Below are 57671 nucleotides of genomic sequence, written 5' to 3'. Positions count from 1 at the left end.
GAACGGGATCAGAGGCGTGATTTTTGATATTGACAATACTCTGGTGCCTCATGATGCACCTGCGGATGAAAGCGCAAAGAAGTTGTTTTTACGTCTGCATGAGCTTGGGATGGAAACATGCCTTCTTTCTAATAACAAAGAGCCAAGAGTGGCTGCCTTTGCCAGGGATGCGGGCGGTTCACGCTATATTTATAATGGAAACAAGCCTAGAAGAAAAGGATATCAAAGAGCGATGGAACTCATGGGAACGGATGCGGAACATACGGTTTTTGTGGGGGATCAGCTTTTTACCGATGTTTATGGAGCCAAGAGAGCCGGAATCCACAGCATTCTGGTCAGACCGATACATCCGAAAGAAGAAATCCAAATCGTTTTAAAAAGATATTTAGAAGCAGTTGTGCTGTATTTTTACCACAGGGATAAGAAAAGGAAAAAGTGAACGGCATTCAGGTGAAAGCATATTTCTGGCGGGTAAAAGATAACCCGGCAGGTTATAATACGGATGAGACGGTCCGGACAAGCCGACTGATCCAGGGTATACAGGAAATTACTAAAAGAGTTCAATGACTTACTGATAGGAAGAAACACCTTTGGGTATACTTTTATGCCCAGAAAGCATTAGTGGAAAGGTGGTAGAAGGATATGAAAATTCTTGTATTAAACGGACCGAATCTGAACTTTTTAGGAATCCGTGAAAAAGGGATATACGGTACAGAGGATTATCATGCACTGGTATCCATGCTGGAAGAAAAAGCGCAGAGAGAAGGTCATGAGCTGGAAGTCTATCAGAGCAATTATGAAGGCGGAATCATCGACAAGATTCAGGAGGCATATCACAATGGAACAGAAGGGATTATCATCAATCCAGGAGCATTTACCCATTACAGCTATGCCGTAAGAGATGCCCTGGGTTCCGTTGAGATTCCCAAGATTGAAGTCCATATATCCAACGTCCATAAAAGAGAGGAGTTCCGTCATACATCGGTGACTGCTCCTGTTTGTACCGGACAAGTAGTTGGTCTGGGACTAAAGGGATATACTCTGGCGATGGATTTTTTAACTGGAAAGTAATCGCTCCGATTCAAAGAAAAGGGATATATTTGTAAAAAACTGTTGAAAATGTATTTATTATAGTATAGAATATAAAAGGTTAAGAAGAGAAATTCAAGGAGGAATATCATTTATGATATCAGCGGGTGATTTTAGAAACGGTATCACATTGGAGATCGAGGGTACTGTATATCAGATTATGGAGTTCCAGCATGTAAAGCCTGGAAAGGGTGCTGCGTTCGTAAGAACGAAGATTAAAGATGTGGTAAACGGCGGCGTTGTAGAGCGCACATTCCGCCCGACAGAAAAGTTCCCACAGGCAAGAATCGACAGATTAGACATGCAGTATCTGTATGCCGATGGCGATCTTCATAACTTTATGGATACAAATACCTATGAGCAGGTAGCATTAGCTCCGGATGTAATTGGTGATGCGTTAAAGTTTGTGAAAGAGAATGAGACGGTTAAGGTATGCTCTTATAATGGTAAGGTATACTCTGTAGAGCCTCCGTTATTCGTGGAACTGGTTATTACAGATACAGAGCCGGGATTCAAAGGCGATACTGCCCAGGGCGCTACTAAGCCGGCAACGGTTGAAACCGGTGCAGTGGTATATGTGCCATTATTTGTTGAACAGGGTGACAAGATTAAGATTGATACACGTTCAGGTGAATATCTGTCCAGAGTATAAAAAGAAAAGGACCGGGCAAACCGCAAGGTCCTTTTAATAATTATGTATGATACCGTGAAAACAACGTAGAAAAGATGGTTTTTATATTCCTGCGTTGTTTTTGTGCTATAAGGGTATTTGCTGTGGGGGAAAGAGAGGGTAGTATGATTGTATTTGATGACGGAAGGAAAATACAGATCTTTGAGTTTAAAGATTTTGATTACTTAACCGATGGCGAAATTGATTTAAGGATTGAAGAAAAAGTAACATCTAATGAGGAAAAAGGCTATGTACCTGTATATAAATATAGAATCACTCTGCATAATTCAGATAATAGCATAGGTGCTATTGACATCAGGATCGGGTACAATGAAAATTTGTATTACGGGGGGAATATCGGTTATAGAATTGAAAAAACTTATAAAGGAAATAATTATGCCTTAAAGGCGTGTAAAATTATCAAAGACATAGCGATTGCACATGGGATGAATAGACTTATAATCACTTGCAATCCAGACAATCTGCCATCTCGGAGAACTTGTGAAAAGGCAGGTCTCAAATTGAAAGAGATAGTAGATTTACCAATATATAATGAGATGTATCAAATTGGGGAGCGCCAAAAGTGCATATATGAATGGATTTTATGATTTTGTTCAATTGCTGACAGGCAGGCATAAATATGTATCTATAATAGAGCAGGATATGCTTTAAAAAAAACGCTGCGAAGGAATGCAAGAAAGGTATATAGTAAGGATAAAAGGTAAATATTGTTGGATATAAAAAGAAAGCACCTTTTAGGGAAAAGATAAGGATTGTCCGAATCTGCTGACCTCCCCCAAAAAGGCGCTTATTTTATAAAAAGGCATGTTAATTATGTCCAGACAGTTGGGAATTGCATAGAAGAACCGTTTTGGAAAAGAAAAGGGAAAAGAATTTGATTTTTAAGATTACTTGTAATATAATTAATATTTAGCGTAGAAATATCTGGAATAGAAAAAGGAGACCAGGAACTGATGAAGAAGATTCTTGATTTGATTACAGCAGAGATGAAGGCAGCATTTGCGGACTGCAGATACGATGAGGCTTATGCAAAGGTAACCTTATCCAATCGTCCGGACCTTTGCGAATACCAGTGTAACGGAGCCATGGCGGCAGCTAAGGCTTATAAAAAGAAACCTTTTGATATCGCATCAGAAGTGGTGGCAAAGCTTACGGGAAGCCATGTATTTGCTGCGGTGGATGCAGTGATGCCGGGGTTTATCAATTTGAAGCTTGACTCAGATTATCTGGCAGAATATATGAACGGCATGTCTGACGAAGAACAGTGCGGCTGTGAAAAAACAGAAAACCCAATGACAATTGTAGTGGATTACGGCGGAGCCAATGTGGCAAAGCCTCTGCACGTGGGTCATCTCCGTTCCGCCATTATCGGGGAAAGCATTAAGAGATTGGGCCGTTTTCTGGGACATCAAGTCATTGGAGATGTTCATCTGGGAGACTGGGGCCTACAGATGGGACTAATTATTGAGGAGCTTAAGGACAGAAAGCCGGAGCTTCCTTATTTTGACGAATCCTATGAAGGGGAGTATCCAAAGGAAGCTCCTTTTACCATTAGTGAGTTGGAAGAGATATACCCGGCGGCCAGTTCAAAAGCCAAATCAAATGAGGAATTCAGCGAAAGAGCCCATGGCGCCACTTTAAAGCTGCAAAACGGTTTCCGGCCTTATCGTGCGATCTGGCAGCATATTATAGAAGTTTCTGTTTCCGATTTAAAGAAAAATTACGGAAATCTCAATGTTTCCTTTGATTTATGGAAAGGGGAAAGCGATGCGGAACCCTATATTTCAGATTTAATTAAAGAGCTGGAAGACAAGGGCCTTGCCTATGAAAGCCAGGGAGCTCTAGTTGTGGATATTGGAGAAGAGGGGGATACCAAGGAACTTCCTCCCTGTATTGTAAGAAAGTCGGACGGAGCTGCCCTTTATTCCACTTCCGATCTTGGAACCATCATTGAACGTGAGAAAGATATAATGCCTGACTGGTACATCTATATCACGGATAAGCGTCAGGAACTGCATTTCGTCCAGGTATTCCGTGTGGCAAAGAAGGCCGGTTTTGTATCACTGGATAAAAAAATGTCCCATCTTTGCTTCGGAACCATGAACGGAAAAGATGGAAAGCCCTTTAAGACAAGGGATGGCGGAGTCATGCGCCTGGAGACCCTGATTTCGGACATCAGCAGGGCAGCTTACGAAAAGATCATGGAGAACCGTACAGTTTCTGAGAAAGAAGCGGAGGAAACATCAAAGATCGTGGGAATGGCAGCCTTAAAGTATGGGGACTTATCCAATCAGGCATCCAAAGACTATGTGTTTGACATGGACCGTTTCGTATCCTTTGAGGGAAACACCGGCCCTTACATCCTTTATACCATCGTAAGAATTAAGTCTATTCTTGCAAAATATCAGGGTCTTGAAGACAAATATCAGGGTGAGGAACGGATTCTTGCAGCCGCGTCAGATGCGGAAAAGGATCTGATGCTCCAGCTTTCCAGATACAATGAAATCCTGGAAACAGGCTTTACGGAGCTTGCACCCCATAAAATATGCCAGTACATTTATGAGCTTGCCAATGCATTTAACCGTTTTTACCATGATACCAAGATCATAACCGAAGAGGACAAAAAGCGGCAGGCATCCTGGGTCCGTTTAATCAGGCTTACAAAGGATGTATTAAATGCATGCATTGGCGTACTGGGGATTGAGGCGCCGGAACGAATGTAATGGTGAACGGATGTGAGAAATTATGAAAGTATCACACTTGACGACAAATACCTTCTGGAAGGGTGAATCAGGTGTCAGTGCCCTGGTGGAGGACCAGGGAACGGAATATAAGGCAAATCTGCATATCAAGGGTAGTCAGGTTTTTGACTACTCTTGTTCCTGTGCCCAGGGAAATTCCTACCGTGGTATGTGCTCCCACTGCAAAGCTCTGTTTGAGGTTTATAAGGAGCAGGAATCAAACCCTGGAAAGCCGGTGACCACGTCCCAGCAGGCAAGAGCCATGATCCGGGAATATACCAACCGTGAGGTGTCCCGGATCATGAGCGAGGGAGAAGAGGAACAGGTGAAGCTTTCTGTATCTCTCCTGGTCAGCCGGAGGGAAGTAAAGCTGGAGTTTAAGCTGGGCAGGGACCGGCTCTACATGGTGAAGGATCTGGCTGCTTTTGCAAATGCGGTGGAAAACGGCACCTATGTGGAATACGGCAAAAATCTGGCATTCCATCACACCCCTTCCGCTTTTGCTAAGGAGAGCCGTCCCCTTCTGGAATTTGTACTGGAGATTGTGAATGCGTATTGTGAGCATTATGAACAGTTCCAGAAAAGTTCCTTTTCCACAAGGCCTGCTCTGCGGTTCTTAAATTTAAGCCGTGCAAACCGGGACCGTTTTTTTGGAATCATGATGGGAGAGACCCTGGAGTTTGAGGATTACAAGGGGCAGAAGCGGCAGCTTGTAATCGTAGACCGCATTCCGGACTTAAAAGTTACGGTTAAGCGACATGGTCGGGATGGAGTATTGGTGTCCATTGACCGGGATATTTTAACCTTTGAAGGGGAACGCCGTTTATATCTTGCAGATATGAAATACTTATATTGCTGCGACCAGTCCTGCAGCGAGGCTCTTTCCGTGTTTTTGGGACAGATGATGGAAGGGTTTAAACCTTCCTATGAAACGGAAATCAATAACAAGGATATGCCTCTTTTTTATGAACGTGTATTAAAAAGGATTGCAGCCTACTGCACCATTGATTCCAAAGAACTGGATCTGGAAGCGTATAAGCCGGAGGAACTGAAGGCCAGGTTTGATTTTGATTCCGACGGGCAGGGCGGGCTGATTTTAAAGCCGACCCTTTCCTATGGGGACTATTCTTTCCAGCCGGTAGAAGATGAGCGCCTTCCCCGTACCGTGTGCCGGGATATACCGGGTGAGTTCCGCATCAGCCGCCTGATCACCCGGTATTTTAAATATAAGGAATACGAATCAGAATATCCGGCCATCCGGGATGATGAGGAAGCGGTATACCAGTTACTTTCAACCGGGATGAGCGAGTTCATCGCGCTTGGAGAGGTTTATTTTTCCGAATCCTTTAAGAAATTAAAGATTCTGCCTCCTCCGAAGGTATCCATCGGAGTCAGGAGCGTAGGGAACTGGCTGGAGCTGGACGTGGATACGGCCGGGCTGTCAGGAGAGGACTTAAGCAGGCTTTTGGAGGTGTACAGCCAGAAAAAGAAATATTACCGCTTAAAAAACGGGGAATTTATCAGCCTTGATGACAATGGTCTTATGACCGTTGCAAAGCTGATAGAGGGCTTGTCTGCTGATCCTGATATGCTGAACAAGTCTTTCCGCCTTCCCAAATACAGGGCACTTTATCTGGACAGCATCCTGAAAGAGGGAAATGGCATAACCCTTTACCGGGACCAGCTTTATAAATCGGTAGTCCGGGGAATGAAGTCTGTGGAGGACAGTGATTTCGAAGTCCCTCAGCCCCTCCGTCATGTGCTGAGAGGGTATCAAAAGACGGGATACCGCTGGCTTAAGACGTTGGACAGCTATGGTTTTGGAGGAATCCTGGCTGATGATATGGGCCTTGGAAAAACCATTCAGGTCATAGCCCTGCTCCTTGACGAAGCAGAAAAAAAAGAGCATACCATCTCTCTTGTTGTCTGTCCCGCTTCCCTGGTATACAACTGGGAAAATGAGCTTCATGTTTTTGCTCCTTCTCTTAAGGTTGCGACAATCTCCGGACAGGCAGGAGAACGGGAAGAGCAGTTAATGAACGTAGATAAAGAAGATGTGCTGATTACTTCTTATGATTTGTTAAAACGGGATATTGATCTTTATAAGGATAAGACTTTCCGGTTTCAGATTATTGATGAAGCCCAGTACATCAAAAATGCATCCACTCAGAGTGCAAGGGCGGTAAAGAGCATTGATGCAAGGAACCGGTTTGCCTTAACCGGTACCCCTATTGAAAACCGCTTATCAGAGCTGTGGAGCATTTTCGATTTCCTGATGCCGGGATTTCTCTTCACCTACCGGAAGTTTAAAAAAGAGTATGAACAGCCCATTGTCCGGGATCAGGAAAGAACGGTGCTGGAGGGCCTTCACCGCCTGATCGGCCCCTTCCTTTTAAGGCGGCTTAAGAAGGATGTGCTGAAAGAGCTGCCGGATAAGCTGGAAACCATTGTTTATTCCGCTTTTGATAAGGAACAGAAGGAGCTGTACACGGCAAACGCATTCCACTTAAAGCAGGAGCTTGAGAGCTTGGAAGGCAAGTATGGTAAGGATAACATCCAGATCCTTGCGGCGCTTACCAGACTCCGGCAGATCTGCTGCGATCCTCAGTTATGCTATGAGAATTATAAAGGGGGATCAGCAAAGCTGGAAACCTGCATTGACCTGGTTCGGAACGGGGTAGAGGGAGGGCATAAGATCCTGCTCTTTTCACAGTTTACCTCTATGCTGGAGGTGATCGGACAAAGGCTTAAAAAAGAGGCGGTCCCATACTACTTGCTGACCGGAGCCACTCCGAAAGAGGATAGGCTCCATATGGTAAATTCCTTTAAAGATGATGAGATCCCCCTGTTCCTGATTTCTTTAAAGGCAGGCGGAACAGGACTTAACCTGACTGCAGCGGATGTGGTCATACACTTTGATCCATGGTGGAATGTGGCGGCTCAGAACCAGGCCACTGACCGGGCCCACCGGATCGGCCAGGAGAAGCAGGTGAGCGTATTCAAGCTGATCACAAAGGGTACGATTGAGGAAAATATTTTAAAGCTTCAGGAGTCCAAGAAGGATTTGGCGGAACAGATTATATCAGAGGGAACTGTGTCCTTAAGTAATCTGACCAAAGAGGATTTATTGGGGCTTTTGGATATATAGAGAAACTTATTATAGGAAGAATGCTCTGGATTCCATAAAGGAAACAGAAGAGATTTGAATGAAAGGATGGATGAGTGATGAAAGTACTAATGTTAAATGGAAGCCCTCATGAGAGAGGCTGTACCAACCGCGCCCTCCTCGAGGTAGAATGGGCTTTGAATGAGGAAGGCATCGAAACAGAAATTCTTCATGTCGGGAGCCAGTCTGTCCATGGCTGTATTGCCTGCCAGAAATGTTCAGAAACAGGAAGGTGTGTATTTACTTATGACATGGTTAATCAGGTGCTGGAGAAGATGGAAACAGCGGCAGGGCTGATTGTAGGTTCTCCGGTTCACTATGCTTCCCCCAGCGGCACAGTTCTTTCCTTCATGGACCGTTTGTTTTATGCGGGAAGAAATTTTGCTTATAAGCCGGGAGCGGCCGTTGTTTCCGCCCGGAGAGCAGGAACCACCGCTTCTCTTGATGTTTTAAATAAATATTTCACCATTGCCCAGATGCCGGTCGTTTCATCCTCTTACTGGAATATGGTTCACGGATTTACGCCTCAGGACGTGGAGCAGGATTTGGAGGGGCTTCACACCATGAGAACTCTCGGAAAAAATATGGCATGGCTGTTAAAATGCCTGGAGGTGGGAAAAGCCGCAGGAATCAGCCTTCCTGCCAGGGAGGAAATTCCCAGAACAAATTTTATCCGGTAAGCTAGAAAAAATCCCCTTTACTTTTTTTATTTGTGGTGTATAATGAGATAGGCACTACATATAGTGATTCAAATTCCATAGACACAAAATATAGAAGAGGTTAAGGTGACAAGGATGATTAAAGTTCAAAAACGTGACGGCAGAATTGTGGAGTATGACAGGGATAAAATCATTACAGCCATTCGGAAAGCCAATGCAGAGGTGGAAGTTTCTGAACGGGCCGGAGAGGAAATGATTGATGCAATACTGGATCATGTGGAGAGAGAAAACGACGGCGTGATCAGTGTGGAAGCCATTCAGGACATGATCGAGAGCAGTCTGGTAAATAAGAACAAATATACGCTTTCCAAAAAATACATCATTTACCGTTACCAGAGGGCTTTGCTTCGGAAGGCAAATACAACCGATGAGTCCATTTTAAAGCTGATTAAAAATGAGAACAAGGAACTTGCAGAGGAAAATTCCAACAAGAATACCATTCTTGCATCTACTCAGAGAGATTACATCGCAGGGGAGGTTTCCAGAGACTTAACCAGAAGGATGCTGCTTCCGGAGCGTATTTCCCTTGCCCATGACCAGGGATCCATTCACTTCCACGATGCGGATTATTTCGTACAGCCGATTTTTAACTGCTGTCTGATCAATATCGGTGATATGCTGGATAACGGCACTGTAATGAATGAAAAAATGATCGAGAGTCCTAAGAGCTTTCAGGTGGCGTGTACTGTCATGACCCAGATCATTGCGGCAGTTGCCAGTAACCAGTACGGCGGCCAGTCCGTAGATATCCGGCATTTGGGTAAATATTTAAGAAAAAGCAATAATAAATTCCGCAAACAGATCCGTGAAGAATTCGGGGATACGGTTAGCCCTGAGATAGTGGAAAAGATGGCTTCCATCCGTCTGGGAGATGAGCTGAAATCCGGGGTACAGACTATTCAGTACCAGATCAACACCTTAATGACGACCAACGGCCAGGCTCCATTCGTGACCCTGTTCTTATGCCTTGATGATAATGACGAATACATAAAGGAAAATGCCATGATCGTGGAGGAGGTTCTCCGCCAGAGGCTTGAGGGGATCAAGAATGAAGCAGGCGTTTATGTTACTCCTGCATTTCCTAAGCTGATCTATGTTTTAGATGAGAATAACTGCTTAAAGGGCGGAAAATATGATTATATTACCAAACTGGCGGTAAAATGCTCCTCCAAGCGTATGTATCCGGATTACATTTCTGCTAAGAAGATGAGGGAGAATTACGATGGAAATGTGTTCAGCTGTATGGGCTGCCGGAGCTTCCTGTCTACATGGAAGGATGAGAACGGAAATTACAAGTTTGAGGGAAGGTTTAATCAGGGAGTGGTAAGCCTTAACCTGCCCCAGATCAGCATTCTGGCAAAGGGAGACGAAGATACGTTCTGGAAGCTTTTGGAAGAACGTCTGGATCTGTGCTATGAGGCCCTGATGTACAGGCATAAATCGCTGGAAGGCACCCTTTCCGATGTAAGCCCGATTCACTGGCAGTATGGCGCCATTGCACGGCTTAAAAAGGGCGAAAAAATCGACCAGCTGCTTCAAAACGGCTATTCTACCATATCTCTTGGATACATCGGCCTTTATGAGGCGACTAAGCTTATGAAAGGGGTCAGCCAGACAACTCCGGAAGGAGAAGAGTTTGCTCTTCGTGTGATGAATCACATGCGGGAGGTTGTGGACCAGTGGAAAAAGCAGACAGGCCTTGGCTTTGGCTTATACGGAACACCGGCAGAATCTCTTTGCTACCGGTTTGCCAAAATTGACAGAGAGCGATTCGGAAGCATACCTGATGTGACGGACAAAGGGTATTACACCAACTCCTATCACGTTGACGTGCGGGAGTCCATTGATGCGTTCAGCAAATTTAACTTTGAAAGCCAGTTCCAGAAGATTTCCTCCGGCGGATCCATTTCCTATGTGGAAGTTCCAAACATGCAGAACAATCTGGAGGCAATGGAAGAAGTGGTGAAATTCATTTATGATAACATCCAGTATGCGGAGTTTAACACTAAATCAGACTATTGCCAGGATTGCGGCTATGACGGCGAGATCATCATCAACGACGACCTGGAATGGGAATGCCCTCAGTGCCATAACAAGGATAAGAGGCGGATGAATGTGACCAGAAGAACCTGCGGCTATCTGGGAGAGAATTTCTGGAACACCGGAAAGACAAAGGAGATCAAATCCAGAGTCCTTCATCTGTAGGAGGTATGCCATGAATTATGCGACCATAAAGCCCACGGATGTGGCCAACGGCCCAGGGGTCAGGGTATCTTTGTTTGTCAGCGGATGCACCCACCGCTGCAGGGAATGCTTTAATTCCGAGGCCTGGGATTTTCATTACGGCCGGGAATACGGACCGGAAACCACAGAAAAGATATTGGAATATTTAGACCATACGTACATTGCCGGCTTAAGCCTTCTGGGAGGAGAACCCATGGACCCGGCGAACCAGAAGGGGATCCTGTCCCTGGTAGAGAAGGTAAAGGAGCGGTTTCCGGAAAAAACCATCTGGTGCTATAGCGGCTATGACTTTGAAAAGGATATCCTGGGAGACATGTCGGAGAGGCTTCCTGAGACTAGGCGGATCCTGGCCTGTCTGGATGTCCTGGTTGACGGAAGATTTGAAGTGGAAAAAAAGAATCTAAGGCTGAGATTTAGAGGGTCATCCAATCAGCGGATCATTAAGGTACAGGAATCCCTTGCTTTGGGAGAGCTTGTACCGTGGGAATAAAGAAACAAGGCATTTTGCCGTCTGCCGTAAGGGCGGCGGCGAAATGCCCTGTTTTTTTCGACTCATGGAAACTATGTTTTCAACAACGGATTACCTGGGTTTTAACAGCTATATGGTATTGTCACTTAAATACAGATTTGTATTTGGGTGACTTTTTGTTTTATTATGAAAGTTCTCCGCTTTGAGTGAAATAGAAAAGTATATCCAGTACATCACGGTCATTCATATGCCGGATATCGTAAGATGCCATGCCCTATGGGCGATTTTGCACATTATTTCCTTAATTTATATGCAAGTTCCCATTCGGTGATATCGTTGATTCCTCCATGGCTGTCAGTTACTGCTAAGAGTATGAAATTGCTGCAGAGTGGTTCAATTAGAAATTCGATACTTGAAAACATAAATTCGTTACAATATACGGAAATTTACCTGATTATATAATATACTTTACCTGTTAGATATTATATAATTTCGGCTGGCAAGGGGTAGGAAGATTATATAATAATGTGTTGGTTTCATTTTACAGGAAGCTCTTACAAAAGATCATGAATCAGATGATAATATAAAAAAGAAAAAGTCTCGCAGACTGCTTTTAAAAACTACTGGCTGAGCCCGGGTCAGCTCCGTTTTGCCTGCGCTGATTATCTTACTTATCGTTTAGAGGTTTTTACAAGCGAATAGAAGAAAAAGTCTTATAAGGTACTGCGTGCTATCATGAGGATCATAATCACTGGGATTCAATTTATGAAGGGGAGATTAATTGTATTGAAGATCAAAAGAGGTTTAATTATGGTTTACAAGAAATTTATTTCATTGCTGTTGATTTTTATGTTGATAGGCGGGCAGGCTCAAACGAGCATGGCTGGTTTTCAGGAGAACAGCACAGAAGTATCACATGCGGAGGAAGAACCTGCGGCAGATTCTGCAGGAGCCGGGGGAGCGAATGATAATGAAGAAGTATCTGACGTACATACGGAGGAAGAGGAAAGCATAAAAGAGGAAACTCCGGACATTGAGGAAGAAGAAAGCACAGAAGCGGAAACTTCGGAGAGCGGAAAGACTGAAAGTGCGGAAAAAGAAGACACCGAGAATGAGACCCCACAGACAGATGACATCCATGAAGAGGAACAGGAAAGCATAGGGAATGAATCCGGACAGGAGAATGGAGCCAATGAAGGAAATAATGCAGATCTTCCTGTTTTTCCTGATTTGCTTCTAGAACAAAAGCTGGAGAAAGCCGTTTATTATGAAGTTAGCTTTTTTGATTGGGAGGGCAACCGGATTGGGTCTGTCCAGTCTGTTGCTGCAGGCGAAAGTGCTGTTGCACCTCAGGCACCTGAACGGGAGGGATATATATTCACCGGCTGGAGCACAGACTATACCCATGTTCAGGAGGACTTAGAGGTCTATACTCAATACAAAGCAATGAAAACTTATACCATTAAAATTGTGTATGTTGGTAGTGCGAATCAGGAAGTTGCGGAACCTTATATTGCAACCGTTACGGAAGGGTATCAGCTGAAAATGGCAATTTATTCTCCTTCTATTGAGGGATACGTACCCGATCAGTTTGTTGTTCGTCTGGATATTGAAGCAGCTTCGGAAGATTTGTATTTGCAGGTGACGTATTCACCGGCAGATACTACCTATCAGGTACAGCATTTTGTACAGGATTTAGATCTTACTCATTATACTTTAAGAGAGCAGGAGACGCTATCTGGAATTAGTGAACAGACCGTGATGGCTGTGCCTAAGACCTATGAAGGATTTACCGTACAGACGGAATCGGTTTCTGCTTCCGTTGCCTCAGACGGCAGCACCATACTGCAGGTAAAATATACCAGAAACGTACATAATGTATATTTCGATACTGATCAAGGAAGCTATATTAGTCCATACAATGCTTTGTACGGTCAGAACCTGACGATTCCGGAACCGCCTACCCGTCCGGGATATTCATTTGGTGGATGGGAGCCTGAACTGCCCCAAATCATGGCGGATCATGACATTCATTTAAAAGCCCTTTGGAATACCGTGAATACGTCTTACACTGTGGTCTATTGGCTGGAAAACATTGCGGAGAGTGGGCATTATGATTATGTCGGCAGTCAGCAGATGGGCGGGCAATCAGGAGATGTGCCGGCCGTTCCGTCAGATGAATCGGGAATTCTCTTCCCCATACAATCCGATTATTATTTCCGTAACGAAGCAAAAACGGAACAGGCCGTAAGCGGATTGAAAATAAAGGGAAATGGTTCCACAATCGTAAATATTTATTATGACCGAAAAACCTACACCATTACGTTTGATGACGGAGGTGCCGGAATGGAGGTCGATGGATCGTTTTACCGCTATAATGATGGGAATCCTTATATCATTGAGGCAAAATACGGGGCTGCGATTGACCATCTCTGGCCGGTAACGCCTCCTCAGTCTCCACAGGATCCGGAAACAAACAAATTTCGGGGCTGGAGAAACCTTCAGGTATCCACTTCAATTATGTATCATTCTACCAAACAGTATTTTATGAAAAATGAATTGGTTCATGAAGGGGGAACCACATTACGGGCTGAGTTCATAGCAGGTACATATCCGGTTACAATTCACTACTTGTTTCAAGAAATTGGCGGCAGCGGCTATATAGAAAACAATGAGTATATGCAGACGGTCAACTGGGCAGGAAGCGGTATATGGTATCCAAAAGCATTTGCCGGTTTTACTGCAGATCCACAGCAGGAGAGCGGAATTCCTTTTTCGCAGGATACCGGTGACATCTTCTTTAAATATGACCGGAATCAATACAAGATCACGTTTTATAACGGGGAGAGCATTGTTTCTTCTGTTGACCAGATTTCCTATGGAAAAGGGATAGCACCATATTTTATAGAGCCTTCCACACGTCCTTCAGGAATGCCGCCGGTCTATGAATTTGTCGGTTGGTATACGACGGAGGAGTGCTATGAAGGCACTGGTTTTACATTTGAAAATGCATCAATGCCGGCTCACGATCTTATATTATTTGCAAAATGGGCAAAGCCCGTATATCAGATAACTTTTGAGCCTGCCAACGGGAAAAGTCCGTGGATGGAATCCGTGGAAATGTTTGATAGCCTGGAAGTTCCACCGGATCCCAATTATTCCGGATATATTTTTGCCGGCTGGTATGCGGATCAGGCATCTTTGCGATATACCTTCGGATTCCCGGTGACTGAATCGTTTACCCTTACCGCACGGTGGATCAAACCGGAGGATGTCAGCTATGTGGTGCAATATATGAAGAAAAATGCTTCCGGAGTTTATGAATTGTACAGCAAGGAATATTTCACAGAAGGACTGCTGGGTGAAACGGCCAGTGCTTCCGCCATGGTGATTGATGGTTATCTTCCGGACCATTTAAGCAAGAGTCTGGTACTCAAGGGACAGGGAGAAAACAATGTTATCTATTTTTACTATAATCCGTTTCAGACAGTTGATTACAGAATTGATTATGTGGACGAAGAGGGAGTAGTCCTGAGGGAAAGTAAACAGGTCACTACGAACAAGGCGATTGAAACTGAAAATTATCAGTACATAGCCAACTATGTGCCTGATGCCTATCAGATAACATTCCCCTTGTCTCGGGAGGCATCTGAAAATGTTGTTGTTTTCAGGTATACACCGGCCTTTTCCGTAAACTATCTGGTAGAGCACTATTTGCAGCAGTCTACCGGCGAATACATATTGAAGGACAGCGAGGTGCGTACCGCCCTGGCGGGAACGGTGGTCATACCTGAGCCCAGATCTTATTCCAGCTATACTTATCAGGCGGAATTGAGCAGTAATGAGGGACTGATTATGGCTGATGGAAGTACGGTTTTTAAACTATACTATAAGCTGAACTCCGATGGAAGCGGAGAAAGCGGTGGTAATGGCGGAAGCGGTGGTAATGGCGGAAGCGGTGGTAATGGCGGAAGCGGTGGCAGTGGCGGAAGCGGAAGCAGCGGCAACGGCAGTGGCGGTAGCAGCGGCAGTAGTGGAAGCGGTGGCAGCAGTGGGGGAGGCGGAAGCCAGAAGGAAGTTGTTATAATACCCGAAGCGGTTCCACTCGGCGAATGGGAAGGGCTGCAGACCCCTAAGGATACCAATGAAATGGATCGTTTGCCAAAAACCGGATATACAGGTGGCGGGCTGGGATCAGCATTTCTGTTTGCCGGAAATATTCTTCTCGTTTTCTATCTGCTGATTGGAAAAAAGCCGAAAAGCGAAGAGACGGAACAGGAACTATAAGTATGATGGAAAGCAATTGACAGTATCTTATAAACATTAAAATGGCATCAAAAAAGACCACCTTATAACGCTGGACTAAGATACAAAAAGCATAGAATACCTGGTTTCTCTAAGAGAATCCAGGTATTCTTTTACTCTTCCGTAATAGATACATAAAAATTTGTTGGCATCGGCAGTCATATAAATGTAATACGACTTACCTTATGTACGTTTCTTTGACGTGAAAGTATAGACGGGGGCAGTGATTGGCATCTCTGTGAGAAAAACGGGTCACATCACCTAGCTCTGCTATGAGTTGAGGACCAAGCGCTGAACCACCCCCCTGAAAGAGACAGCCCCAATGCTTCTTACCGTTTAAAACCAGCCACTTACCCATAAACCCTGTAAATACTGGTTCAAATGTGATATGATGAATTTGCATTCAGGAGGAAGCAGTATGAAGGTTAATATTAAAACAATCAGCCACGAAGCAGAAGAATCTGCGGATTTATACATCCATGAGCGGGGTGTAGCATTGGACCGACTTGTGGAATATCTGGAACAGGATTTATTTCACGCAGTAACGCTCTTGTGTCAAAAGGGAGAAAAGATCTGCCGGGTCCCAAGCCCTGAAATTTATTTGATTGAAACAGTAAATGATAAACAGGTGGTCCATACGGAACAGGAAACTTATGAGATGAATAAGAGGCTTTATGAGCTGGAACGGCTTCTTCCGTCTAATTTTATCCGGATATCCAAGTCTGTGATCATGAATATAGATAAGGTAAGGACCTATACTCCCATGCTCAATGGGCTTATGAAGGTTTCCATGTTAAATTCTCAGGAAACCTATATTTCCAGGAAATATTTAAAAGAGGTAAAAGACAGGATTTTGGAGGTGAGGCATTATGAATAGGAACGAGGGAAAAAGAGAGGTTTTTTGGGAAATTATGTTTTCCGGAGCCGATTTGGGGATGATTTTATTTGTAGGTGCTTTAATGGGACTTTGGCTTTTCTCCGGCAGACAGGGGCTGGAGATCGTCATGGACCGCCTAGGCCTGTTTTTTCTCATTTATCTTGCGGCAGGCTGCCTGCTTCAGTTCTTTAAACGGCTGCCTGAAATGGATTTAAGCTGGCTGCGGGGCATGGCTTTTATGTACTGGTATTATATTTTATCCTTCATCTTATTGCTTCTTGCCGGACTTCTTCCGGATTATTTAAGATGCATGATTTTATCGGATGCTGTGGTGCTTTTCGGAAGATGGGCGTTTAATTACCTTTACGCAAAGCGTACCGCCAACCAACTGAATAAGGCGAAGGGAGGACGTAACCTTGTCATTGACTTAAATGATAAGCCCGGTACAAAGGAAGAATTTTTCTCTGTCCTGGAAAATTACTGTATCAAAAACCACCTGAGCCTGGAATATATAAAACGGGATATTCCGGCTGTGGTTAAGCTTGACGGAGTCCTTCATGAAGTGGATTTAAGGTATTTCTATACTTATGGAGGAGCTACGTATACCATGGACATTACAAAGCTTTAATTGGCCATGGCCGGAATTCAGTCGAAAGATGAGTGTGTTCACAAACCTTGAAATCTGTGGTAAAATAGAGGAAATAGAATGAACATACAGGAGCGGAACATGATTGACAATCCAAACAAAAGCGAAAAAACAAAATACCGTCTGGCCGATTCCATAAAGGATTGCATGAAAATCAAGCCCGTGGATAAAATTACAGTCCAGAACATTGTGGACGGGTGTGGGATGACCAGACAAACCTTTTACCGCAATTTTAAAGATAAATACGATTTAATCAACTGGTATTTTGACAAGCTGGTAATGGAATCTTTTGCCCAGATCGGAGTGGATAAAACCGTGGGCCAAAGCATGAAGAAAAAGTACGAATTTATCAAAAAAGAAAAGATATTCTTTACGGAGGCGTTCCGTTCCGATGATTATAATTCTTTAAAGGAGCACGATTTTGAACTTTTCATGGGATTTTACACGGAGCTCATTACCCGGAAGAGACAGGAACCGCTTTCCGAGGAAATCCAGTTTCTTCTTGAGATGTATTGCAGAGGTTCTGTGTATATGACGGTGAAATGGGTGCTTTCTGGCATGAAGCAGACTCCGAGTGAGATGGCAGCAAGCCTGACGGAAGCTATGCCGCCCAGGCTTGCCGCGGTATTTTCAGAAGCCGGTCTGAGGTAGGGTATAGTCGATGTGCACATAATAAAAGTTACAGTTTATAGTTTTTGTAAAAATTGTTACAAAAACTTCAAACTGTAACTTTATTTTTTCTCCCTTAGTTGTTAATATTGTAACATAAGTAGCATGTCCATTATTAAGGAGAAGGAGAGGTTGTCATGGCAAACAGAATCGTATTAAATGAAACATCATACCACGGCTCCGGTGCGGTTCAGGAGATTCCAGGGGAGGTAAAAAAGAGAGGATTTCAGAAGGCATTTGTTGCCTCTGATCCTGATTTGATTAAATTTAACGTAACCTCAAAGATCACAAAGATTCTGGAAGAAAACGGAATGGATTATGAGGTTTATTCAGATATCAAGCCAAACCCTACGATAGAAAATGTTCAGACAGGGGTACAAGCATTTAAAAAGTCAGGGGCGGATTATATCGTAGCGGTTGGCGGCGGTTCTTCCATGGATACCGCAAAAGCCATCGGCATCATCATTGCAAATCCAGAATATGAAGATGTGAGAAGCCTGGAAGGAGTGGCTCCCACCAAAAAGCCAAGCATACCGATCATCGCCGTTCCTACCACGGCAGGTACGGCAGCGGAAGTTACCATCAACTACGTGATCACTGATGTGGAAAAGAAGCGTAAATTCGTCTGCGTGGATCCTCATGATATCCCTGTGGTTGCCATTGTTGACCCGGATATGATGTCCAGCATGCCAAAGGGTCTGACTGCCGCCACAGGCATGGACGCCTTGACCCATGCAATCGAAGGTTATATTACAAAGGGTGCCAATCCCATTACTGATATGTTCAATTTAAAGGCCGTTGAATTAATAGGAAAAAGCTTAAGAGGAGCAGTGGAAAATACCGCCGAAGGCCGGGAAGGCATGGCATTGGGCCAGTACATTACGGGAATGGGATTTTCAAACTGCGGTCTTGGTATCGTGCATTCCATGGCTCATGCACTTGGCGCTGTTTATGACACGCCTCATGGGGTGGCAAACGCCATTCTGCTTCCTGCCATCATGGAGTTTAACGCCGAAACAACCGGTGAGAAGTACCGTGACATAGCCAAGGCAATGGGCGTGGAAGGAACTGAGGCCATGACGGAAGAAGCATACCGCAAAGCGGCGGTGGATGTGGTTAAAAAGCTGTCTGCAGATGTAGGGATACCGGCTGATTTAACACAGATAGCAAAAGAAGAGGATGTGCAGTTTCTGTCAGAATCCGCGGCAGCAGATGCTTGCGCTCCTGGAAACCCCAGAGAAGCCAGCTTAGAAGATATCATTAAACTCTATCAATCGCTTATGTAAGCAAAAGAATCCTCCTGGCCCTCGGTCCGGAGGATTTTTATATACCCCGATATCTATGGAAAAAGAACTTGAAATAAGATCCAAATCGGTTATTCTGAAAGTAATATAAATGGATAAGGAGAAGACTTATGAATGATCGAATGGAAAAGGCTGAGTCAGTTCTGGAACTCATTCCCGGACTTCATAATCTTCCATAGGTATCCAGATCCATCCATACGCCGTCATCATCCACCGGTACGTGGATGATGGATTCCTCCTGCTGTTTCCATAACTGCCGCAGACCGCCTTCTCCTTCAAATTGCATTATGATATCGCGGAATCTGTAATCGATCAGGGGAGGGTGCTTCCTGTATCCTCCCAAAGTGGGAAAGAGGACAGAGGGGTGGTTGTCTGGCCGGGCTTTTAAAAGTTTAAGGAATGTGTTTTTTTTAACGACCGGCATGTCACCTGGAAGCAGGAAAAATGCTTTGCAATGGGGCATGGAGCGAAGACCATATTTTATGGAAGTCAGCATTAAAGTGGCCGGTGTGAACATGGGAACATTTACCGGTGTAAAAACCATACGGTCACATTTTCCCAGTAAATATTTCAGGCCTATTTTTACGGAGTCAATAAGCTCCGGCTGTTCACAATTCTCATTGCGGATAAAGATCACGCCATAGCTGGATAACTGGTATTTTACTTCATCCTCCTCTGCTCCGGTTACGACTACAATGGGAAAAATGCCTGCCTGTTGAAAGGATATTACAATACGTTTTATTATGGGGATTGTCCCGATCTGCAGCAATGGTTCCGCATCTTTTTTGCTGGCGGCTTCAATTACCCCGCCAATCCGGCGGATTTTCATATAGGGTCCTCCTCCTTAAATAAATATCTGTTTCAATCATAGCATGCAGCCGGATGCCGGGCAAGTTCTTATAACAAGGATCTTGACAGAATTGTTAAGGAATATAAATCTTTTTGGGGGATAGGAAACTCTGATAACAAGGTATTTAATGTCATTTAAGGATTTTAAGGGGAAAAACTGGATGCAAAATCAGAAAGATGATGTTATGATTAAATAGGTAAGGAGATAATACTTAAATGACAGATACGAAGAATGATTTTTCAAAAGGAAACGTGGTGGAAAACATATTAAAGCTGGCCGTCCCTATGACATTGGCTCAGCTGATCAATGTGCTTTACAACATCGTTGACAGAATTTACATAGGAAGGCTTCCGGAAAATGCGACCATGGCATTAACAGGACTTGGCCTGTGCCTTCCCATTATTTCCATCGTCATAGCCTTTGCTAATTTATTCGGCATGGGCGGTGCGCCTTTGTGCTCCATTGAGAGGGGGCGGGGGAATGATATTGAAGCGGAAAAGATCATGGGTAATTCCTTTGTCCTCATGGTGGCTTTTGGTCTGGGGCTTACCGTTTTGGGTCTGATTTTAAAAAAGCCCATGCTGTATTTGTTTGGTGCCAGCGATCTTACTTATCCGTATGCGGATCAATACATCAGCATTTACCTGCTTGGCAATGTTTTCGTTATGATCGGCCTTGGGATGAACAGTTTTATCAACTCTCAGGGATTTGGAACGATGGGGATGGTGACGGTTCTGTTGGGAGCGGTTGCCAATATTATTTTAGACCCCATATTTATTTTTGTTCTGGATATGGGGGTAAGAGGCGCGGGCCTTGCCACCATATTATCTCAGTTTCTTTCTGCTCTCTGGATTGTTAAATTCCTGACAGGAAAGAAAGCGATTTTAAAGCTTAAGACCTCCTGCTTTCGTTTGAGAAAACACAGGGTGAAAAATATCATTGCCCTTGGAATGTCAGGCTTTACCATGTCTATTACCAACAGCATGGTGCAGATCATGTATAATGCTTCCTTACAGCGCTATGGCGGCGATTTGTATGTGGGAGTTATGACTGTCATCAATTCGGTCCGGGAGGTAATATCCATGCCTGTAAGTGGAATTACCAATGGTGCGCAGCCAGTCATGGGCTTTAATTACGGGGCAGAAAAATATGACCGGGTAAAACGGGCTATTATTTTTACATCGGTAGTTTCCATTGCATATACCACAGTCATGTGGGGGCTGGTCCATGGCTTTACTGAGTTTTTTATCCGGATTTTCAATCAGGAAGAAGCACTGCTAAAAGCAGGTGTTCCGGCGATGCGGATCTATTACTTCGGCTTCTTTTTCATGTCCCTGCAGTTTGCCGGCCAGTCTGTGTTTGTGGCTCTGGGAAAAGCAAAAAAAGCGGTATTTTTCTCCATCTTCCGCAAGGTGGTGATCGTGATTCCTCTGATCCTCATCCTTCCGGGTTTGCTTGGAAACGGGGCGGCAGGAGTCTTTATGGCGGAGCCGGTTTCCAATCTCATCGGAGGCGGAGCCTGTTTTATAACCATGCTGGCGACCATATGGCCGGAGCTTAGTGAAAAAAGAAAACAGTAAAAGGAGAAAAGTATGAAAACCATAACCAGGGATTATATTACAAATGTTCTTGCAAAGGAGAATCCGCCCTGTGACAAGGTCAGGGCAGGAGAGATCGTGGCCTTTGAGACCTATGACTGCTTCACAAACCAGTTTCTTCCGGAAGAGGCGACCTTTGAAAATGTAATAAGGAAGCCGGGAAATCCGGCAACAGGGCCTCTCTACATTGAGGGAGCGATGCCGGGAGATATGCTTAAAATCGATATTCTGGATATTGAGATGGGTCCAGTGGGAATTGTCATGCTTGGGCCTGGAAGCGGAAGCGAAAAGGAGGAATTCCCTGAGAAGGTACTAAAGCGGGTGCCTGTAAAGGGAGGATATGCTTATTTCAATGAAAAGGTCAAAATCCCGGTGAAACCCATGATCGGCGTCATCGGGGTGGCTCCGGCAGGCGAGGGCGTTTCTACCATCACCCCCATGGATCACGGCGGAAATATGGATTGTACCCAGATTAAAAAGGGTGCAGCCCTGTATCTTCCTGTATTTGTGGAGGGGGCTCTCTTGTCCATGGGAGATTTTCATGCTGTTATGGGAGACGGTGAAGTGGAGGACTGCGGTCTGGAGATAGAAGGACGGGCTATTGTCCGTGTGAGCGTAGTGAGGAATAAAAACTGCGTTACCTATCCAATGATCGAAACAGAAGATAAGCTTATCACTCTTGCGTCCAGAGACCAGGTAGAGGAAGCCTGGCGGGCGGCTGCCAGGCAGATGTATGATTTCATGAAGGAGAAGGTGGGGATGGATTATGAAGAGGCCGGCATGCTGCTTACCATGACCGGGGACCTTGCCATCTGCCAGACAGTAAACCCCATGAAGACGGTGAGAATGGAACTTCCTCGCCATATAACCCAAAGTTATGGTTTTGATTCCATTTCGGTAGAGTAAAAAAGGCTGAAATTTCTTGACAGTTACCCCTTTTTGGAAGATAATGATAGACAAATTATAAAAACTGACAGATATGCCGGTAAGGGAAAGGAAGAGTAACACATGCAGACAATTAGAATCGAAAAAACAACTTGCCCGAAAGAAAAACCAGGCAAAGATAATCCGTTGACATTTGGAACCATATTTACGGATCACATGTTTGAGGTGGACTATGAAGAGGGAAAGGGCTGGTGTGACCCCAGAATCGTGCCTTATCATAAACTGGAGCTGGACCCTTCTTCCATGGTATTCCATTACGGACAGGAGATGTTTGAGGGTTTAAAGGCATACAAAACAGAGGACGGCCGGGTCTTGCTGTTCCGTCCGGATAAGAATATTGAACGTGCAAACAGAAGCAACCGCAGGCTTTGTATCCCGGAGATTCCGGAAGATTTGTTTTTAGAGGGATTAAAAACTGTTGTGAGCGTGGATCAGGACTGGATCCCCACAAAACCGGGAACATCCCTTTATATCAGGCCCTTTGTGATTGCCACCGATCCCTTCCTGGGGGTCAGGCCTTCCAATACCTACAAGTTCATGATCATTTTATCTCCTGTTGGGGCCTATTATGCCAGCGGTCTTGATCCGGTCAAAATATGGATCGAGGATGAATATGTGAGAGCGGTAAAGGGCGGCATTGGTGAGGCAAAGACCGGTGGAAATTATGTTGCTTCCCTGGCTTCCCAGGTTAAGGCCCATGACGAAGGCTATTCCCAGGTGTTATGGCTTGACGGCGTTTACCGGAAATACATCGAAGAAGTAGGAGCCATGAACATCTTCTTTAAGATCAACGGCGTGGTCATTACACCGGAGTTAAACGGAAGCATCCTTCCAGGTGTTACCAGGGATTCTGTTATTGCTCTTTGCAAAGAATGGGGAGTGGCTGTGGAAGAACGTAAGATTTCGGTTGATGAAGTGGTTGCTGCAGCAAGATCCGGAGCAATGGAAGAATGCTTTGGCACAGGTACGGCAGCTGTTATATCCCCGGTTGGTGAGCTTCGGTTTGAGGAAGAGAGAATGTCTGTGGGAGGCGGTAGGATCGGAGAATTGACCCAGAAGCTTTATGATGCCATTACTGGTATTCAGCTGGGAAAGGTAGAAGGACTGGAAGGCTGGACTGTGGAAGTAAAATAAAATCTTTTTAAGTATTTAACCGGCGGGGCTGTAAAAAGCGCCGCCGGAAGCTTTGAAGAACGACAGAAAAAAAGGGAGCCGGATATGACAGCGGTACTGATAAAGGCAGTTGCATTTGTATCAATTATTATTTTGGGATACCTGCTCAAACGGGCAGGTTTTTTTCAGGCAAAGGATTTTTACCTGGTTTCCAGTATTGTGATCAAGATCACTCTTCCGGCAGCCATTGTTTCTAATTTCAGCAGGATCACCATGGATTATTCCATTCTTTTTATATGCGCAATTGGATTTTTGTGCAATTGTGTGACGGTTGCCGCCGGGTATATGTTGGATGCCCGAAGATCAAAGGAAGCAAGGGCCTTTGCAATGATCAACATGTCCGGATATAATGTGGGAAACTTTACCATGCCTTTTGTACAGAGCTTTTTAAGTCCGGTTGGATTTGCGGCGACAAGCCTGTTTGATGCCGGGAATGCAGTCATGTGTACTGGAATGACGTATACTCTGGCCAGCATAGTGATAGGAGAAGAAGAAAAGCCTTCCGTAAAAAAGGCGGTGCTTAAGCTGTTTTCCTCGGCTCCTTTTGATGCGTATGTCATTATGACTCTTTTAAGCATATTAAATATAAAGCTGCCTACTGTTTTGATCACCATTGCGGATACGGCAGGAGGGGCCAATGCGTTTCTTGCTCTTTTAATGCTTGGTATTGGTTTTGAGATCCGTATGGAAAAGGAAAAGATGAGCCACATTTTTAGAATATTAGGGGTAAGGTATATCATTGCGGTTTTAATGGCAGTTGGATTTTATTGCCTGACTCCTTTTGATCTGGATGTGCGCCGGGCGCTGGCGATCGTGTCTCTTGGCCCTGTATCGTCGGTGGCGCCTGCTTTTACCGGCGCTTTAAACGGAGATGTCGAGACGGCAAGCGCAATCAATTCTCTGTCAATTATAATCAGCATAGCTGCGATTACGGCAGCCCTGATCATTCTTTTGTAATATTTTTTTTAATGACGCTTGACAAACGGCTTAACCGTGTTATAATCTAAAGTTATAAAGCAATATAGAAAAAGCATTGACAAGACAAGTATCATATCAGGAAAGGTCAGAGAGAGGCGTGTTTGGTGAGAGCGTCTTACGGGAATGATATGAGAAGACCAGCTTGGAGCGTCCCATAATGGGGAACGGTGATTCCGTTATCATCATAAGAAGTGGTTTGAACATTTAATTTGTTCACTCAAGTAGGGTGGAACCGCGATTTCTTTGAATAGAATCGTCCCTTTCTGTATGGAAACATGCAGAAAGGGGCTTTTTTTATTTTAATCAATGAGGCAAAGGGAAATCCCCCCTTTGACAAACAAAACATTTAACAATAATAGGTAAAGGAGATTGATGGCAAATGAAGATTACGTTAAAAGATGGCTCAGTCAAGGAATATGAACAAGCAATGTCAGTGATTGACATCGCTTCTGATATAAGCGAAGGCCTTGCTAGAAATGCCTGCGCAGGCGAGGTGGATGGAAAGGTTGTGGATTTAAGGACCGTCATTGAAGGGGACAGCAGTTTAAGCATTCTCACGGTCAATGATCCGGCAGGACTTTCTGCTTACCGTCACACGGCAAGCCATATCATGGCACAGGCCGTAAAAAGGCTGTATCCCCAGGCAAAGCTTGCGATCGGGCCTTCCATTGAAAATGGTTTTTACTATGATTTTGATATCCCTTCCTTTTCAAGAGAAGATCTGGATAAAATCGAAGATGAGATGAAAAAAATCATAAAGGAAGGGGTTAAAATTGAACGTTTCACCCTTCCAAGAGAAGAAGCAATTCAATTTATGGAGGAAAAGGGCGAACCTTATAAGGTAGAGCTGATCCAGGACCTTCCCCAGGGAGCAGAAATTTCCTTCTACCGCCAGGGAGAGTTTACAGACCTTTGTGCAGGACCTCACCTTATGAGCACAAAATCCATCAAGGCATTTAAGCTCACTTCTTCCTCAGGAGCATACTGGAGAGGCAGCGAGAAAAACGCCATGCTAACCCGTGTATACGGAACTGCTTTTGCCAAAAAGGATGAGCTGAATGAATACCTGGAATATTTAGCAAACATCAAGAACCGGGATCATAACAAGCTGGGCCGTGACATGGAGATTTTCGCAACGGTTGATGTAATCGGCCAGGGACTTCCTCTTTTGATGCCAAAGGGTGCAAAGATTGTTCAGACCCTGCAGAGATGGATTGAGGATGAGGAAGAGAAGCGGGGCTATATGAGAACAAAAACCCCTCTTATGGCAAAGAAAGACTTATATATCATTTCCGACCATTGGGATCATTACAAGGAAGGAATGTTTGTTCTGGGAAATGAGGAAACGGATGATGAAGTATTTGCCCTCCGCCCAATGACTTGCCCGTTCCAGTATTATGTTTATAAACAGAGCCAGAAATCCTACCGTGACCTGCCATGCAGATACGGCGAAACCTCTACTCTGTTCCGCAATGAGGATTCCGGCGAGATGCACGGATTAACCCGTGTCCGCCAGTTTACCATTTCCGAAGGCCACTTAATCGTGCGTCCTGATCAGATTGAAGAGGAATTTAAGGGCTGTGTGGATCTGGCAAAATACTGTCTCACAACACTTGGCCTGGAAGGCGACGTAACTTATCAAATGTCCAAATGGGATCCAAATAAAGCGGATCATTATCTGGGAACACCGGAGATGTGGGATGAAGTGGAAGGCATGATGCGCAAGATCCTTGACCACATCGGAATCGAATATACGGAAGCTGCCGGAGAAGCGGCGTTTTACGGGCCTAAGCTGGATATTCAGGCAAAGAACGTATATGGCAAAGAAGATACCATGATCACCATTCAGCTTGATATGTTCTTAGCAGACCGCTTTGATATGAGTTTCGTGGATAAGGATGGAACAAAGAAACGTCCTTATATCATTCACAGAACTTCCATGGGCTGCTATGAAAGAACCTTAGCATGGCTGATTGAAAAATACGAAGGAGCATTCCCGACATGGTTATGTCCGGAGCAGGTACGTGTCCTTCCGATCTCTGAAAAATACCATGATTATGCCGGAAAAGTTGCGGCTCAGTTAAAGGAAAACGGTGTTCTTGCAACGGTTGATGAGCGTGCAGAAAAAATCGGATACAAGATCCGTGAGGCACGTCTGTCAAAGCTTCCATATATGCTGGTAGTTGGGCAGAAAGAGGAAGAAGAGGGAGTAGTGTCTGTCCGCAGCCGCTTTAACGGTGATGAAGGACAGCGTCCGCTTTCCGAATTCATTGATGATATCTGCCGTGAGATCCGCACAAAGGAAATCAAAAAGGTAAATGTAACAGAAGAAGCAAAATAAAATCTAAACGCTCAAAGCATGGGTATGAAGCGGGAGGAAATATTCGTGAGAATATTTTCCTTCCGCTGCGTGCATACTAGTCCTGAAACATTATCTTAGGTAAGAATGCCAGGAGGAAATAAGCCATGACAAAATTAGATTGTAATGTAACAAGCTGTCTCCACAATTCAGATAATTATTGCTGCAAGGCCGCCATCATCGTAGAAGGATCCCAGGCAAAGGACAGCTATGAAACCTGCTGCGGAAGCTTTGATGAGAATAAGGACGGTTCCTTCCATAACTTATTCAAGACCCCGGAAAGCCGTCTGGAAGTGGACTGCGAAGCCACCAACTGCGTTTACAATGAAGGCCGTCACTGTTCGGCAGAGCATATTGGAATCGCAGGAGACGGTGCGAGCGCATCAGAGCATACGGAATGTTCAACCTTTAAAACCAGATAATAATTTAAAAAATAAGATGCGCCAGGAGAAGTTCCTGACGCATTTTGTTTCAGAAGACAAATGGATTACAAAATCATGACAAAGGTTCCGGCCGTTATCAAAAGAATGCCTATGAGCTTTTTTATGGTAAACTGTTCATGGAGAATAAGAAATGCCAGGATCACAGTGAGGACAATGCTTAGTTTATCTACGGGGACCACCTTGGAAGCTTCTCCTATTTGAAGGGCTTTGTAATAACAAATCCAGGAGAGGCCGGTGGCAATGCCGGACAGGATGAGAAAAATCCAGCTTTTTTTGCTGATATCAGAGAAACCGGTCTGGGCTCCCGTGAGAAAAACGATCAGCCATGCCATGAGTACCACAACAACCGTCCGAATGGCCGTAGCCAGATTAGAATTGACTCCCTCGATTCCCATTTTAGCCAAAATGGAAGTGAATGCGGCAAAAACGGAGGAAAGAAGAGCGAAAACAAACCACATAAAAGGCGCCTCCTGATTCATTTATTTTATTACATACTATCATTGTAGCTCGGCGGATGGAAAGTTGCAAGAAAAACCTTAAAAGGAAAGAAACGCAGTGTTCTGAAAAAATATGTTGACAGATAGATAAATATATAGTATCATTATCTAAGTTGTGAAAACAGCAAACAGGAAAGTAGGTATCCGCCTCACCACGGCACGAGTAAGTGTCCCTGGTTCATAGCCTTTGGTACATAGGTGTACTGTATAGAGACTTTGGTGGTGGATAGCGTTTGTCTATCTACTTTTTTTTATGCCTATGGGCAAGCAATGTGGATTCCAGCCAACACACACTATATGATGGAGGTGCACGACAATTAGCGATTTAATGATTAATGAACAGATCAGAGATAAGGAAGTTCTGTTGATTGGTGAAAACGGAGAGAAATTGGGGATCATATCTACCAGAGATGCTTTGCAGATGGCAAAGGAAGCAGAACTGGATTTGGTTAAAATTGCTCCGACTGCAAAACCACCGGTTTGTAAGATTATCGATTATGGTAAATATCGTTATGAACTGGCAAGAAAAGAAAAAGAAGCTAAAAAGAAACAGAAGGTAATCGAAGTAAAAGAAGTTCGTTTATCTCCTAATATTGACACCAACGATTTAAACACGAAGATGAGCGCCGCAAGGAAGTTCCTCGAAAAGGGAGATAAAGTTAAGGTAACCTTACGTTTCAGAGGTCGTGAGATGGCGCATATGTCAAAGTCAAGGTATATTCTGGATGATTTCGCTGAGAAGTTAGCAGATATCGCAGTTATTGACAAGCCACCTAAGGTGGAAGGAAGAAGCATGGTTATATTTTTGAATGCAAAACGCCAGTAGAACGTTATCAAGGAGGAAATTACAATGCCTAAATTAAAAACAAGCAAATCAGCAGCAAAACGCTTTAAAGTTACAGGAACAGGAAAGCTTGTAAGAAATAAAGCTTACAAATCTCACATCTTAACTAAGAAATCAACTAAGAGAAAAAGAAATCTTAGAAAAGATATCGTTACCGATGCTACCAACGCAAAAGTAATGAAGAAGATTTTACCATATTTATAGGATCTTAAGTTAAGAAGGAGGAAAAACCGATGGCAAGAATTAAAGGCGGTATGAACGCTAAGAAAAAACATAACAGAGTGTTAAAGATGGCTAAAGGCTATAGAGGCGCTCGTTCCAAACAGTATAGAGTAGCAAAGCAGTCCGTTATGAGAGCATTAACTAGCTCCTATGCAGGCAGAAAAGAGAGAAAGAGACAGTTCAGACAGTTATGGATTGCCCGTATCAATGCTGCAGCACGTATTAACGGTGTATCTTACAGCGTGTTTATGCATGGCTTAAAGTTAGCTGGAGTTGATTTAAACAGAAAAGTTCTGGCTGACATGGCAGTAAATGATGCAGAAGGCTTCACTAAATTAGCAGAACTGGCTAAGTCCAAAGTGGCTTAATCGCATATTCAAACCTCGGAGACCTCGTGTTTACGGGGTTTTTTTAATGCCCGTAAGTACCGAAAGTGAGTAAACTTTGATTCGTGATGTACGAGTAATATAAATTATATGCATACAATATACAAGCACGTTTAGAACTTGGCAGGGATTTTATTAATTTCTGCAAGGAGATCTTCTGTTGTTTTGTTGGTGGTAATTGTCATTGACGCTGGTAACAGAAGAGAAATATACATAGATTATTAGCCCTTAAGGGCTGGTTCAGGGATATATTGTCAATTTAATCAACTCTTTTTTCGAATCTCACTTGCATTTCTCCCCAATCTTCTAAAGCTTCTAGAACAGGAATAATTTTTTTTCCTTGGTCAGTTAATCCGTATTCCACGTGTGGAGGGATTTCGGAGTGTTGTTTTCTCCAAATCATTCCATGGCTTTCTAAATCCTGCAAAGAACGGGTGAGCATAATATTTGTAATACCACAAAGCTGTCTCTTTAGCTCGTTATATCGAAGATTCCCTTGAGACAAATACCATAAGATGGGGAGTCTCCATTTCCCGCAAATAAAATTAAAAGCATTAACCATATCGCATGAGCCATCGTACCATTCACTTGTATTCATTTTAACCACCTCAAAATTATTTTTCTAGGGCACAAAAATGTGCGTACTTGTAAAAATGTATCTTAAAAATATAATGATATTAAAGAGCTTATAAAATATAGTAACACTAAATCTTAAAAATTAAAAGGAGAGTGAAGTATGATATTTTATTTTTCAGGTACAGGGAACAGCTTATGGGTGGCGAAAAAGCTGGCTGAACTTCAAGACGAACGAATATTATCCATTGCAGAGCTTATGAAAGAAAAACGTGAATCGTTCTCATTCACTTTAAAGCAGGGAGAAAAGCTTGGATTTGTATTTCCAATCTATGCCTGGGCACCTCCCAAAATAGTTTTGGAGTTTATAAAAAATTTTGTAATCACCAATAGTAATGAGTACTATACTTTTGCAGTCTGTACTTGCGGTGATCATGCTGGGCAAGCCATGAACGTTCTGTCATCAGATCTACAAAAACAAAAAATCAAACTAAACAGTGGATTTTCTGTTTTCATGCCCAATAATTATATTGTTGATTATGATTTAGATTCAAAAGAGTTAGAAAATAAAAAGCTGGAGCAGGCTAAACAAAGGATCGACGATATAAGCAATCTTTTATCAAAAAAAACAGAGGATATATTTGATTGCTATGGTGGTAGTTTTCCTTGGTTTAGAACACAGATTATCAATCCATATTTTAATAAATTTTGCTTAGGAACGAAGAAATTTCATGTTAAAAATAATTGCATTTCCTGTGGCTTGTGTGAACGGATATGCCCGACTAAAAACATTCAACTAAAAAATGACTCTCCCACATGGGGTAAAGAATGCATGAAATGTATGGCGTGTATACATCGCTGTCCTGTCCAAGCCATTCAATATGGAGATAAAACAGAAAAAAGAGGGCGGTATTTTAATCCTAATATTTAAGTCTATTATGAGTGTCATATATAGACAAGGGCACAAAGGCGGGAATTGAAACAGAGCCGCCAACACAACAGCAGGGATACTGAAAAATCGGTATTCCTGTTTTTTATTTGCGAGAAAACATCACAGCACATATATCCCCGCTTCACCTATCTCGCCAATCAAGGGGCAGGCAGAATTTTCCCGCAAGGGAAAATCTCCGCCTTAAACCCTTGACTGGCGGGACTTTTTGCCATGCCATTGCGCCGCCGACAACGGGGAACAGGATTTAACAATCCTGCCCCGTTGCCGTCACTCTATTCTACGGCAAAACCGGCTACGCTGGCGTGGCGGTGATCGCAAGTTTTTTTCGGGGTTCCACCCCGCGCCCTGGCCTCGTCCAAAGAACAGGAAAAATAAAAATGCGTCTGTTTTTTGCCATATTAAAATTTTCCAACGTAATAGTAGCGGTAAAGCATTACCAACATCATTTCAGAGGCGAAAACGGCGAAATATGGAAATTTAAGGTATATTTTCCACCGTTTAACCACAGTACGGCGTTATGGCGTGGTAATGGAATTACATTATGTGGCTATTTCAAACGCCTTACAGAGTAGGAAAATCGCAAAAACAGAACCTTTTCAAGGCTTGGTAAGTTGCACCTATTTTACGAGATATGGCGGCAATAGGAGGTTGCCGCCATGTCGCGTTTTTATCATAAGTTCATTCCCCTAATAACCCTTGTGTCAAAAATGCGCTTGTATGAAGTTTTTACTTGCATTAAGTAAGAATTATATTTAATGAATAACATTCCCTCATTTCCCATTTCTAATAGATAATATAGGCGCTGTCATAGAGGCTCAAAATGAGGGAATGAGTCCTGTTAGGTATACAGCTAATGAACAAGTCTGAAAGTATTGCACTGGAGAAAAAAATGAATATAGTTATTCAAAATACCTAACAAATCAATGGAATCAAGTCTGGGATACCTGGTACTATTTTGGTGAAGATGTAGATTCAAAGCAAAATACCTGGTCAGAAATTGATGGCAAATGGTATTATTTTGATGAATGGAGCAGAATGCTCCACGACACAACAACTCTAGATGGATAAACTGTAGGCTTTGATGGGGTTTTGTTGAAGTGAATTGTCGGATAACTATAAAAAGATATGATGAAATTACTTGTCATATCTTTTCTTTTTTTTTATTTAATGTATAATAAAATTATGTTTTGAGTGACAGTTGGATATCGTTAGTAAAAATAATAGGAGAAGAGTTATGATACAAAAGACAATTAGAGACACTAAGTTTTTCCAAATGTTAGGACTACAGGAGAAAACTAATCCTACTGCTTTTGTTTATAAAGGTGAATTGCTGAATGCGGAACAAACAGTAGCTCCGATACTAGAGTACATAAAAAATCAGTTTCCCAATTTTACGGAGCACGGAATCTCCCACTCTATAGGTATTATTGAGGCAGTGTATAATATACTTTCAAGGGATTTAATGGAGAGTTTATCATCAGCAGAAATATACTGCTTTATGATGTCGGCCTTATTTCATGATATGGGAATGACAACAGATGAAGAACCGGATATAGATAAAAGGAGAATGGACCACCACCTATATGCGAAAAGACCTATTATAGATTATATGTACACAAGGGCTTTAGGTATGCGAGAAGCGAAGCGTCTGGCGGACTGCATAATGTATGCTGCAGAGTCTCATGGAAAGGAAATACGTAGTCTCTATGAGGAGAAGTCGTTTACAGATAAGGATGATGTTGATGGGGAATGCATCAGGTATGGATTGATTGCTATTTTGCTCAGAATAGGTGATCTATTAGATTTAGAAGAAGGAAGAACTAATGAATTTAATTTGGAGCTGAATCCTCAGTATTATGGTGATTCGATTTCACAGGAACATCACCAGAGGCATCTGGAGGTTAAGCGTTTTCATAAGAATGACAATGCAATTGAAATTTGCATTGAAACCAAAAACCGACAAAGATATAAGATATGGAGAGGTTGGCTAGATTATCTGGATCAAGAAATTATGTATGCTAATACTCATTATCTCCCAAAACTAGATCAAGAAATTGATGGTAAAGTAATTAGATACAGGTTGCCGGAAGTAAAAGATGATTTAAAAGCGGCTGCAGGATCTGACTTCCGGGTGGAGGAAGTGAAATTTCAACTTGACGAAAAAGGTACATTGTTAGATATTATAACAAGATCTATATATACTAATGAATTTGACTATATAAGGGAACTGATACAAAATGGAATAGATGCAGTGCTTTTGAAAGAATACCAAAATTTAGTTAGGAAAATAGATGCAGTGTCTCCTAGGTGCTGGAATGTGAAAACTCTTGTCGCGGTTGCATACTCTGCAAAGGATAATATGCTTATTGTGGCTGATGATGGAATAGGCATGGATGAAGCTGAAATAAGAAACTATTTATTTCGTGCAGCAGATTCTGGTTATCGCTATAAAAAGGTAACAAGAAATTTTAAGTTTCCTTCTATTGCTAAATTCGGAATTGGATTCGTGGCATGCCTGACTAAAATGGAGCAAATGGAAGTAACAACCCAGGCGAAGGGAAAGGAAAAAATTCAGATTGCGTTGGAATCTAGTTCTATGACGGCATTTATTGAACAGGTGCAAGGCAGTGCTGAAACTGGCACAATTATTACTCTGACACCAAAGCATTCTTTTCAGTTTAGGGAGCTGTGGGAGTATTTAAAGAAAATGTTTTGCTGTCCTAGTGTTGATATTATCGTAATCGACTTGGATCAGTTGAAAGAATTGGAGAATAAGCTGGGAGTTACAAAAGAAGAGGTAGAAAAAACTAAATGGTCGGCTAATTGGTTGACTCGCCGTATTGACGGTATGGAGAATGAAAGAAATCGAATGCTTAATCCATATTTGAAAGAACAAAAGCATATCAATTCGATCTTTAATTATGTTCAAGAATTAAATTTTGGAGAGAAAGAAAAAAACGCTGTTGAAGTATGTCGTGTCAAGATGGAGGCACTTTATGAGTTAATGGACGGAAGTGAAGCAATGGACTATATAGAAAATCAGAGAAGGATATTTGAGAATCTGCAAATGGCTTTAAAGAAAAAGGAAATTCATCAAGCTAGGCTTCTCAGCGTGAAATTGAGGGATCAGTGCGCGGAAAGGATGAAAGTGTATAGTGGTCCTTGGAATCGGATTCAAAATAAGCAGATGAAAAATATTGCATCATTCAAAACCGCATATTTGAACTTATCCTCCAATTTTAATGTAATAAAAGTACAGACAGACGAAGATCACTTTGACCTAGGCCGACAAGGGATCGTGTTCGTTAGTTGTGAAATTGAAGATTATGACATGGGAATAGAATGGCAGTCAGTGCATGGATTTCTGTGTTATGAAGGGGAAATAGTAAAATACCTATCAGTTCTTTGTTTAAAAAACGATGAAGAATCACCAGAGGAGTGGGTGATTGGTTTAGATGATCCTGAGGAGGTTATGACTGAGTATAATTATATGGAAATAAACATAGAAAATGATTTATCATATATAGATGAGCAAAAAGAATGGAACGATTATTTATTTGACGTGATAGGATTTTTTGATAATGAGTTTAAAAAATACAGCATGATCCCTGAACATGCTTTAGGAGGAATGACTGAATATGAAGGAATCAACCTAATAGACAGTGAAAACTGGGTGTATTGTCCAGACCAGGTAGGACTTATTGATTTTGGGAATTCGTTAGCTTGCCAAGACGGAATTCGTGTAGATGTTCGTCCGGAGGCTATCGTGCCATTTGGTTGCTGTAAAGCTAATGTGAATTTGACCGCTTGTGCAAGACTTGAGTTGAACGTATCCCGACATGAAATCAGCCAAAACATAGACCAAGTGGAAGATTGGATGAATAAATGTGGTTATCTAATTCAGGAGAAGGTCTTGGATCAGTTGACTGGGCAGCTAAAAAAGATGGATATTAAATTTGACGAGAAGATTCTTAATGATGATAGAAGTGCGGAATCGGTTTTTGAGAAAATTTGTATGGAGAGCGCCTTTTCTTTGCTTAAAAAAAGTAATTAAATAGAAGTGATTTACTCTCTATTTTAATATAACTGGTTTAAGTATAGATATAAAATATAAAATGCAATAATAAAATCAATTAATAAATAATAATTTATATTCGGGAATATACTATTCTCTAATATGTTGTGATTAATAAGAAATAAAAATAGAATATAATAGAGAGCTTTAATCAGTTTTAGAGAGTATCTAAAAACTGATTATGGCTCTTTTTATTTGAAAATTCCAGGTTTATTTCCTGTGAATATATAGGGGAGGGACTCCTTCCTGGGTATGCTCCGAATTTATTTGCCGGCTCTGCGGAATGTGAGGCTGGAAGTAAAAAATTAAGGAGGTACAAATTTATGGACAGCACAGAAATTTTTACAAAAGAGAATGGTCTATCACATAGTTCGATAGTAGAAAATAAGGAAACTGTCTAAAGGACCGTTGCATAGTAGATTACTCATTTACCATGCAACGGTTTTTTGTATTTATTACGAATACATTACGGTTATTGTTTAATCCTTAATTTTTTATTGAATTATTAGTAAATTCCAGATTTTATATTGATTTGGTAAAAAATGTCTGATATATTAAGCACGCAACCACTAGTATCAGTTTTATAAGGGGGGAATTAATATGAAAAAGCTACATATTAGTATCTAGTATTACATGGTTTTAATGTTTCTATTACTTAAAAATTGAATCAGGGGGAGAAGTGAAATGAAAAAAAATTTAACAAAAGCAACTATTATTTTATTAGCATTTTCTATGATACTAACAAATTTTTCAATAATTGTAAGAGCAGATGAACCAAAGGCACAAGAAACACAGAAGGTGGATGCATCTACTGTTAAAAAAGAAGTAAAAGGTGCAGATGAGACAATAAAAATACCTACATTAGAAGATATAGACAATTTAATAGATTCGGCAGAAGAAGTTAAAAGTGAAGAAGATATAAATAAAATGCCTCCATTAAAGTTTTCGGTAGAATTTCCAGAAGTAAACACTAGGAGTATGATAGGGGGAAATAATTATCCAATTGTTTTAGTTCATGGCTTTATGGGCTTTGGAAGGGATGAATTATTAGGATATAAATATTGGGGTGGAGTAGTTGATCTTCAAGAAAAGTTAAATGCATCAGGACATGAGACTTATACAGCAACAGTAGGCCCATTATCTAGTAACTGGGATAGAGCTTGTGAACTTTACGCTTATATAATAGGTGGAACAGCAGATTATGGAGAAGCTCATGCAAAAAAATTTAAACATAATAGATATGGAAGGACATATCCAGGTATATATAAAAATATAAGCAATGAAAATAAAATACATTTAATAGGTCATAGTATGGGTGGACAAACCATACGTACACTTACACAGCTGTTAAGTGAAGGAAGCGAAGAGGAAATAAATTGTGGACAAGAAAATGTTTCACCATTATTTGAAGGTGGAAAACATTGGATCAATAGTGTTAGTACTATATCTACACCTAATGATGGTACAACTTTATCAGATCTAATGCCGGCAAAAGACCTAATAAGTTATACATTTGGTGTATTAGGAACAATAACTGGTAAAAACAAATTATTTAGTTCAATATATGATTTAAAATTAGATCAATGGGGATTAAAAAAGCAAAATGGAGAATCTCAGCGTGATTATATTGAAAGGGTTTTAGAAAGCAATATTTGGAATAGTACAAAAGATATAGCAACTTATGATTTATCCACAGAAGGTGCACAAGAACTCAATACATGGGTAAAAGCTCAACCAGATGTATATTATTTTTCTTGGACAACGCAAGCAACTACAGAATCTATACTTACAGGACATTCAGTAGCACAAATTGGCCCAATGAATCCTATATTTTATCCAACAGCAAACTTAATGGGAAAATATTCACGTAATCAAAAAGATCTTCCAATCATTGATAAGAAATGGTTTCCAAATGATGGGGTTGTAAATTGTATTAGTCAAGATGGGCCTAAGTTAGGTTCTAATGATGTTATTGAACAATACAATGGTGGAGTTAAAATAGGACAATGGAATGCAATGCCTAGAATCATAAATACAGATCATATGGACATAGTAGGCACATTTGGTAACGTTAAAGACTGGTATATGGATTATGCAAGCTTTTTAAGTAATTTGTCAAGATAAATAAATGGAATAATAACTTTCCATTCTGCCACTTTACACAACTAAAATAACATGCAGCGAGCAGATTTTAAAGAATTTTATCAATTTTCGTTACATTTTTATTTCTTAAATATTACGGCGGGTCCGAATACCCGCCTATAAATAGATGTAAGTTATTTAATTCTTCGTACATCTTAGAAGCCATTATTACAAATCCAAATTCGAATAATTTCATCATCTTTTATAGAAAATCCAATGGAATATCTCTCTTTATCGTAAAAGTCATCATCTATTGGATTCCCTTTTTCATCAAGTTCTGCTTGGATAAGCTTCCCGTCCTTTTCTATAAAGTCACCAGATACAATTGGTGTGGAGGCCCCCTCAATAATAAATTATGCAGTGTTGCATACGTACAGGCCACTCACCATAGGACTTTACCCGTTATATTGAGATAACCTTTTGGCTGTCTCTTTTCTTTTACGAAAACTATTCATAGAGGTGTTCATTCGCCACTTTTTTTGACATCCCAAACGACACTTATCCACAATATTGTGGAAATAATTGTGGATTGATTGTTAATGTCTGAAAATACGACATTAATCAGCAAATTATTACAGGCTTACACTCTTTAGTTATACACAAATCTGAGGACGAAGCGTTGGGAAATAGTGAATGCTGACAGATTATCGTCGGCCACTAGAATTATTTTAATCAGGTTAGGCACTGCGGTATCAGAGGTAAGCAGAGTAGAAGGTGGATAGTATTGCTTTTACACATCTTGTCTATCTGTCCCATATACTATAGTGTAGTGCGATAGGATATGAGTTAAATATATGAGCAGTTATAAATGCAAATGCAGATGTTTTAATAATTGCGACAGTGAGCGCGAGTGCGATTGCGACCGTGAACAGCGAGTGTGATTGTGACCGCGATCGTGAGTGTGAACGGTGTAAACAAGCAATAAAAGAAGCCTATTGGAGAGGTTTTAGAGACGGTTGTAGAAAAAGCAGTCGCCGGGAAGAGGAAATCGACGAATGTGAAGAGTAGTAAATGATAAATGGCATACTTTCGTTAGTTCAAGCCCGCCAAAGGTAAATTAATCAGTACTTACCTATTATAAAATAGATTAGAATAGATACATACAAATACACAATGTACTTGCAATATAGAAAGACGGTTGCTAACCGGATAAATTCGAAATTTTCTATATAAATATCGGCGGTGAATGCTATCTTCCGCAGCATTCACATCTTTTATAATGCCCCCATATAATAAAATATAAATAAATAAATGAGGTGTAAATATGGGTTGTTCATGGGGCGGCTGTAATAACAGACGTAATTGTAACTGCGGAAACAACTGGAATAATTGTTGTTGTGAAAATAGATGTAATTGCGAAGAAGAGAAAGATATGTGTGAAAAGGAAAGAAGAGAAGCTTACTGTGCAGGTTTTCGTGATGGATGCAACAGCGCTTCCCGCTGGCGCAACGATGATGATTGCTGATGCAATTAATGCAGGATAAGAGAAGTCCTGTAGAAGGCTGAGAGTTTCTGCTTTGGAATGTGCGCCGCAACAGGCGTTTGTATACCATCTTAAGGGATCAATATGTGCTCTTAATAATGTGACTGACTATAGGAAACAAGATAAAATAATAAAAGGTTTTAACGATCATTTAGCCCCGGGACGTTTGTCTTCGGGGCTATTGTGATTCCGGTGATTTCTTCAGAATTGACGATCTTACCTAAAAAAAATTCAGATAATCAATAGTTTGTTGACAAATATATAAAAAATGATTATAATTTAAGGTGATATATCGGATTTTTTGTAGAAAATAAATAAATTAAATATCAGCCTTATATCTACCCTGGATAAAGGCCGGTGAGTTCGGTCTTTGTTATGTCAGGACTAGAAAGATGGCATGATGCTGCTGCCCTTTAATTTCGGGCCATTTTTTTGCGAAAAATCGAAATACCATGAAAAGGAGAAGGAATATGAAAAGCAACTCAGAAATCAGCATGAACAATATTTACAAGCTGGATGGGCGTGTGCCCTTGGAAAAGGCCATACCATTCGGCCTACAGCATGTACTGGCTATGTTTGTAGCCAATTTAACCCCGATAGTCATTGTGACGGCAGCGGCAGGGCTGAGTGAGGGGGAGACGGCTATGTTAATCCAGAATGCCATGTTTGTTGCTGGGATAGCAACCTTAATTCAGTTGTATCCGGTATGGAAGATTGGGGCGAAGCTTCCTATCGTCATGGGGGTTAGCTTTACGTTTGTTACCATCTTAAGCTCGGTTGGCGTTAAGTATGGATATCCGGGCATATTGGGTGCCATTCTTGTTGGAGGTGCGGTTGAAGGAACTTTGGGGCTTTTCGCAAAATATTGGAGAAAACTGATTTCTCCCATTGTTTCAGCATGTGTGGTAACTTCCATTGGTTTTTCTCTTTTAACCGTTGGAGCCAGATCCTTTGGGGGTGGTTATAGTGATTCCTTTGGGTCATCAACCAACCTTCTGATAGGATTTGTGACGCTTCTCAGCAGCATTCTGTTTAACATCTTTGCCAAATCCTTCTGGAAGCAGCTTTCCATATTATTTGGTCTGGTGATGGGATACATACTTTCTGCTATACTTGGAATTGTGAATTTGTCCGGGTTATTTGCCGGTGGGTTCGTATCTTTGCCCAGGATTTTACCCTTTATTCCAGAATTCCATATAGGAGCTATTTTATCAGTTGTGGTGATATTCCTGGTTTCTGCAACCGAAACAATCGGCGATACCACGGCCATGGTGGTTTCGGGTCTTGACCGTGAGATAACGGAGAAGGAGATATCAGGTTCTCTTGCCTGTGATGGGTTTGCAAGCAGCATTTCTTCTCTGTTCGGATGCCTGCCTGTTACTTCTTTTAGTCAGAATGTGGGACTTATAGCAATGACGAAGGTTGTTAACCGTTTTACCATCATGACAGGGGCTGCCTGTATGATACTGGCAGGTTTATTTCCACCGATTGGTTCTTTTTTTGCATCTCTTCCTGAGGCCGTGCTGGGAGGTTGTACTATCATGATGTTTGGATCAATCATCATAAGCGGAGTGCAGATGCTGGCCCGGGCCGGGTTTAGCCAGAGAAATTCCATTATCAGTTCCTTGTCGCTTAGCGTGGGAATCGGATTTACCCTGATTCCTGAAATTTTTCATATATTCCCGGAAATTATTCAGGATGTATTTGCGGAAAACTGTGTGGCTGTTGTGTTTGTACTGGCTTTGGGGCTGAACCTCATACTTCCGGAAAAAATGGAAATTGAAAAACCGGCAGAGGTGATGGAGTAGGGCTTATATTCCAATAGATAACGAAAAAGCGCTGACAAAGATGCCTGCGCTTTTTCGTTATCCATAATTACATGTGCCTTATATTTCCTGGCAATAAAAAACTCCCCGAGTAGGACTTGAACCTACGACCCAACGGTTAACAGCCGTTTGCTCTACCGACTGAGCTATCGAGGAATACATGATTTATTATACCCAAAAAGAGAAATATGTCAATAGGAAAAAAAAAATATTAAAAAAATGCGGGAGATGGGACTTGAACCCACACGAGCATACACCCACAAGATCCTTAGTCTTGCCTGTCTGCCAATTCCAGCACTCCCGCACAACGAGCTTTATCTTAGCACTTAAAAGTGAAATTGTCAATATTTTTTGAAAAATATATACAAAAAAAATATTTGAAAAATTTGGAGAAATGTTGTTGACATATAAGAGCTTGTATACTATAATAACTATTGTTGTTACGACAGATAACAACGAAATGCAGAAGTGGCGGAATTGGCAGACGCGCACGGTTCAGGTCCGTGTGGTAGCAATACCTTGAGGGTTCAAGTCCCTTCTTCTGCATGAAACTATGCAGATTGTCATAGCTGCGTGGTTTTCAAAATATATATGACATGCGGGAGTGCTGGAATTGGCAGACAGGCAAGACTAAGGATCTTGTGGTTGTATGATCGTGTGGGTTCAAGTCCCATCTCCCGCATTATAATTTAAACCTAATTAGAATGTCCTGTGGAGAATACCGCAGGACATTAAGCTTTTTGGGGTTTTACCTATTTTGAGCCGAGGATTTAGTGATAATCCTCGGCTTTTTACGTTAATAAAGAGACGGGGTGATTCGCAAGGAACTATCCTGAGACTGTCATAATTTAAGAAGATGAAGTCGGTAAGAGACTAGTAGTTATAGGAGAAGCAAATAGAAACTTCGTTTTCTTACTGGTTACAAGTTCAAGTGATTTTTTAGGCACTTGATGTGCTATGTGAGTAAGAATATACATCTGAAGATGAAGACAAATCGTATGATATAACAAGGGGTAACTTAGCTGATAATGCAGGTTACCCCTTGTTTAATATTTCTTAAGATAAGGAAACTCCTATATCACTGACCCGGCAAAGAAATGTTTCAACATCCGTTTTACCGCCTCATCCCAAAGTTTCCAATCGTGTACCCCACTCCATCCTTCAAAGGTAACCTTGTAAGGCAGACTTTGAAGATGTTGGTGAAGCCGTACCGATTCAGGATAAAGATGATCCTCTTTGCCGCAGGCAATAAAAATATCAGGGCGGGAGGGGGCGTCGGCATCCCGGGAGGCCAGGAAAAAAATATCATCTTCCGGAGCAAGGTCACAATGTTCACCGAATATTCCCTGAAACTCCTGTTTATTTGGGTGGTTTTCCGGTGTTTCCGTTACATGCTTAAGAATATCCGTGACAGCGGAGATGGCTCCGCAGCCAGCATACCGGTCAGGATGAAGAAGGGCGGTTTTCAGAGCGCCATAGCCGCCCATGGACATTCCGGCAATATAACGGTCTTTTGAGTTTGTACTGATATGAAACATGGATTCGAATAAATACGGCAATTCTTCCGATATGTATGTCTGGTAGTCCAGTCCGTATTTCATGTTGATGTAAAAGCTTCGATTTACCTCCGGCATGATAATGGCGGTATTGTAGGCTTCTGCATATTGTTCCAGGCTGGTATATCGGGTCCAGACGGAATAGTTGTGTGAACGCCCGTGAAGCAGATACAGAGTCTTGACCGGCCGGTCCGTCTGACAGAAATCCTGCGGAAGGATCGCGCAGACAGAAGTGACCATGCGGATGGATTCGGCTTTCAGCTCACAATGGAGAAAGGCCATATTATTTACCTGCCTGGTACTGTTGGGTATACTCCTTGATTATCTGCTCTCCGCCTGCAGCTTTCCAGTCCTCAATGGCAGCTTTCCAGCCGTCTAAATCCAGCTCTCCGATCACATATTTGATTTTGGCATCATTGATCTGGTTTTCTAAATCGCCGCCGGTTTCCACATTGGTATCGGAGATGAACGGCAATACAACGTTGTGTACCGAATACTGGGCATTTTCATTCATGAGGCGGATAATTTTCTGGTTTAATTCCGGCTGGTTATTAGCCGTTAGGTTCTGAGTGGTATAGAAAGGAGTAATCTGGCGGATATCGTTGTATTTGCGGGCATAGATCTCGGACTGTTCCTTTGTCTGTTCCACACCGCCGTCTTTCACGGTATAAGATTCGCCTCCAATACCCCAGTTCATGCCGTCCGCCATTTCCGGGTCGCCCAATTTATCCAGAAACGCCAACAGTTTTAACAGTTCTTCTTCTGTTTTGACTGCTGTTTTTGAAAACGCCAGGCCGCCGGTATATCCCTGATAGCCGGTAATATGATAGGGGGTGTCAGGCTCTGCTTTTAACAGTTGGAAGATATCGGTCGTGGCATTGGGGAAAACGGCAGCCAGATCGGTAACGCGGGTTGCGGCGTCTTCTAAGTTTCCCAGAAACAGCATGCCGGCTGCGCCGGATGTGAAGTTTTGCATTTCATCTTTGCAGATGGGGAAGTCCTGATTAAATAAACCTTCGGAATAAGCCTGTCTGAACCATGTAAGGGATTTCGTGTAGGTATCAGAATAGAATTCAGGCATAACATTTCCATTTTCATCAATCCCCCAGGTGTTCGGTCCGCCCATATAGATGCTTAACAAGGTGGAAAAGCGGGGAAGGGCATTGTATTTTAAGGAGAAGCCATAGGTGTCGTTTTTGCCGTTCTGATCCGGATCATTGTAGGTGAATGCATAGAGAACGTCGTGAAGTTCCTCTATTGTGGCAGGCATCTCCATACCTACAGCCTCCAGCCAATCCTGGCGGATGATTCCGCCTTCTCTGGAAATTTCCCGCACTTTCGGTATCAGGACTTGCTGTCCATCAATTTGGACATTTTTAAGAACCGTTTTATCAATCCGGCTTAAGTTAGGAAACTGGTCTAAGTATGGCCCTATGTCCCAGAACATTCCGGAGCGGACCGCGTTGACAAAACCGGCGTTTTTTACCTCGCGGATGGTGGTGATCTGCGGCAGGTCCTTGGAGGCGATCAGAGTATTGAGCTTCTCACTATAGGCGGACTGCGGAACCCAGGTGACCTTCACTTCAGAACCGGTATATTCGGAAATCTTCTGTATCAGCGGATTGTCATCGGTGGGAGCCTCCGCACCGGTATAGTTTGCCATAAGCGTAATCTGCGGCAATGGATCGGCAGCGTCCTGGAATGGAGAAGTACTTCCTTCTGTTCTCGTCTGGCTGTCAGAAGAACCAGAGGAAGAACTGGCGGTATTCTTACCGCACGCGGCTGCAGATAATACCATGCCTGATGTAAAACATACAAAAAGGATCTGTCTTCCTAACTTTACATTTTTTAATAAACCCATATAAACCTCCAAATTCAATCATGATAGATCATTTTGTTCTCGTGTACACACTTAAATTGTAGGTTTGGATGCGAGATAAAGCAATAATCATCTTTACCCTGAAATTCTCATATGGAAATGCAATGGAATCAACAAAATACTCATTTTCAAAAATACAACCATGCTCATTTACTTTCAAGGTAAGAAAATGAGCATGAGGGATAAAATTCATACAAAGTTTCTTGGCTTGATTGTACAAAAGAGCGAAAAACAAGATTATTGAGTTATCCATATTATGTAAATATAATGTCAGTAGGAGATATCCCCGAGCTTCAGTGAGTATGCTGACGAGCTGCTTACAGCAAGGACATAGAAGAGTTCTTGAAGCAAACGATCAAAAACAGGATGCGAATCCGGAAAGGAGAAGATATGAAAATAAAGAGCGATTGGAAAAAAATCATGTCCTATAAGTGGCTGTATGCCATGCTGATCCCGGGCATCGTTTATTATGCTCTGTTTAAATTCGGTCCCATGTTTGGCTTAATTGCTGCATTCAAAAACTACCAGCCGTTTCTCGGCTTTTTTGACAGCGAGTGGGTCGGGCTTAAATATTTCATCCGTTTTTTTACGGATAAATCTTTTATGAAGCTTTTAGGTAATACCCTGACCTTATCATTGCTTAATCTGGCATTTTTCTTTCCTATGCCGATCTTAGTTGCATTGCTTCTGAATGAAGTAAAATGCGGCTGGTTCAAGCGGACCGTACAAAGTGTGGTGTATCTGCCCCACTTTTTATCATGGGTGGTAATCGTAGGGATTTCCTATACCCTGTTTACTTCTGACGGTGGAATTATAACGGAAGGATTGAAGCAGTTGGGCTTCGGACAGATGAACTTCTTAACCAGCCCCAGATGGCTAAAGCCCATGGTAGTGATACAGAATATATGGAAAGAAACCGGTTGGGGTACAATCATTTTCCTGGCTGCACTGGCAGGAGTAAATATGGAAATGTACGAAGCTGCAAAGCTGGATGGAGCCAGCAGGCTGCAACAAGCCTGGTACATCACATTGCCTGCTATAAAGACCACCATTATCACCATGTTGATTTTAAGATTGGGACATGTCATGGAATCCGGCTTTGACCAGCTATATAATATGCAGAATGCGATGAACCGGGATGTGGCGGATGTATTTGATACCTATGTGTACCGCATGGGTCTGGTGAATGGACAGTTAAGCTATTCCACGGCGGTTGGATTGTTCAAATCTCTGGTTGGGCTGGTTTTGGTTCTGACTGCGGATAAGATCTCTAAAAAAGTAGGAGAGGAAGGTATCTTATGAGGAGGGCGAGACGATCCTATGGCGACAGGGTCTTTGATTTCATTGTTTACATACTGCTGGCGATCATAACGCTTGTTACATTATTTCCGATTCTCTACATTGTGGCGGGGTCTTTTGCTTCCGTAAAGGAACTGGCTTTGAACCGCTTTCTCCTGATCCCTAAGGAGCCTTCACTGGATGCTTATAAATATATTTTTTCTACCAGAACCCTCATGAGAAGCATGAGCGTAACGGTAATGGTGACCCTTGTGGGCACCATCGTTAACCTGGTTATGACCTGCCTTACGGCATATCCGTTATCCAGAAAGGAACTTCCCGGCAGAAAGTATCTGATGTATGCGGTGACCTTTACCCTGGTATTCAGCGGCGGTATGATCCCCACCTATCTGGTAGTGGATGCGCTGGGCCTGATTGATTCCTATGCGTCCCTTATTCTGCCGGGAGCGATCAGCAGTTTTAATCTGATTCTGGTGAAAAATTTCTTTCAGGAGATTCCCCAGGACCTAATCGACTCCGCCAAGATAGACGGGTGCAATGAAGCGGGGGTATTGGCTAAAATCGTTCTGCCCCTATCAAAGCCGGCCCTTGCGACCTTTACCATGTTTTACGCAGTGGGTCACTGGAATACCTTTCTGACCGCCCTGCTTTACTTGAACGACTCCAGGAAATGGACGATCCAGGTGTTGTTAAGACAGATCGTGATCCTGGCCCAGGGTGGTATCGGAGATGAAGCTTCTCTGGGGATGGAATTTGTCATTCCGTCTCAGAGCGTAAAAATGGCTGTTATTGTAGTAGCAACCCTGCCGATTGTATTGTTCTATCCTTTTATGCAGAAATATTTCGAAAAAGGTGTTATGGTAGGCTCGATAAAAGGATGAACTTCCTTATAATAGTACTGGGAGGTGAAATATATGAAAAAGAAAAAGAATCTATATTTTAGAAAGATATTCACAGTACTATTATTCATCGGGATTTTACCGGTTGTTATTTTAATCATTGCAGTCAGCAGCATGACGTCAGCCCAGATGGAAAGCTTGTATGAGGTTCAGGCATCTTCGCTTCATAATAAAAGAAAACAGATTGAGGTCAGCTTGGAATATGTGGACAATTCCATGATACGGGGCGGTCTTAGCAGAGCCATTGTGGGAAGTGTAAGGAGACCGCGGGAGGCACGATATTTCCAGGATTTTAACGCCGCGAATGATCAGTTGAAACTTTTAGGGGCGCTGTCCTTTCCGGTGGCAGATACCATACTGGTCAGCAGTCAACAGAGGTGGGTCATGAGCCAGCAAAGCTTTCAGCCTATTTCAGAATCCGTTTATGGCACGTTGGTGGAACAGTTGGAGAAAATTCCAAAGTCTTCTTTTTGGCATTATAATGATTTATACATCTATCTGGTTGAAAGAATTCCGGTCAATGTCAGCACGGGAAACGGCATGTTGATCACGATCATCGACAAGAAAACGATTTACAATGAGCTTAATGGAGAAAACCAGAATGAGCAAGTAGTGATCCTGGATGAAAACGAAAATTGTATCGTGGGAGCAGTTGGAACCGAGGCGGTCGTGGAATATATAAAGGCCTCCGGTGAAAAATGGGCGGCGTTGCAGGAAGGACTACCTCAACAGATTACTTTTTACAATGAAAACTATGTCTGCGCCGTATCCAGATCGGAGTTTAATGACTGGACGTATGTGTCCGTAATATTGAATTCAGACTTAAAAAAAGGAATGGAGTCTGTCTATCGCTTGGTATGGATAGTCATTGCCAGCATGATTATTATTCTCTTAACGCTCGTTTACTGCTTTTCAAAGGTACTGTATCGCCCGATTGATGTACTCAATGAGTTGGTGGATAACAGTCTTTCGGATGGGGACAAGAGGAACCTGGATTCCATCACATCTAAAGTTCATTATCTGGTAGAAAAGAATGTGGAGCTGAAGAAACGACTTTCGGACACAGAAGAATCTAACAGAGAAATTTACCTAAGAAAAATATACCGGAATGAACCAGTCGTCATTAGTACCCAAGAATTGCTTCGCCATAAGGTGATTACAGAACCGATTGAAAGCCGTCATATTCATGTCATCGCAGTGAAATTCTACATAACGGCGGAGAACAAAAAGGATGCGGAGATTTATGTCTTTGGAGTTAAAAACATCATTGCGGAACTGATGGGAACGGAGGACAGCTTTGTACCGGTAGCCATTGACCAGGTGATCTATATCACCCATTATAAAGAGTTCATGTCGGCGGAGGGGGCTTTGCTTCAGCTTCAAAGAACCTGCGAGATGGTGGTTTTAGCTATTGCGCGGTATACAGGACTGCAGGTCAATATTGGAATCAGCAGACAGGTATTTTCGGTAGATCAGCTTCCGACCGCAGTGGAAGAGTGTAAATCAGCGCTGCGAAAAGCGATTGGACGGTCAGGGGTTTGCATTTTCTCCGGCCTCAATGAAGGAAAAGGAGTTGTTCTTTCAGAAATCCGGATCAAGCAAAAACGCCTTCAGATTATTCAGTCGGTTCTGGAAGGAACAGAGGAACAGTGCAAGGATCATCTGGCTGCGTATTTTGAAAAACTGGATGGAGTGGATTACTATTTGTTTAAGCTTGAGGTCAACAAATTATTATCCGATATTCTGGACTGCTATAATGAGTATTCCCTTCAGCCGGATTATGGAAAGATGAAAGAGATCGCGGATTTTGATATTACAAAAGATATCGATTCCATAGAAAAACTGAAGCTGTATTTTTGGGAGTATTTCTTAAAGCCTCTGAACTACAAAGTAAAAGAGCCGGCAGAGAGCCAGCGGGTGATTACGCAGATTATGGAGTATTTAAATCAGAACCTTGAGGAGGATATTTCTCTGGAACAATGCGCGAGACATTTTAATTATAATCCGAATTACTTAAGCCGGATGTTTAAAAAGCAGTTTGGCAAGACCTATACCGAGTATGTCATCGATAAGAAGCTGAAACGCTGCAAGGAATTGCTGTCTGAGACGGATTTGAGCATTCATGAAATTTCCGTGCGGCTAGGATACAACAGTCCCCAGAATTTTATTCGTGTATTTAAAAAATATACTTTGATAACACCTGGACAATACCGGAATCAGTTGAAAGGGAAGAAAGAGGAAATCGAATAGCATTTGCTTGGAAAGGAAGGTTTAAGATATGGAAAATGTAAGATATGCACAGGTAGGAACCGGCGGACGCGCCAGGATGTATTATGAGGCACTGAGTTCGACGTATGCGGATTGCTGTGAACTGGTGGCTTTTTGTGATTTAAGCCAGACCAGAATGGATTATGCCAACCGCATGATCGGTGAGAAGTTTGGAAAGGAGCCGGTCCCGACGTATCATTATACGAAATTTGAAGAGATGATGAAGGCAGAAAAGCCGGACGTCGTGATTGTAACCAGTGTGGACAGAACCCATGATGAATACATTATAAAAGCGATGGAAATGGGGTGTGATGTGGTGACGGAGAAACCGCTTACCATTGATGAAAGGAAAGCCCAATCCATCCTTGATGCACAGAAACGCACCGGCCGCAACATCCGGGTAGCATTCAATTACCGGTATGCGCCTCACCATACGAAGATCCGTGAACTGATCATGGAGGATACCATAGGAGAGGTGTTTTCGGTTCATTTTGAATGGCTTTTGAATACCCGGCATGGCGCGGACTATTACCGGAGGTGGCATAGAAATAAAGCCAACAGCGGCGGTCTTTTGGTGCATAAAGCAACCCACCATTTTGATCTGGTAAATTTCTGGCTGGGAACGGAACCGGATACGGTATTTGCATTTGGAGATCTGAATTTCTATGGACGCCATAATGCGGAAAAACGTGGAGTAACGGATTTTTATTACCGTTGCCATGGCAGTGAGGCGGCAAAGAAGGATCCCTTTGCCATTGATATGGAAAGCAATCCTGTTTTAAGGGGACTGTATCTGGAGGCGGAAGCGGACAGCGGTTATATTCGGGACCGGAGCGTTTTTGGAGATGATATCAGCATTGAAGATACTATGGCGGTAACGGTTCGGTATAAAAATAAAGCCATGATGACCTATTCCCTGAACAGCTATATGCCCTGGGAAGGCTTTCATGTAGCGATCAACGGCTCCAAGGGCAGGATCGAATATACGGCATTGGAGAAGCCTTACATTAATGCCGGCGGAGACAAAAAGGAGGAAGGGGCTGCGAAATCTTATCTGATTCGGGTTTGCCCCATGTTTGGAGAACCTTACGAGGTACCGGTGGAAAGAAAGGAAGGCGGACACGGCGGCGGAGATCCGGTGATGTTGGATGACTTATTCCTTCCCGGTAAAAATGAGGACAGATTCCATCGGGCGGCAGATCATATAGCTGGGGTCCAATCCATATTAACAGGTATCGCCGCCAACCGGTCCATTGCTTCGGGACTTCCAGTGAAAATCGATTCGCTGGTGAATTTTTAGGAGGATAGGATGTTTAAAAAACATAGTGATTTTGCAGATTACCGCCCAGTAACTTCAGAAAAACTGGATCATGTTCTGGGAGCTTTGGTACTGGATTTAAAAGGACTTGATAACCCTATTATCATTGATAAGATTGAATTTTTATTTAACTGCGGATTGTTTTTCGTCAGAACTACGTCAAAGGATGGGTTGGTTGGAATCTCCGTTAGCAATGACCGGATCCAGTTCAGCTATCCTATATTGGAAAAGCTGATTGCACCCTATTTTATTCATAAGGATGCCAGGGACTTAGAAGCGCTGATCGATGGGGTTTATGTGTATAAAAGCAATTATAAGCTGGCTGGAATTCCGTATTACTCCTGTCTGTCGGCGTTGGAACTGAGTATATTAGATCTGCTGGCAAAGGCGAAGCGGGTATCTCTGGGCGGATTATTTGGAGAGCGGATTCACGATTATGCCAATGTTTATGTAGCCAGCGGAAACCGACATACGACGCCTGAAGAGGAGCTGGAGATTCTGCGGGCGGAAGTGGAACGGATCGGAGCCAGGGCAATCAAATATAAGATTGGGGGCCGCATGAGCAAAAATAAAGATTCCATCGCCGGAAGAAGTGAAGAATTGATCTACGGAACCAGAAGATTTTTCGGTGATGATATGATTATTCATGCGGATGGAAACGGTTCTTATGATGTGGAAACTGCGGTGCATTTTGGACATGTGATGGAGGAAATCAATGGCTATTTCTATGAGGAACCGTGCCCATTTGATGATTTGTGGGCGACAAAAGAGGTGTGTGAGCGGAGTTCCATTCCGTTGGCATTCGGAGAGCAGGAGACCAGTCTGCGCCGCTTTAAATGGCTGGTGGAGAGCCATGGTACTGATGTAATCCAGCCGGATATTCTCTATAACGGCGGACTGGTAAGGACTACAAAGGTAGCCAGGATGGCCCGGCTGGCTGGTATGACGGTAACGCCTCATGTTTCTACTGGTTTTTGCTTTGTATACATTCTGCATTTCTCGTCTTATACGCCGAATATCGGGAAGTACCAGGAGAATAAAAAGGGATTTGAGATTTCCAATGAGCTATTGGACGGACAGCTGACACTGGCGGATGGCCGCCTGAATATTCCGGATTCTGTGGGAATCGGAATCCGGGAGAATCATGATATACTGGCAAAAGCTTTGAAGATATTTGTACTGAAATAGATGAGGAGATATAAAAGATGAAAATGGTTATTATTGAACCTCTAGGTGTTCAAGACGAAAAACTGCTTGAAATGGCAGGACATTTAAAGGATAAGGCAGAGATTGTTTATTATAACACCAGAACTTCCGATACGGAAGAATTGATTGAACGGGGAAAGGATGCGGATATCATAGCGGTGTCCAATCTGCCCTTAAATGCCCAGGTCATTGAAGGCTGCAAGAATTTGAAACTTCTTTCAGTAGCCTTTACCGGAGTGGATCATATCGCTATGGATGTGTGCCGGAAAAATGGAGTTAAGGTATGCAACAGCGCGGGATACTCTACCTGCGCCGTAGCAGATCTGGTGTTTGGTATGCTGATAGCCCTGTACCGCAATATAATTCCCTGTGACAAGGCTTGCCGGATTGAGGGAACAAAGGACGGATTGGTCGGCTTTGAACTGGAGGGAAAAAAATTCGGCATAGTGGGAACCGGTGCAATCGGACTTCGTGTTGCATCGATTGCCCAGGCTTTCGGATGTGAGGTTTTTGCATACAGCAGAACAAAGAAGGGAGTGCCGGGATTAAAGTATGTTGATTTGGATTCTTTGCTGGCAGAATGCGATATTATCTCTTTGCATACACCGTTGAATGAGGAGACGAAAGGTCTGATAAATAAAGAAAAGATTGGATTAATGAAGAAAAATGCAGTGCTGATTAATACATCACGAGGTCCGGTAGTGGATTCAGAGGCGTTGGCAGAAGCGCTAAAGGCAAGTACAATTGCAGGAGCATGCATTGACGTATTTGAAAATGAGCCGCCGGTAGTGAAGGAGCATCCGTTGTTGGCCGCACCGAATACCATTGTAACACCGCATATCGCATTTGCAACAAAGGAAGCGTTGGTGAAACGGGCAGAGATTGTGTTTGATAATGTGGCGAAGTATTTGGCGGAAGAATTGCAGAACATGGTAAAATAAGAAATTGTATGAAGTTTGCCGGAAGGTATCGGATAAGCTTACCAGATGATTTACGATACGCCATGTTTTAGTTGGGAGTAATGGCAGACGCTGGTAGATTTAAGAGGTTAGCTTGATAGAAAAGGTCACTCAGTATTAACTGATGTGGCCTTTTTGCAATAAATAGAATCCCGCGGCATTTCTAGAAAAGATCCCTATTATGCAGTAAAAACAAAATATTCGATACATATAAATAGTAATTAAGGAGTTGGAGAATCATTGAGATTATATTGAGTGTATGATAATAAATACAATTATCAGGCATTAATTCCAACATTTTGATAAGATTGCGATGCAAGGAAGGTGGAGTAGATTGGTTGTATTGCACTGTTTTTCCGGAGGATCAAATGATAAAAGTTAAGTTTATTACTCAATCCCATGATGACATATGCGACATTGTAGAAAACATCTTGAATAGCAAAATAGATGTGGCCGATTGGATAGCGGCACATATACCTGGCATTTCATTTGACTGTATGAATTATCCCTATGGTACGGAAAATTGCTATGAGTGTTATTTTCAAAGCGAAAATGATAGTGATGCAGCTCAAAATATTTATAAAGTATTGAAGCGGTATTTTGCAGAAGTTAATGACATAAATGTTGAAATTTGGACTGTAGACAGCAAATTAGATGATATAAATAATGTGGTAAAATTTTAAACAATCACTCCTGTGGATGAATTAAAAAAACTACAGAAACCTTATATTTTATAAGGATATCACTAATTCCCCTGAAGTGAGGAGCTAAGTAATTTGTCCTGGTCGATAAGCGGATAAATTACTTGTCTGAATTTCTATCATCATCCCACCGTTTTTCCCCATTTGAGCTTGTTCAGCCGCCTTAAATCTGGCCTCTTGAATGAGCTCTTTTTTTTATGTACAAATAGAAAAGTGATTCAGTCTTAAAATCAGGAATGTGTACATAAAATGAAGTGATTATACCTTAAAATATAGTGTAGATCGTTGAGAGGGATAAAACGGTATGAAGGATGGGAAGATGAAAAGAAGCGCAGCAGAAAATACGATTATTGTTATTGCTTCAATGATGCTGGTTTACTTACTTATTTCCTTATACTTTATGAATCATTTCTTCACTAACACTGTAATAAATGGAGTAAATGTTTCCTTAAAGTCGCAGGAAGATGTAAACCGGAGTTTGCAAGATCACATAAGAAACTATAAGCTGCAATTGGTAGAAAGAAATGGAGAAATAGAAGATATATGGGGGATGGAGATTGGCCTGGAATACAATGAAAAAAACAATATTTCGGAAATTCTCCGCCGGCAGGATTCTCTCAAATGGATCTTTTCATTATTTAAAAATCATGAAGAATATACCGGGGGGTTATTTCTTTATAATGAAAAAGCTCTGGAAAGTAAAATAAATGATTTGCATTGTATTAATAACCGCAGAATTGAACCACGAAATGTGGACTTTAAGTATTCGGCCGGCTCATATGAACTGGTAGAAGAAGTATATGGGAATATTGTCCGGAGAGATCGATTATACATAGCCATACGGTCTGGAATTTTAATGGGAGAGACCAGCTTGGATTTGAATGAAAAACTTTGTTATGAAAACCCGCAATACACCTTAAGCTCTGCTAAAACGCTTGAAACCAAGAAACTCCTGGATAAGTACGTAACTACCAGCGTTACCTATATCTTCGACAGCCCAAAGGAACAATTAGATGGAAATATGATTCACAAATGGCTCAGCGTAGATAATAATCTGGATGTGAAGATAGACCGTTCTGAGGTAAAAAAGTATGTGAAAGAATTGGGAAAAAAATATGATACGGTCGGAATTGCAAGAAATTTTAAAACCTCTACAGGGAAAATTGTAGAGGTAAAAGGCGGGCTTTATGGCTGGAAAATTGATCAGAAGGCCGAAACTGAAGTACTACTGGAAAACATAAGAAATGGTCAGATACTTATACGGGAACCATTATATGCACAAAGGGCTTTGTTCAGGTCTGAAAATGAAATAGGCAATACCTATGTGGAAATTAATATAACCAGACAGCATTTATGGTTCTATAAAGAAGGGAAATTAATTATCCATGGTCCAGTGGTAACTGGAAATCCAAATACCGGAAATTCTACTGTGACCGGAACGAATATGCTTAATTATAAACAAAAAGATGCCGTTTTATCAGGACCTGGTTATATGGCGCCGGTGACATACTGGATGCCGTTTTATGGGAATATAGGGGTTCATGATGCCAGCTGGAGACATTCTTTTGGGGGTGAGATATATAAAAGGGTTGGAAGCCATGGCTGCGTAAACGCCCCATTGTATTTGGCAAAAATAATCTTTGAACAAATCAGTGAAGGAACTCCGTTTATCAGTTATGAAGAGTAGGAAGCTAGCCGCCCCGTACAGGCAGCCTATCCTTTTTATTCCATTGTTGTATGTTGACAGGCAGTAAAAGCGTTGTCTTAAATACCATTTCTTTCTGATCTACATCTATAACCATTATACCACCTAATTTTGTTGCCGTTTCATCAATGATTGATAAACCAAGGCCATGAAAATCCCGATTAGGTTTTGTTGATTCAGGGATTCCATTGCGGATGAGTACTTTACCATGAAATGAGTTTGCTGTTTTGATTTGCAGCCAGCCATTATGGGAAATAAATCTGCTTGTGATGGCAATAAATCTTTCAGAATCAGAAGTGACTTTTGCACAAGCCTCTGCTGCATTATTGATCAGGTTTGTAAACATACGGACAATATCGATATCTGAAATATTATGACCGGCGGGAAGATAAACATTAGCTGAAAACTGTGTGGATTGCTCCTCACATCGATTTGCGGTATCTTGCAGGAGGGCATCAAGCAGGTTATTATTTGAATAGGAATGTTGGACCGGAACTTGCTTGTGCCTTGTCTCGTGAATGGTATCAAGCAAGTTTATCGCTTTCTGATATTCACCGGCGGACAACAGGGATTTCACAGAGGTCATCATATGATTGTAATCGTGTTTAAAAGCCCGAAAACTCTCGGCATATTTCTGATACGCTTTATAATGCCTCAAATTTCTCTCGAGCTGCTGCTGCAGCAATTCCGTGTGTAATTCATATTCCAAAAGGGAACTGTTTCTTATTCCCCGGTTGACGAGCAATCCCTGTGCAGCAAAGCAGATGATGCAGGAGATGATGTGGGATATTTTATACCAGGGCAAATCCACCCCATAATACCGCCCCAGGTTAATAAACAGCAGATATCCCAGGAGACACACTTGGAAAATAGCCACAAACCGGATCTGCTCTTTGCTGCGGTAGAACGTTTCAACCTTCGCTTTTGGAGCGATGACATGGCGAAAAAGCATATTGTAAACGAGTATCATGCATAAGGAGAGAATCCATGCAACGGGGTAGTAAAACTGGTTATGCCTTACCCAATGTACGCTTTGGTTCAGAATCAGAGCGAAGACCGGCAACACAATTCCTCTTCCCCAGTATAAAACTGCGACAAAATAGCCGCTCTCAAAAAGAAGCTGCATCGGATTCATTTGATACAACCCTTTTAATTCCAGCAGGACGATCAATAAGAGTGCCGGAGCTCCATAATGTGAGGATATAGCCAATCCCCAAGTGGCACTGAAGCTCCAATTGATGACTGCGGAAATCAGGAAGAATATCAAGTAATTTTGCTTCATCAAAAAGTTCCTTCTATGATAAAGCAGAAAAGATACACTGTAAACGGTAAAAAGGCATTCTGCGATAAAACGTAATAAAAACGACATCGGTTACCTCCTTTCTTAAGAAAAACTCCTGTTCGGTGGAAGAAACTAGTACAACAAGCGGAATTAGCTCCAATTCATTGTAAATGTTTTGATTTTCGTAATGGAAGGGATTCCCTATTTTTCTAAGCATGCCAGTTGTCCGGAGGGAATCGATGATATACCGTCCGATTGGCAGCCTCTTTGCAGGTTTATTGATGGTCGGGTAGAATAAAAATGGAGTGAAAAAGTATATATAAAATAACATTTTTAGCGAAATTTGGCATTTATTATGCTCTTAATTCCTTATTTAGTGTTCTCAATTACTGGTGGATGCTGGAAATGGCATAACAAAGGTTCTTATTTTGTAACTGTTATATTCAGTACATGAAAACTAAAATTGAGTACATGTATTTCCAGAAAAATCAAGTTATAAATTATACTCACTGAGTAAAGTATTGATATTAAGAAATTTCGATTTTGGAGGAAATACAGTGAGATTTCAGATTACAACGGATTATGCGATTCGGATCATCCTTTATATGGCTCAGCAGGGTGTTCAAGTGACAACAGCAAAGGAGGTAGCAACGCGATTAGGCATGACCTATAACTATTTCAATAAGATTGCAGCAAAAATCAAGCGGTTAGGGTTCATAGAGTCTGTACAAGGTCCAAAGGGAGGATACCGTTTAGCAAAAGATGCTGCAGATATTACATTATACGATATTGTTGAGGCTATGGAGGGAAGTATCTGCATCAATCGATGTTTGGAAGAGGATGGATATTGTAGCAGAAATGCTACTCCATCATGTCTGGTGCATCGAATCTTTGAATCCATCCAGTCTAAAACGATTGAAATGCTAAGTGAAACTAAAATTTGCGATCTTATTTATGAAAATGCGAACGAAACTTAAGATAAAGTGTACTGATTTCGTAGATAGCAACTGTATTAATGCCCTCCTAAGCGCGAAAGGCGTAATCGAAAAATGGAGGAAAAAACATGCAAAAAAAGGCATACCGTAAAAGCAGTAAATTGATCAGCTTACTGCTGACAGCAATTTTAGTTTGCTGCATACTTCCAATAAATGTATTTGCGGAGGATGAAACGGTCTCTTTGTCCGCTCAAGCGCCAGCAAAAGAACTAAATAACATTGAGGAGTACAACTCAGAAGTTTCTCTTTTGACAGAAGATAATTTTACTTCATCGGAAAAGAATGTACAAGCTATAGCTGATGGTGAAGAAACATCTGCCGATGTAGAACTAACAGATGAAATGGCCGGATCGGAAGAAGCGCCTCCTGTCATACAGGCGGATATTGCGAAAGCTTTTGCCTCTTCACGATCGGCGGCAGTGAAAGTAGTCTTTGATCTGGAAGACGGTACATACAACAAGTTTTATGAAGCAACCGTACCAGTAGGAGGGGAAATCACTGACAAACCGGCAGATCCCACTAGGGCCGGATACTTGTTCAAAGGCTGGTACAGCTATCTGGATGAAAATTACGAGCCTATCATGTGGGACTTTGAACATGACGTTGTTGAGGAGAATATGGTTCTATGGGCCTCCTGGGAGGAAACAAGATCTGTATTTTACGATCTAAATGATGGCATGTCCACAGAATACCATGAGTCGGTGGTTCCGGTTGGCGGAAAAATAACTGATAGGCCGGCAGATCCAACAAGGCCAGGATATTTGTTTAAAGGCTGGTACAGCCATTCGGATGCAAATTACGAGCCAGTACTCTGGGATTTTGAAAACAACACCGTTGATACGACTATGTCTTTATGGGCGTCCTGGGAGGAAACAAGATCTGTATTTTACGATCTAAATGATGGCATGTCCACAGAATACCATGAGTCGGTGGTTCCGGTTGGAGGAAAAATCACCGATAGGCCGGCAGATCCTATAAGGCCAGGATATTTGTTTAAAGGCTGGCACAGCCATTTAGATGAAAATTACGAGCCAGTACTCTGGGATTTTGAAAACAACACCGTTGATACGACTATGTCTTTATGGGCGTCCTGGGAGGAAACAAGATCTGTATTTTACGATCTAAATGATGGCATGTCCACAGAATACCATGAGTCGGTGGTTCCGGTTGGAGGAAAAATCACCGATAGGCCGGCAGATCCTATAAGACCAGGATATTTGTTTAAGGGCTGGCACAGTCATTTAGATGCAAATTACGAGCCAGTACTTTGGGATTTTGAAAACAACACCGTTGATACGACTATGTCTTTATGGGCGTCCTGGGAGGAAACAAGATCTG

General features: G+C 42.2%; 44 protein-coding genes, 4 tRNA genes, 1 pseudogene and 1 other annotated feature (1 of these 50 running past the window's edge). Of the genes and pseudogenes, 40 read left to right on the top strand and 9 right to left on the bottom strand.

Features of this window, described 5'->3' with window-relative positions:
• The 10 genes from AC27IJ_RS03385 to AC27IJ_RS03340 all read left to right on the top strand — a co-directional run.
• Positions 1 to 439 carry the 3' portion of a YqeG family HAD IIIA-type phosphatase gene (locus AC27IJ_RS03385; protein ID WP_487147454.1) on the top strand. Its footprint begins 71 nt before the window's first position, so only the last 439 of its 510 coding nucleotides appear in the window; its start codon lies off the left edge, out of view; the stop codon is at positions 437 to 439.
• Between the two features lie 203 nt (positions 440 to 642).
• Positions 643 to 1071, top strand: coding sequence for a type II 3-dehydroquinate dehydratase (gene aroQ, locus AC27IJ_RS03380; RefSeq protein ID WP_312446666.1), 429 nt, complete (start codon positions 643 to 645; stop codon positions 1069 to 1071).
• Positions 1072 to 1183: 112 nt separating this feature from the next.
• On the top strand, positions 1184 to 1741 hold the full coding sequence (gene efp / locus AC27IJ_RS03375; protein WP_312446664.1) for an elongation factor P: 558 nt from the start codon (positions 1184 to 1186) through the stop codon (positions 1739 to 1741).
• Between the two features lie 143 nt (positions 1742 to 1884).
• Complete coding sequence (locus AC27IJ_RS03370) at positions 1885 to 2367, top strand: GNAT family N-acetyltransferase (RefSeq protein ID WP_312503332.1); 483 nt, start codon at positions 1885 to 1887, stop codon at positions 2365 to 2367.
• A 366-nt stretch (positions 2368 to 2733) separates the two neighbouring features.
• Positions 2734 to 4503 carry an arginine--tRNA ligase gene (argS, locus tag AC27IJ_RS03365; protein ID WP_487147451.1) on the top strand — a complete coding sequence of 590 codons (1770 nt, stop codon included), beginning with the start codon at positions 2734 to 2736 and terminating at the stop codon, positions 4501 to 4503.
• A 22-nt stretch (positions 4504 to 4525) separates the two neighbouring features.
• Positions 4526 to 7669 carry a DEAD/DEAH box helicase gene (locus AC27IJ_RS03360; protein ID WP_487147449.1) on the top strand — a complete coding sequence of 1048 codons (3144 nt, stop codon included), beginning with the start codon at positions 4526 to 4528 and terminating at the stop codon, positions 7667 to 7669.
• Between the two features lie 77 nt (positions 7670 to 7746).
• The gene (locus AC27IJ_RS03355; protein WP_312446655.1) at positions 7747 to 8367 is read left to right on the top strand and encodes a flavodoxin family protein; all 621 of its coding nucleotides are present in this window, start codon (positions 7747 to 7749) and stop codon (positions 8365 to 8367) included.
• 114 nt (positions 8368 to 8481) lie between these two features.
• Entirely contained in the window at positions 8482 to 10611 is a 2130-nt protein-coding gene (gene nrdD / locus AC27IJ_RS03350) for an anaerobic ribonucleoside-triphosphate reductase (protein ID WP_487147447.1), read from the top strand.
• 10 nt (positions 10612 to 10621) lie between these two features.
• Positions 10622 to 11140 (top strand): anaerobic ribonucleoside-triphosphate reductase activating protein, encoded by a 519-nt coding sequence (gene nrdG / locus AC27IJ_RS03345; RefSeq protein WP_312503326.1) that lies wholly within the window; start codon positions 10622 to 10624, stop codon positions 11138 to 11140.
• 789 nt (positions 11141 to 11929) lie between these two features.
• Positions 11930 to 15406: an InlB B-repeat-containing protein gene (locus AC27IJ_RS03340; RefSeq protein WP_487147444.1), complete on the top strand. Its 3477-nt coding sequence runs from the start codon at positions 11930 to 11932 to the stop codon at positions 15404 to 15406.
• A gap of 75 nt (positions 15407 to 15481) precedes the next feature.
• Here AC27IJ_RS03340 and AC27IJ_RS03335 read toward each other — a convergent pair.
• Positions 15482 to 15731: pseudogene (locus AC27IJ_RS03335) on the bottom strand (hypothetical protein); the annotation flags it as partial.
• Positions 15732 to 15842: 111 nt separating this feature from the next.
• Between AC27IJ_RS03335 and AC27IJ_RS03330 the strand changes: the two are divergent.
• From AC27IJ_RS03330 to fucO, 4 genes are all read left to right on the top strand, one after another.
• Positions 15843 to 16301 carry a LytTR family DNA-binding domain-containing protein gene (locus AC27IJ_RS03330; protein WP_312503322.1) on the top strand — a complete coding sequence of 153 codons (459 nt, stop codon included), beginning with the start codon at positions 15843 to 15845 and terminating at the stop codon, positions 16299 to 16301.
• Entirely contained in the window at positions 16294 to 16929 is a 636-nt protein-coding gene (locus tag AC27IJ_RS03325; RefSeq protein ID WP_313260532.1) for a DUF4318 domain-containing protein, read from the top strand. Before AC27IJ_RS03330 ends, AC27IJ_RS03325 begins: the two co-directional genes overlap by 8 nt.
• Before the next feature lie 78 nt (positions 16930 to 17007).
• On the top strand, positions 17008 to 17598 hold the full coding sequence (locus AC27IJ_RS03320; protein ID WP_312446643.1) for a TetR/AcrR family transcriptional regulator C-terminal domain-containing protein: 591 nt from the start codon (positions 17008 to 17010) through the stop codon (positions 17596 to 17598).
• A gap of 155 nt (positions 17599 to 17753) precedes the next feature.
• Positions 17754 to 18902: a lactaldehyde reductase gene (fucO, locus tag AC27IJ_RS03315; protein WP_312446642.1), complete on the top strand. Its 1149-nt coding sequence runs from the start codon at positions 17754 to 17756 to the stop codon at positions 18900 to 18902.
• Between the two features lie 181 nt (positions 18903 to 19083).
• Here fucO and AC27IJ_RS03310 read toward each other — a convergent pair whose 3' ends face one another.
• A complete protein-coding gene (locus tag AC27IJ_RS03310) occupies positions 19084 to 19749 on the bottom strand; it encodes a nucleotidyltransferase family protein (RefSeq protein ID WP_487147441.1) in 666 nt (221 codons plus the stop codon).
• 236 nt (positions 19750 to 19985) lie between these two features.
• Here AC27IJ_RS03310 and AC27IJ_RS03305 point away from each other — a divergent pair, with 236 nt between their 5' ends.
• The 6 genes from AC27IJ_RS03305 (at position 19986) to AC27IJ_RS03280 (ending at position 27245) form a co-directional block, all read left to right on the top strand.
• The gene (locus tag AC27IJ_RS03305; protein ID WP_487147439.1) at positions 19986 to 21350 is read left to right on the top strand and encodes an MATE family efflux transporter; all 1365 of its coding nucleotides are present in this window, start codon (positions 19986 to 19988) and stop codon (positions 21348 to 21350) included.
• A gap of 12 nt (positions 21351 to 21362) precedes the next feature.
• Positions 21363 to 22274, top strand: coding sequence for an acetamidase/formamidase family protein (locus AC27IJ_RS03300; RefSeq protein ID WP_487147437.1), 912 nt, complete (start codon positions 21363 to 21365; stop codon positions 22272 to 22274).
• Between the two features lie 102 nt (positions 22275 to 22376).
• Positions 22377 to 23447: a branched-chain amino acid aminotransferase gene (locus AC27IJ_RS03295; protein WP_312446634.1), complete on the top strand. Its 1071-nt coding sequence runs from the start codon at positions 22377 to 22379 to the stop codon at positions 23445 to 23447.
• A gap of 84 nt (positions 23448 to 23531) precedes the next feature.
• Complete coding sequence (locus AC27IJ_RS03290; protein ID WP_313258243.1) at positions 23532 to 24443, top strand: AEC family transporter; 912 nt, start codon at positions 23532 to 23534, stop codon at positions 24441 to 24443.
• Between the two features lie 67 nt (positions 24444 to 24510).
• Positions 24511 to 24728 (top strand) — a binding site (T-box leader).
• A gap of 115 nt (positions 24729 to 24843) precedes the next feature.
• A complete protein-coding gene (thrS, locus tag AC27IJ_RS03285) occupies positions 24844 to 26805 on the top strand; it encodes a threonine--tRNA ligase (protein ID WP_313155447.1) in 1962 nt (653 codons plus the stop codon).
• Positions 26806 to 26930: 125 nt separating this feature from the next.
• Entirely contained in the window at positions 26931 to 27245 is a 315-nt protein-coding gene (locus AC27IJ_RS03280; protein WP_312446630.1) for a DUF1540 domain-containing protein, read from the top strand.
• Positions 27246 to 27310: 65 nt separating this feature from the next.
• On the opposite strand, the gene AC27IJ_RS03275 is transcribed toward AC27IJ_RS03280, so the two are convergent.
• Positions 27311 to 27724 (bottom strand): EamA family transporter, encoded by a 414-nt coding sequence (locus AC27IJ_RS03275; RefSeq protein ID WP_312446628.1) that lies wholly within the window; start codon positions 27722 to 27724, stop codon positions 27311 to 27313.
• Between the two features lie 367 nt (positions 27725 to 28091).
• Here AC27IJ_RS03275 and infC point away from each other — a divergent pair, with 367 nt between their 5' ends.
• From infC to rplT, 3 genes are read left to right on the top strand one after another with little or no spacing between them, the layout of a single operon-like run.
• The gene (gene infC / locus AC27IJ_RS03270) at positions 28092 to 28589 is read left to right on the top strand and encodes a translation initiation factor IF-3 (RefSeq protein ID WP_310580503.1); all 498 of its coding nucleotides are present in this window, start codon (positions 28092 to 28094) and stop codon (positions 28587 to 28589) included.
• Between the two features lie 24 nt (positions 28590 to 28613).
• Positions 28614 to 28811 carry a 50S ribosomal protein L35 gene (rpmI, locus tag AC27IJ_RS03265; RefSeq protein ID WP_013272956.1) on the top strand — a complete coding sequence of 66 codons (198 nt, stop codon included), beginning with the start codon at positions 28614 to 28616 and terminating at the stop codon, positions 28809 to 28811.
• Positions 28812 to 28840: 29 nt separating this feature from the next.
• Positions 28841 to 29197, top strand: a complete 357-nt coding sequence (gene rplT, locus AC27IJ_RS03260; RefSeq protein WP_013272955.1) for a 50S ribosomal protein L20 — start codon at positions 28841 to 28843, stop codon at positions 29195 to 29197.
• Positions 29198 to 29474: 277 nt separating this feature from the next.
• Here the strand turns inward: rplT and AC27IJ_RS03255 are convergent, their stop codons facing one another.
• Entirely contained in the window at positions 29475 to 29813 is a 339-nt protein-coding gene (locus AC27IJ_RS03255; protein ID WP_312446621.1) for a winged helix-turn-helix transcriptional regulator, read from the bottom strand.
• 138 nt (positions 29814 to 29951) lie between these two features.
• On the opposite strand from AC27IJ_RS03255, the gene AC27IJ_RS03250 reads away from it, so the two are divergent.
• The 5 genes from AC27IJ_RS03250 to AC27IJ_RS03230 all read left to right on the top strand — a co-directional run bounded on the left by AC27IJ_RS03250 (position 29952) and on the right by AC27IJ_RS03230 (position 40248).
• Positions 29952 to 30719 carry an EFR1 family ferrodoxin gene (locus tag AC27IJ_RS03250; RefSeq protein WP_487147431.1) on the top strand — a complete coding sequence of 256 codons (768 nt, stop codon included), beginning with the start codon at positions 29952 to 29954 and terminating at the stop codon, positions 30717 to 30719.
• Positions 30720 to 31974: 1255 nt separating this feature from the next.
• The gene (locus AC27IJ_RS03245; RefSeq protein ID WP_487147429.1) at positions 31975 to 34794 is read left to right on the top strand and encodes an HD domain-containing protein; all 2820 of its coding nucleotides are present in this window, start codon (positions 31975 to 31977) and stop codon (positions 34792 to 34794) included.
• A gap of 705 nt (positions 34795 to 35499) precedes the next feature.
• Entirely contained in the window at positions 35500 to 36939 is a 1440-nt protein-coding gene (gene estA / locus AC27IJ_RS03240) for an esterase EstA (protein ID WP_487147427.1), read from the top strand.
• 1355 nt (positions 36940 to 38294) lie between these two features.
• A complete protein-coding gene (locus AC27IJ_RS03235) occupies positions 38295 to 38441 on the top strand; it encodes a hypothetical protein (protein ID WP_312446615.1) in 147 nt (48 codons plus the stop codon).
• Positions 38442 to 38910: 469 nt separating this feature from the next.
• Positions 38911 to 40248: a uracil-xanthine permease family protein gene (locus tag AC27IJ_RS03230; protein WP_313155434.1), complete on the top strand. Its 1338-nt coding sequence runs from the start codon at positions 38911 to 38913 to the stop codon at positions 40246 to 40248.
• Between the two features lie 101 nt (positions 40249 to 40349).
• Here the strand turns inward: AC27IJ_RS03230 and AC27IJ_RS03225 are convergent.
• Positions 40350 to 40422: transfer RNA gene (locus AC27IJ_RS03225), tRNA-Asn, on the bottom strand.
• A 64-nt stretch (positions 40423 to 40486) separates the two neighbouring features.
• Positions 40487 to 40570: transfer RNA gene (locus AC27IJ_RS03220), tRNA-Leu, on the bottom strand.
• A 158-nt stretch (positions 40571 to 40728) separates the two neighbouring features.
• On the opposite strand from AC27IJ_RS03220, the gene AC27IJ_RS03215 reads away from it, so the two are divergent.
• Positions 40729 to 40812 (top strand) — tRNA-Leu (locus tag AC27IJ_RS03215).
• Between the two features lie 52 nt (positions 40813 to 40864).
• Positions 40865 to 40948 (top strand) — tRNA-Leu (locus tag AC27IJ_RS03210).
• 391 nt (positions 40949 to 41339) lie between these two features.
• Here the strand turns inward: AC27IJ_RS03210 and AC27IJ_RS03205 are convergent.
• Together AC27IJ_RS03205 and AC27IJ_RS03200 are read right to left on the bottom strand one after the other, a co-directional pair.
• Complete coding sequence (locus AC27IJ_RS03205) at positions 41340 to 42104, bottom strand: alpha/beta hydrolase (RefSeq protein ID WP_487147424.1); 765 nt, start codon at positions 42102 to 42104, stop codon at positions 41340 to 41342.
• A 1-nt stretch (position 42105) separates the two neighbouring features.
• Positions 42106 to 43683, bottom strand: coding sequence for an extracellular solute-binding protein (locus AC27IJ_RS03200; protein WP_487147422.1), 1578 nt, complete (start codon positions 43681 to 43683; stop codon positions 42106 to 42108).
• A 408-nt stretch (positions 43684 to 44091) separates the two neighbouring features.
• On the opposite strand from AC27IJ_RS03200, the gene AC27IJ_RS03195 reads away from it, so the two are divergent.
• The 8 genes from AC27IJ_RS03195 (at position 44092) to AC27IJ_RS03160 (ending at position 54038) form a co-directional block, all read left to right on the top strand.
• Positions 44092 to 45003, top strand: coding sequence for an ABC transporter permease (locus tag AC27IJ_RS03195; RefSeq protein WP_487147420.1), 912 nt, complete (start codon positions 44092 to 44094; stop codon positions 45001 to 45003).
• Complete coding sequence (locus tag AC27IJ_RS03190; RefSeq protein ID WP_312446603.1) at positions 45000 to 45881, top strand: carbohydrate ABC transporter permease; 882 nt, start codon at positions 45000 to 45002, stop codon at positions 45879 to 45881. Before AC27IJ_RS03195 ends, AC27IJ_RS03190 begins: the two co-directional genes overlap by 4 nt.
• Before the next feature lie 33 nt (positions 45882 to 45914).
• Complete coding sequence (locus AC27IJ_RS03185) at positions 45915 to 48149, top strand: helix-turn-helix domain-containing protein (RefSeq protein WP_312446600.1); 2235 nt, start codon at positions 45915 to 45917, stop codon at positions 48147 to 48149.
• Positions 48150 to 48177: 28 nt separating this feature from the next.
• Positions 48178 to 49467, top strand: a complete 1290-nt coding sequence (locus tag AC27IJ_RS03180; protein ID WP_312446598.1) for a Gfo/Idh/MocA family protein — start codon at positions 48178 to 48180, stop codon at positions 49465 to 49467.
• A gap of 9 nt (positions 49468 to 49476) precedes the next feature.
• The gene (locus AC27IJ_RS03175) at positions 49477 to 50673 is read left to right on the top strand and encodes a mandelate racemase/muconate lactonizing enzyme family protein (RefSeq protein ID WP_312446597.1); all 1197 of its coding nucleotides are present in this window, start codon (positions 49477 to 49479) and stop codon (positions 50671 to 50673) included.
• A 17-nt stretch (positions 50674 to 50690) separates the two neighbouring features.
• Entirely contained in the window at positions 50691 to 51632 is a 942-nt protein-coding gene (locus AC27IJ_RS03170; protein ID WP_487147416.1) for a 2-hydroxyacid dehydrogenase, read from the top strand.
• Between the two features lie 386 nt (positions 51633 to 52018).
• The gene (locus tag AC27IJ_RS03165) at positions 52019 to 52333 is read left to right on the top strand and encodes a hypothetical protein (RefSeq protein WP_312446595.1); all 315 of its coding nucleotides are present in this window, start codon (positions 52019 to 52021) and stop codon (positions 52331 to 52333) included.
• A gap of 337 nt (positions 52334 to 52670) precedes the next feature.
• Positions 52671 to 54038 (top strand): L,D-transpeptidase family protein, encoded by a 1368-nt coding sequence (locus AC27IJ_RS03160; RefSeq protein ID WP_313155063.1) that lies wholly within the window; start codon positions 52671 to 52673, stop codon positions 54036 to 54038.
• A gap of 4 nt (positions 54039 to 54042) precedes the next feature.
• On the opposite strand, the gene AC27IJ_RS03155 is transcribed toward AC27IJ_RS03160, so the two are convergent.
• A complete protein-coding gene (locus tag AC27IJ_RS03155; protein ID WP_487147413.1) occupies positions 54043 to 55425 on the bottom strand; it encodes a sensor histidine kinase in 1383 nt (460 codons plus the stop codon).
• A gap of 470 nt (positions 55426 to 55895) precedes the next feature.
• Between AC27IJ_RS03155 and AC27IJ_RS03150 the strand changes: the two genes are divergently transcribed.
• Together AC27IJ_RS03150 and AC27IJ_RS03145 are read left to right on the top strand one after the other, a co-directional pair.
• The gene (locus AC27IJ_RS03150; RefSeq protein ID WP_312446591.1) at positions 55896 to 56315 is read left to right on the top strand and encodes an RrF2 family transcriptional regulator; all 420 of its coding nucleotides are present in this window, start codon (positions 55896 to 55898) and stop codon (positions 56313 to 56315) included.
• An 86-nt stretch (positions 56316 to 56401) separates the two neighbouring features.
• A partial coding sequence (locus AC27IJ_RS03145; RefSeq protein WP_487147411.1) for an InlB B-repeat-containing protein occupies positions 56402 to 57671 on the top strand: 1270 nt, incomplete at its 3' end.

The organism is Lacrimispora sp. YZC11 (assembly GCF_057543815.1).
Note: the sequence above shows the minus strand (reverse complement) of the source record. Positions and strands in the feature narration are given on the sequence as shown.

Bases quoted from the DNA above. Each gene is read 5' to 3' on its own strand.
- AC27IJ_RS03370 (WP_312503332.1), top strand. From the start codon at position 1,885: ATGATTGTATTTGATGACGGAAGGAAAATACAGATCTTTGAGTTTAAA.
- AC27IJ_RS03175 (WP_312446597.1), top strand. From the start codon at position 49,477: ATGTTTAAAAAACATAGTGATTTTGCAGATTACCGCCCAGTAACTTCA.
- AC27IJ_RS03300 (WP_487147437.1), top strand. From the start codon at position 21,363: ATGAAAACCATAACCAGGGATTATATTACAAATGTTCTTGCAAAGGAG.
- AC27IJ_RS03170 (WP_487147416.1), top strand. From the start codon at position 50,691: ATGAAAATGGTTATTATTGAACCTCTAGGTGTTCAAGACGAAAAACTG.
- AC27IJ_RS03155 (WP_487147413.1), bottom strand. From the start codon at position 55,425: ATGTCGTTTTTATTACGTTTTATCGCAGAATGCCTTTTTACCGTTTAC.
- nrdG (WP_312503326.1), top strand. From the start codon at position 10,622: ATGAATTATGCGACCATAAAGCCCACGGATGTGGCCAACGGCCCAGGG.
- nrdD (WP_487147447.1), top strand. From the start codon at position 8,482: ATGATTAAAGTTCAAAAACGTGACGGCAGAATTGTGGAGTATGACAGG.
- AC27IJ_RS03190 (WP_312446603.1), top strand. From the start codon at position 45,000: ATGAGGAGGGCGAGACGATCCTATGGCGACAGGGTCTTTGATTTCATT.
- AC27IJ_RS03295 (WP_312446634.1), top strand. From the start codon at position 22,377: ATGCAGACAATTAGAATCGAAAAAACAACTTGCCCGAAAGAAAAACCA.
- AC27IJ_RS03205 (WP_487147424.1), bottom strand. From the start codon at position 42,104: ATGGCCTTTCTCCATTGTGAGCTGAAAGCCGAATCCATCCGCATGGTC.
- AC27IJ_RS03330 (WP_312503322.1), top strand. From the start codon at position 15,843: ATGAAGGTTAATATTAAAACAATCAGCCACGAAGCAGAAGAATCTGCG.
- AC27IJ_RS03340 (WP_487147444.1), top strand. From the start codon at position 11,930: ATGGTTTACAAGAAATTTATTTCATTGCTGTTGATTTTTATGTTGATA.
- AC27IJ_RS03305 (WP_487147439.1), top strand. From the start codon at position 19,986: ATGACAGATACGAAGAATGATTTTTCAAAAGGAAACGTGGTGGAAAAC.
- AC27IJ_RS03160 (WP_313155063.1), top strand. From the start codon at position 52,671: ATGAAAAGAAGCGCAGCAGAAAATACGATTATTGTTATTGCTTCAATG.
- AC27IJ_RS03355 (WP_312446655.1), top strand. From the start codon at position 7,747: ATGAAAGTACTAATGTTAAATGGAAGCCCTCATGAGAGAGGCTGTACC.
- AC27IJ_RS03320 (WP_312446643.1), top strand. From the start codon at position 17,008: ATGAACATACAGGAGCGGAACATGATTGACAATCCAAACAAAAGCGAA.
- AC27IJ_RS03325 (WP_313260532.1), top strand. From the start codon at position 16,294: ATGAATAGGAACGAGGGAAAAAGAGAGGTTTTTTGGGAAATTATGTTT.
- AC27IJ_RS03195 (WP_487147420.1), top strand. From the start codon at position 44,092: ATGAAAATAAAGAGCGATTGGAAAAAAATCATGTCCTATAAGTGGCTG.
- AC27IJ_RS03250 (WP_487147431.1), top strand. From the start codon at position 29,952: ATGATATTTTATTTTTCAGGTACAGGGAACAGCTTATGGGTGGCGAAA.
- rplT (WP_013272955.1), top strand. From the start codon at position 28,841: ATGGCAAGAATTAAAGGCGGTATGAACGCTAAGAAAAAACATAACAGA.
- AC27IJ_RS03185 (WP_312446600.1), top strand. From the start codon at position 45,915: ATGAAAAAGAAAAAGAATCTATATTTTAGAAAGATATTCACAGTACTA.
- aroQ (WP_312446666.1), top strand. From the start codon at position 643: ATGAAAATTCTTGTATTAAACGGACCGAATCTGAACTTTTTAGGAATC.
- thrS (WP_313155447.1), top strand. From the start codon at position 24,844: ATGAAGATTACGTTAAAAGATGGCTCAGTCAAGGAATATGAACAAGCA.
- infC (WP_310580503.1), top strand. From the start codon at position 28,092: ATGATTAATGAACAGATCAGAGATAAGGAAGTTCTGTTGATTGGTGAA.
- AC27IJ_RS03200 (WP_487147422.1), bottom strand. From the start codon at position 43,683: ATGGGTTTATTAAAAAATGTAAAGTTAGGAAGACAGATCCTTTTTGTA.
- AC27IJ_RS03310 (WP_487147441.1), bottom strand. From the start codon at position 19,749: ATGAAAATCCGCCGGATTGGCGGGGTAATTGAAGCCGCCAGCAAAAAA.
- argS (WP_487147451.1), top strand. From the start codon at position 2,734: ATGAAGAAGATTCTTGATTTGATTACAGCAGAGATGAAGGCAGCATTT.
- AC27IJ_RS03275 (WP_312446628.1), bottom strand. From the start codon at position 27,724: ATGTGGTTTGTTTTCGCTCTTCTTTCCTCCGTTTTTGCCGCATTCACT.
- rpmI (WP_013272956.1), top strand. From the start codon at position 28,614: ATGCCTAAATTAAAAACAAGCAAATCAGCAGCAAAACGCTTTAAAGTT.
- estA (WP_487147427.1), top strand. From the start codon at position 35,500: ATGAAAAAAAATTTAACAAAAGCAACTATTATTTTATTAGCATTTTCT.
- fucO (WP_312446642.1), top strand. From the start codon at position 17,754: ATGGCAAACAGAATCGTATTAAATGAAACATCATACCACGGCTCCGGT.
- AC27IJ_RS03180 (WP_312446598.1), top strand. From the start codon at position 48,178: ATGGAAAATGTAAGATATGCACAGGTAGGAACCGGCGGACGCGCCAGG.
- AC27IJ_RS03165 (WP_312446595.1), top strand. From the start codon at position 52,019: ATGATAAAAGTTAAGTTTATTACTCAATCCCATGATGACATATGCGAC.
- AC27IJ_RS03255 (WP_312446621.1), bottom strand. From the start codon at position 29,813: ATGAATACAAGTGAATGGTACGATGGCTCATGCGATATGGTTAATGCT.
- AC27IJ_RS03280 (WP_312446630.1), top strand. From the start codon at position 26,931: ATGACAAAATTAGATTGTAATGTAACAAGCTGTCTCCACAATTCAGAT.
- efp (WP_312446664.1), top strand. From the start codon at position 1,184: ATGATATCAGCGGGTGATTTTAGAAACGGTATCACATTGGAGATCGAG.
- AC27IJ_RS03360 (WP_487147449.1), top strand. From the start codon at position 4,526: ATGAAAGTATCACACTTGACGACAAATACCTTCTGGAAGGGTGAATCA.
- AC27IJ_RS03245 (WP_487147429.1), top strand. From the start codon at position 31,975: ATGATACAAAAGACAATTAGAGACACTAAGTTTTTCCAAATGTTAGGA.
- AC27IJ_RS03290 (WP_313258243.1), top strand. From the start codon at position 23,532: ATGACAGCGGTACTGATAAAGGCAGTTGCATTTGTATCAATTATTATT.
- AC27IJ_RS03230 (WP_313155434.1), top strand. From the start codon at position 38,911: ATGAAAAGCAACTCAGAAATCAGCATGAACAATATTTACAAGCTGGAT.